The following is a 57,671-nucleotide window of genomic DNA, read 5'->3' as shown; positions in this document are numbered from 1 at the left end:
GACCGAGGCGACGATGACAAAGGTCAGGCCGATGGTCAGCAGCACCTGCGACAGCTCGTTCGCGTGGCCGTAGATGCGGCGGTAGAGCAGCGATTCCAACGGCAGCGTCGCCAGCACCGTCAGCAGCACCGCCACCACCAGCGCCCCGGCGTAGGGCAGGCCAAAGGATTGCGCGGCGTAGGAGGCGACATAGCCGCCGACCATGGCGAAGGCCCCATGGGCCAGATTGACCACCCGCATCAGCCCCAGCGTCACCGACAGGCCAACCGAAATGATGAACAGGATCATGCCATAGGCAACGCCATCGACGGCGATGCCGAACAAAGTTTCCATGAGACGCGCTCCGCCTGATCGCCGGGCCGTGCCGGGCGGGTCCGGCCCCGTCTGCCCTGGAAAGAGCGGTCAGAGGGGCCGGACCGACGCCGTGCGCTTACTTGCCGAGCTTGTAACCGAAATCCGGCTGCGCCGGGAAAGCGTCCTTTTCGGTGTTCTGCAACTTGCCGTTCACCCGCTCCACCGTGCGCAGATAGATGGTCTGGCGGATGTGGCGGCTGTCGGGGTCGATGGTGACAGGGCCGCGCGGGCTTTCCCAGCTCAGACCCTTCACCGCCTCCACCGCCTTCAGCCCGTCGGACTTGCCGCCGGTCTTGGCCAGCATGGTGTAGATCAGATGCACCCCGTCATAGGCCCCGACCGAGGTGAAGGTCGCGTTGTCGGAACTGCCGAACAGCTCCTTGTATTTGGCCAGAAAGCTCTTGTTCGCCGCCGACTCGTGGGCTTGGCTGTAGTGGAAGCTGGTGGTCATGCCCAGCACGGCGTCGCCCAGCGCCGGAAGATCGGGTTCCTGGGTGATGTCGCCGGGGCCGAAGAACTGGATGCCCTTTTCCTTCAGCCCGTTGTCGGCGAACGCCTTGGCGAAGGCCAGCGTCGTCGGCCCGGCGGGCAGGAAGGCGTAGACCGCTTCGGCCCCGCTGTCCTTGATGCGCTGCATGAAGGGGGCGAAGTCGGTGGATTTCAGCGGCATGCGGATGGTGTCCACCACCGCCCCGCCCGCCTTTTCGAAGGTGGCCTTGAACGCCGCCTCGCCATCGATGCCGGGGCCGTAATCGCTGACCGCCGTGATCGCCTTTTTCACGCCCAGCTTGGCGACGTGGTTGGCCAGCGGAACCGTGTTCTGCCACAAGGTGAAGGAGGAGCGGACGAAGCGCGGCGATTTTTCGGTGATGGCGGAGGTCGCGGCGTTGAAGATGACGGCGGGGATGTTCGCCTCGTCGATCAGCGGGGCCACGGCCATCGCGTCGGGCGTGAAGGCGAAACCGGCCAGGAAGCTGACCTTTTCCTTGACGATCAGCTCCTGCGCCAGCGCCTTGCTCTGCGCCGGGTTGGCTTGATCAAGATCCTTGAAGACGAACTCCACCGTGTCGGCCCCGACCGTCTTGCCGTGGACGGCCTGATAGACGGCGATGCCCTCCTTGAAGGTCTGGCCGAACATGGCGAAGGGACCGGAGAAGGGGGCAATCACACCCACCTTGATCGTCGCCGCGTCCGCAGCCCCGGCACCCAGCGCCGTGGCGAACACCGCGCCCAGAAGCGCCTTGCGCAGAGTCGTCGTCATCATCCCTCCCAAGTGAAGCGTGAGCGGTGGAAACCGGTCGTGGTGCGCCGGGTCCGATCCCGGCTGCGCAATCTTCCGCAAAGCTTACTGATAGGGAAACGGATCGTCAAGTGCGATAACATAACTTTTGGGCGATTAACGCCCAAACCCTTCATTCAGAGCAACATATTGAAATAACGAATTATAGCGCTGTTTTTACCAGATTTTCTGCGACTTTTCGGATTTGTGCGGCGCAGTATGGGCGATTATCGAACTTATACATCAAAATTCGCCCTTGACAGACCCCAGCCACTGGCCACATCCTGGGCGCAATGAGAACGCATTGTGCGATTTTCGCACATTTGGGAGGTCATATGGCGCTCATCACGCCCCTGCGCGAGGCCGTGTCAAGCCTCATCCACGACGGCGACACCGTCGCGCTGGAAGGGTTCACCCACCTCATCCCCCACGCCGCCGGTCACGAGATCATCCGTCAGGGCAAAAAGGACCTGACCCTGGTCCGCATGACGCCGGACCTGATTTACGACCAGCTCATCGGCATGGGCTGCGCGCGCAAGCTGATCTTCTCCTGGGGCGGCAATCCGGGCGTCGGTTCGCTGCACCGCTTCCGCGACGCGGTGGAACAGGGCTGGCCGCACAAGCTGGAAACGGTCGAACACAGCCACGCGGGCATGGCCAACGCCTATGTCGCGGGCGCGTCGAACCTGCCCTTCGCCCTGCTGCGCGGCTACACCGGGTCGGACCTGCCCAAGGTGAACCCCTGGATCCGCTTCGTCGAATGCCCCTTCACCGGGGAAAAGCTGGCGGCGATCCCGTCGGTGCGCCCCGACGTCACCGTGATCCACGCGCAAAAGGCCGACAAGCGCGGCAACGTGCTGCTGTGGGGCATCCTGGGCGTGCAGAAGGAAGCCGCACTGGCGGCCAAGCGCGCCATCGTGACGGTGGAAGAGGTGGTGGACGAGCTGAACGCCCCGGCCAACGCCTGCGTGCTGCCCAGCTGGGCGCTGGCGGCGGTCTGCCCGGTGCCGGGCGGTGCCTACCCGTCCTACGCGCAGGATTATTCGCAGCGCGACAACAAATTCTACAAGGATTGGGACCCCATCGCCCGCAACCGCGACAGCTTCCTGGCCTGGATGAAACGCCATGTGCTGGAGACGGAGGATTTTGCGGGCTTCGTGCGGGTGTTGGGCGAATCCGTGGCGCGGGAGACGGTGTGATGTCAGAGCTTGAATTCTCGGCCACCGAAATCATGACGGTGGCGGCCAGCCGCCTGCTGGGCAACGGCACGGTCTGTTTCGTCGGCATCGGCCTGCCCTCGACCGCCGCCAACCTCGCCCGCCTGACCCACGCGCCCGACGTCGTGCTGATTTACGAATCCGGCCCGATCGGGGCGAAGCCGACGGTCCTGCCGCTGTCCATCGGCGACGGCGACCTGTCGCTGACCGCCGACACCGTGGTCAGCACGCCGGAGATCTTCCGCTATTGGCTGCAGGGCGGGCGCATCGACGTCGGCTTTCTGGGGGCCGCGCAGATCGACCGCTTCGCCAACATCAACACCACGGTCATCGGCCCCTACGACGCGCCCAAGGTGCGGCTGCCGGGGGCTGGCGGCGCGCCGGAAATCGCCGCCCAGGCCAAGGAGGTCTTCATCGTTCTGAAGCAGAACAAGAAGGCGTTCGTTGAGAAGCTGCCCTTCATCACCTCCGCCGGGTTCCTGGACGGCGGCGACGCGCGGGAAAAGGCCGGGATCCCCGGCGGCGGCCCGACGGCGGTCATCACCGATCTGGGCATCCTCACCCCCGATCCGGTGACGCGCGAACTGACCCTGACCAGCATCCACCCCGGCGTGACGGTGGAGCAGGTCAAGGAGGCCACCGGCTGGGATCTGAAGATCGCCGCCGATCTGAAAACCACGGAAATCCCGGACGCGGCGGCCCTGACCGCCCTGCGCGATCTCCAGGCCCGCACGGCCAAGGCCCATGGCCAGAACGCTGGCGGGGAGGGGTGAGAGCATGACCGAAGCCTACATCTGCGACGCCATCCGCACGCCCATCGGGCGTTACGCCGGGGCGCTGTCGTCGGTCCGCGCCGACGATCTGGGGGCCGTCCCCCTGCGCGCCCTGATGGCGCGCAACGCCGGGGTCGATTGGACCGCCGTCGATGACGTCATCTTCGGCTGCGCCAACCAGGCGGGGGAGGACAACCGCAACGTCGCCCGCATGTCCAGCCTGCTGGCCGGTCTGCCGGACGTCGTGTCGGGAACCACGATGAACCGGCTCTGCGGCTCCGGCCTGGACGCCGTCGCCACCGCCGCCCGCGCCATCAAGGCCGGAGAGGCCGATCTGATGATCGCCGGTGGCGTGGAAAGCATGAGCCGCGCCCCCTTCGTGATGGGCAAGGCGGACAGCGCCTTTTCCCGCGCCGCCGACATCTTTGACACGACGATCGGCTGGCGCTTCGTCAACCCGGCGATGAAGGCGCTGCATGGCGTCGATTCCATGCCGGAAACGGCGGAAAACGTCGCGACCGACTGGGCGATCAGCCGCGCCGACCAGGACGCCTTCGCCCTGCGCAGCCAGCAGCGCGCCGCCCGCGCCATCGCCGATGGCACGCTGGCCCAGGAAATCACCCCGGTGGTCGTGAAGGGTCGCAAGGGCGACACCACGGTGACGACCGACGAGCACCCGCGCGCCACCACGCTGGAGGCGCTGGCGGCGCTGAAGCCGGTGGTCCGTCCGGGCGGCACGGTGACGGCGGGCAACGCGTCCGGCGTCAACGATGGGGCCTGCGCCGTCCTCATCGCGTCGGAGGCGGCGGTCAAGCGTTTCGGCCTCACGCCGCGCGCGCGCATCCTCGCCGGGGCCACCGCCGGGGTTCCGCCGCGCGTCATGGGCATCGGCCCCGCCCCCGCCACCAAGAAGCTGCTGGAACGGCTGGGCCGTGGCATCGGTTCGGTCGATCTGATCGAGCTGAACGAGGCGTTCGCCGCCCAGGGTCTGGCGGTGATGCGCGAACTGGGCCTGCCCGACGACGCCGCGCATGTGAACCCCAACGGCGGGGCCATCGCGCTGGGCCACCCGCTGGGCATGAGCGGCGCGCGTCTGGTGACGACCGCGCTCTATCAGCTTGAGCGGACCGGCGGTCGCAGCGCACTCTGCACCATGTGCATCGGCGTCGGCCAGGGCATCGCCCTGATGATCGAGCGGGTGTGACGCGGCCACGGCCCCCAACCCCGCCCAAGCGGCGGTTGGGGGCTGTTCGCCGGGTGCCCCGAACAGTGTTGCGCCAACCAAGAACAAACAAACCCCGTCCGGGAGGACCCCATGCCCTTCACCACCGCCAACGGCCTGACGGTCCATTACGACCTGACGGGTCCGGCCAACGCGCCGGTGCTGCTGCTCGCCAACTCCATCGGCACGACGCTGACCGTCTGGGACGCGGTGATGCCCGCGCTGACCGCGCGCTTCCGCGTTCTGCGCTATGACATGCGCGGCCATGGGCTGAGCGCGGTTCCGGCCATCGGGGCCGACAGCGGGTACAGCATGGACGATCTGGCCGACGACGCGCTGGGCCTGCTCGACGCGCTGGGCATCGCCCGCGCCCATGTCTGCGGCCTGTCCATCGGCGGCATGATGGCGCAACGGCTGGCGGTGAAGGCCCCGGAGCGGGTGGACGGGCTGATCCTGTGCGACACCGCCGGGCTGATCGGCCCGCCGTCGATCTGGGCCGACCGCATCGCCGCGATCCGCGCGAACGGCCTGTCGAGCATCGCCGACGCGGTGATGACCCGCTGGTTCACCGCGCGGTTCCGCGAGAACAACCCCGACCCGTTGCGCGGCTATGTCGCCATGCTCAGCCGGACGCCGCAGGATGGCTACATCGGCTGCGCCATGGCGATCCGCGACGCCGATCTGCGCGCCGACAACGCCCGCATCACCGCGCCGACGCTGGTGGTGGTGGGGACGGAGGATCTGGCGACCCCGCCCGATCTGGCCCGCGCGCTGGCCGAGTCCATCCCTGGCGCGCGCTTCGTCACCCTGCCCGACGCCGCGCACATCCCCTGCGTGGAACAGCCCGCCGCGTTGAGCCGCCTGATCCTGGACGTCCTCAGCGGCCTGTCGGTTCCGGCGGAAATGCCGGAACGCGGCCTGTACGACCGGGGCATGACGGTGCGCCGCGCCGTGCTGGGCGACGCCCATGTTGACCGTTCCACCGCGCGCGCCAGCGATTTCGACCGCGATTTCCAGGAATTCATCACCAAGACCGCCTGGGGGTCGATCTGGACCCGCCCCGGCCTGGATCGCAAGACCCGCAGCCTGCTGACCATCGGCATGCTGGCCGCCCTGGGCAAGGATGGTGAATTCAAGCTGCACATCCGCGCCACCCGCAACACCGGCGTCAGCCGCGACGAGGTCAAGGAAATCCTGATGCAGGTCGCCGTCTACGCCGGGGTTCCCACCGCCAACCACGCCATCGCGCTGGCCCGCGCGGTCTATGAGGAGATGGACGCCGAGGGGAACGTCGGATGACCACGCCGCTCCACGCCGATCCGCTGCTCGACCCCCTGTTCACCACGGCGGAGGCGGCGGACGCCTTTTCCCCCTGCGCCCGGTTGCAAGGGATGCTGGATTTCGAAGCGGCCCTGGCGCGGGCGGAGGCGGCGGTGGGCGTGATCCCGGCCAGCGCCGTGCCCGCCATCGCGGCGGCCTGCGACGCCGCACTGTACGACGCCGACGCGCTGGGGGCGGAAGCGGCCCTGGCGGGCAACACCGCCATCCCGCTGGTCAAGCATCTGACCCGCAAGGTGAAGGAGGCGGACGAGGACGCCGCCCGCTTCGTCCATTGGGGGGCGACCAGCCAGGACGCGATGGACAGCGGCTTGATGCTGCAACTGCGCCGCTTCCTCGACGGGTTGGAGCGCGATGCGGCGGCCTTGGCCAATGGTTTGGCCGCGCTGGCCGACCGCCACCGCGACACGCCGATGGTGGCGCGCACCTGGCTGCAACACGCCCTGCCGACCAGCTTCGGCCTGAAGGCGGCGGTTTGGCTCGACGCGCTGGGGCGCGACCGCGAGCGGTTGGCGGCGGCGCGCGGGCGGCTGGCGCTGCAATTCGGCGGGGCGGCGGGAACCTTGGCCGCGTTGGGGTCGGCGGGTCCGGCGGTGACCGCCGCGCTGGCGGGCGAACTGGCCCTGCCCCTGCCCGCCCTGCCCTGGCACGCCAGCCGCGACCGCGTGACCGAGCTGGCGGGCGCGCTGGGCATCCTGGCCGGAACGCTGGGGACCATCGGGCGCGACGTGTCGCTGATGATGCAGATGGAGGTGGGCGAGGCGTTCGAACCCTCCGGCCCCGGTCGCGGCGGCTCCTCCACCATGCCGCACAAGCGCAACCCGGTGTCCTGCGCGGTCCTGCTCTCCACCGCCGTGCGCGCGCCCGCCCTGGTCGGCGGCCTGCTCGCGGCACAGGTGCAGGAGCATGAACGCGGCCTGGGCGGCTGGCACGCCGAATGGCAGGCCCTGCCCGATCTGGCCCGGCTGGTCGCCGGGGCCACCCGCCACGCGGTGGGGCTGATCGACGGGCTGACGGTGGACGCCGCCCGGATGCGGTCCAATCTGGAGATGACGCGCGGGCTGATCTTGGCCGAAGCGGTGACGATGGCGCTGGGCGAGGCGATGGGCCGTTTGGCCGCCCACGCCCGCGTGGCCGAGGCCAGCCGCCGCGCCATCGCCGACCAGCGCCCGTTGCGCGACCTGCTGGCCGAAGACGCGGAGATCGTCGCCGCGCTGGGGCTGGACGGGCTGGACCGCCTGTTCGATCCGCTGAACTACATCGGGTCGGCGGGGCATTTCATCGACCGGGCGCTGGCGCATCACGCCGCGCAAACGTAGGGCCATGTTGGCGCCGGATTGATTGTCCCATTCCATCACGATGGAGGACGCGCACGGTCGGCGACACCCATGGTTCAGAAAGTGAACCGCAGCGGTCCAGTCTTCGCGTTTCACAAAAATGGACCATCGGTCCATAATGGCCCCATCAGGACGCGACACCACGCCACAGACGACACGCTGTCGCGGATGGTCCGATCCAAAAAGCACAAAACAAACGTCCAAGGAGACGCCCGAGATGACTGTCACCCCGCAGGCCGGTGCGGATGTCGCGCCGCGCGATTGGAACCAGCACCCGCCCTATCTGTCCCCCGCCTATCAATCGACCATCCTGCGGTCGCCGCGCAAACCGCTGATCCCGGTCAAGCAAAGCCTGCTGACCCGCAGCGGGCCGGTGTTCGGCCATGACAGCGTGGGCGAACTCGACAACGACCTGACCAAAAACGGCCGCAACAACGGCGAACCGCTGGGCGAGCGCATCATCGTCACCGGCCGGGTGTTGGACGAGGATGGCCGCCCGGTGCCGAACACGCTGCTGGAAATCTGGCAGGCCAACGCGGCGGGCCGCTACGTCCACCGCTGGGACCAGCACGACGCGCCGCTCGACCCGAATTTCTTCGGGGCGGGCCGCTGCATGACCGACGATCAGGGGCGTTACCGCTTCACCTCGATCAAGCCGGGGGCCTATCCCTGGGGCAACCACCACAACGCGTGGCGTCCGGCCCACATCCATTTCTCGCTGTTCGGGCCGTCCTATCTGACCCGCCTGGTCACGCAGATGTATTTCCCCGGCGATCCGCTGTTGCCGCTCGATCCCATCTACAACGGCATTCCCGAGGGCGCGCGCGATCTGCTGATTTCCCGCTTCTCGATCGACGTGACCGAGCCGGTGTGGGCGCTCGGCTATGAATTCGACATTGTCCTGCGCGGCCGCAAAGCCACGCCGATGGAGGCCTGAGCCATGCTGAAGCAAACCCCGTCCCAAACCGTCGGCCCCTACTACGCCTACGCCTGGACGCCGGAGCTGTATGGCCGCCGCGCCATCCTCAGCAACGTTCTTGCCACCACCGACACGCCGGGCGAGCGCATCCGCCTGCAGGGGACCGTCACCGACGGCGAAGGCACGCCGATCCGCGACTGCATCCTGGAGATCTGGCAGGCCGACGCCGAGGGCCGCATCCAGCCGGGGGCGGCGGGCTTTGGCCGCTGCGGAACGACCGAAGAGGGCGTCTACCACTTCGACACCGTCAAGCCGGGATCGACCGGCGACGGTGAGGCCCCGCAGATCGCCATGACCGTGTTCGCGCGCGGCATGCTGGTCCACGCCTTCACCCGCGTCTATTTCGCCGACGAGGAGCGGGCCAACGCCGAGGATCCGACCCTGGCCGTGGTCCCCGCCGACCGCCGCGCCACCCTGCTGGCCGAACGCACGGTCACGCCGGGTGGGGTCGTCTACCGCTTCGACGTGCGTTTGCAGGGCGACCGGGAAACCGTGTTCTTCGACCTGTAAGGCCGCGCTGAAGCAAGACCGCACCGAACGCAAAAAGCCCCTGTTCCGGCCTGGAACAGGGGCTTTGTCATGCGCAACGGCAAAAATGGATCAGGCCCGTGCCCGTTCGATCTCCACGCCCACGCTGGCGGCGTCGGGGAACACGTCCAGCTTTTCCACCCGGACCCGCGCGGTGCGCACGCGGGCGTCGGCCAGGCAGCGGTCGGCGATGCGTTCGGCCAGCGTTTCCACCAGCGTGACATGACCCTGGGTGACGACGCCCTTGACCACGGCCAGCGTGTCTTCGCCGGTGACGCCGGGGGCGATCAGATCCAGATCGACGTTCAAACGGATGCGCTGCGCCGTCTGGCGTTCGTGCGCGTAGACGCCGATCAACGCGTCCATCACCAGATCGCGAACGAAGCAGCGGGACGACGCCGCCGACACCGCCGAACGCGGGGTGGGAGCGGTGACGGTGGCGAAGAGCGTGTTCATGCGCGAACGCGTAACACAGCGGCGACCGCCTGCCAAGCCGCCGTGAGGATCTTCCGATAGCCCTTGGCAGGGGGGCGGCAGGCAGATCAGTGCATCTCGGAACGGATGCGCTCGCGCAGCACGTCGATGGGGCGCAGGGAATCGCCCTCCTCGTAATGCCAGAAGGTCCAACCGTTGCAGGCGGGCAGACCGGCCATCGCAGCGCCCACCTGATGGATCGAGCCGCGATGATCGCCCAGCGGGTTGGACCCGATCAGCGTGCCATCGGCGCGCACCCGTGCCGCCACCCGGCGGCGCTGGTCGAACAGGGTCGAGCCGGGGCGCAGCAAGCCGCGCTCCACCACCCAGCCGAAGGGGATGCGCGGGGCGCTGCGCTTGGGTGGGGTGTCGAGGATCGCCCCCTCCGGCGCTTCCTCCACCGCGTCGATGCGGGCCTGCGCGGCCTTCACATAGGTGTCGTCGCGCTCCAACCCGATCCATTTGCGGCCCAGCCGCTTGGCCACCGCGCCGGTGGTCCCGGTGCCGAAAAAGGGATCGAGCACCACGTCGCCCGGCCGCGACGACGACAGGATCACCCGGTACAGCAGGGATTCCGGTTTTTGCGTCGGGTGGGTCTTCTTGCCGTCGCCGTCGCGCAGACGCTCGCCGCCGGTGCAGATCGGCAGCAACCAATCGCTGCGCATCTGAAGATCCTCGTTGAGGTTCTTCATGGCGTCGTAATTGAAACGGTACCGCGCGTCCTTGTCCTTCGACGCCCAGATCATGGTTTCGTGGGCGTTGGCGAAACGGGTCCCCCGGAAATTCGGCATCGGGTTGGTCTTGCGCCACACGATGTCGTTCAGGATCCAGAAACCCAGATTTTGGAGCGTCGCGCCGACGCGGAAGATGTTGTGATAGCTGCCGATCACCCACAGGCTGCCGTCGGGCTTCAGGATGCGGCGGGCGGCCGCCATCCAATCGCGGGTGAAGCGGTCATAGGCTTCGAAATCGTCGAACTTGTCCCACTCGTCGTCCACCCCGGCGACGCGGGAATGGTTCGGCCGCAGCAGCTCGCCCCCCAACTGAAGATTGTAAGGCGGATCGGCGAAGATGAGGTCCACCGACTCCGCCGGCAGGCTGTTCATCAAGGCAACGCAATCACCGACCAGGATGCGATTCACAGGGGACATAGGGGCAACCAACCACAGCAAGGGACTCGGGCGGACAATGAGTCGCGCCCGAGTCGCCGTCAACTGCTTTTTGCGGCAAGAGTCTGCCGAGTCAGCCGGTTAGCGCGATTTGGGCGCGCACTGGTGCAAAAGAGACTCGGTGGTGCGGGGTGACGCCGTGGCGCTGCAGGGCGGCCAGATGTTCGGGGGTCGGATAGCCCGCGTTGCGCTCCCAGCCATAGTGTGGGTGCACCGCCGCCAGCCGCAACATCTCGTTATCCCGCGCCACTTTGGCGAGAATCGACGCGCAGGCGATGGATTGGCTGCGGCTGTCGCCCTTGACCACGGCCAGCGCCTCGCACCCGATGTCGGGGGTGAATTTCCCGTCCACCAGGGCGGCGTCGGGCGGCAGGCCCGGCAGCGCGGCGTGGGCGCGCTTCATCGCCAGCAGCGTGGCCTTGTGGATGTTGAGATCGTCGATTTCCCGGGCCGACGCCTCGGCGATGGCGAAGGCCAGCGCGTGGGCGCGGATGGCCGGTTCGATCTCTTCGCGCAGGCGGCGGGCCATCGCCTTGCTGTCGTCGATCAGGGCGGCGATCTCCGGCGGCAAGCCGTCGGGCGGCAGCACCACGGCGGCGGCGACCACCGGCCCGGCCAGCGGCCCGCGCCCGACCTCGTCGATGCCGCAGACCCGGCGGCCCGGCCCGAAGGCGATTTCCAGCGACAGGTCGGGGCGGCTGCGGACCGTCGCCGATGCTTTGACGGCGCGGGGTTTGGCGGCGGAACGGGGCATGTCCTGAGGCGCTGTCAGCGGGGGGTGGAAAGCTGCTTGATATAGATGCGGGTCAGCGTCTTCAAGATCGGCGGCATCGCCGACAGGGCTTGCGCAAAGGCTTCCTTGCGGATGATTTCGCAGACGGTCGGCTCCACCGCCGTCGCGGTGGCGGCGCGCGGGTGGTTGGTCAGCAACGCCAATTCGCCAAAGATGCGGCCCGGCCCCAGCCGCGCAAGCTCCTTGTCCTCGAACCCAGTGACCCGATGGATGGACACCTGGCCGGATTGGATGAGGTAGGCGGCCATCCCCTCGTCGTTCTGGCGGAAGAAGACATGGCCCGGGCGGAACATCCGCCGTTCGGCCAGGGTCTGAAAGGAGGTGGAGGATCGGATGTCCGTTCCTCCATCCACCCGTTCCGGCTGCGGAAGGCCATAGTTGCGGCGGATCGCCGCGATCAGGCTTTCCAGCAGATAGCGGATCAGCGGCGGCGATTTGCGCAGCATCGCCTGAAAGGTGTCGCGCGTCAGCTCCACCGCCGTGACGGAGGTGATGGTCCGCACGGTGGCGCTGCGGGTGCCGTTGTCGATCAACGCCATTTCCCCCACCACCGCCCCGGCGGTGATGACACCCAGCTTTTTCAGCCCCTCGGGCCGCTCCAGCAGGGCCTCCAACTCCCCGGATTCGATCAGCCACGCGCGGTCGCCGTAGGTTCCCTGATGCATCAGGATGGTTCCCGCCGGGATCTGCATGCGTCGGGTGTCGATGCTGGAAGGGCTGCTCATGGGGTCAGGCTCGGGTTCCGGTCGGCAAAAAGCATACTGCACTTCAGGACTATCAGAGAAGATGGCGCAAAATCGTTAATCCGCAATCGGGACGAACGTCGCTCGGTGCCGCCCGTGCCATCATCCTCTTGAGCCGCGCGCCACGGCTGCGCTATGGATGCGCCCCTGCGACGGCGACGGGCCGGCGCCCGCGTGATTTCAGACCCGCGTGACTTCAGAGATGCCGAGATGACCGCCGAACCCACCGCCGCCACCCCCAAAGCCACCCCCAGCGAATGCCCCTGCCGCTCGGGCAAGAGCTTCGCCGACTGCTGCGGCCCCTATCTGGCCGGTCTGCCCGCCCCGACGGCGGAAGCGCTGATGCGGTCGCGCTACTCGGCCTACGCCGTGCGCAACATCGACTATCTGGAAGAAACGCTGCTGCCGGAAACGCGCGGCGATTTCGCCCGGAAGGAGGCCGAGACCTGGGCCGACACCAGCCTGTGGACCGGGCTGGAGGTGCGCGGGACCGAAGGCGGCCAGCCCGGCGACACCGACGGCGTCGTGGAGTTCGTCGCCCGTTTCACCATGAACGGCAAGCCGCTGACCCACCACGAAACCAGCCGCTTCACCCACCGCGACGGCCGTTGGTATTATGTGGACGGCACGCTGGGTGCCCGCCCGCGCAGCGGTCCCAAGGTTGGCCGCAACGACCCATGCCCCTGCGGCAGCGGCAAGAAGTACAAGAAGTGCCACGGCGCGTGATCGTCACCCTGTGATCGCAGCCGCGTGATTGCCAAGGCCGACCGGGCGCGAGTCTCCCCGCGCCCGGCCCGCTTTTGCGCGTTTTGGAAATTTCTGTCGTGTTTCCCGCCCCTGGGCGCAATCCCGATTGAATTTCGCCACGGAACGGCTCATGGTCCCTGAGCCGTGTTCCGGCGTTTCGGGATGCGGTGTAACACGACAGATGAGACTGCACTTATGTTCGATCGTCCGCAGCGTAACAATTCGTTCCGCGCCCCCGAGATCACCCAGCGCGACATCCGGGCCACCGTCAAGTGGTTCAACGGCACCAAGGGCTTCGGCTTCGTGACGCCCGAAGACGGCTCGCCCGACGCCTTCCTGCATTCGACGGTTCTGCAGTTCAGCGGCCATGACAGCCTCGACGAGGGTGCCACCATTGTGTGCGACCTGTCGCGCGGCCCGAAGGGCCCGCAGGTCGCCACCATCCACTCCGTCGACCTGTCCACCGCCGCGCCGAGCAGCCGTCCGGCGGCCCGTTCGCGCGACCGTGGCGACAGCTGGGGCAACGACGGCGGTTACGGCCGTGATTCCTACGGCGGCGGCGATTCGGGCGAGACCGTTGACGGCACCGTCAAGTGGTTCAACGTGACCAAGGGCTTCGGCTTCATCGCCCCGTCCTCGGGCGGCAAGGACATCTTCGTGCACATCCGTGCGCTGGAGCGTTCGGGCATCCAGTCGCTGGCCGATGGCGAACAGGTCCGCGTCAGCATCCGCCAGGGTGCCAAGGGTCCGGAAGCGCAGCGCATCGAACTGGCCTAAGTCCATCGTCGTGATGTGATGCGAAAAACCCCCGCTCCGATGGAGCGGGGGTTTTTTGTTGTTCGCAAGACAGCGTCACGACCAGCCGGTCAACATTGGCGGGTCAACGGGCACCGGGCAGGAAACGTTCGCTGAACAGGTGATCGTCCGGCACGCCCCGGTCGCGCGCCGCCTGCTCCACCGCCGCGATCAAGGCGGGTGGGCCGCAGACGTAAAGGTCAGGCGCTTCCCCGCTCATCGCCGCCAGATCGGCGCGCAGGGCGTCCGCCGGGGTTCCCACCACGCCCGACCAGTCGGCCTCCGCCTGCCAGACGCAGGGGATCAGGGCGAAGCCGCCCGGCAAGGAGTCGGTCAGCGCCCCCAATTCTTCGAGCGCGAACAGCTCCTCGGCCCGGTTGACACCGAAATAGAGGCGGGCGGGCTGCGGGTCCTGATACTCCGCCATCCGCCGCAGCATCGACAGCATCGGGGCCAGCCCGGTTCCCCCCGCCACGAACCAGCGTGGCCGCAAGCCGTTTTCGCGCAGGGTGAAGCCGCCGAGCGGGCCATGCACGCGCAGCCGGTCGCCAACCGCCGCGCGCCGTTCCAGATACTCGGAAAAATGGCCTTGAGGGTGCAGCCGGATCAAAAACTCCAGCGTGCCATCCCAATTGGCGGTGTTGGCCAATGAATAGGCGCGGCGCAACCCCGCCCCGTCCGGGATTTCCAATTCCATATACTGCCCGGCTTCGAACTCCGCCGCCGACCCCTCCCCCTCATCCTCCAGGGTCAGGCGCAGGCGGACGGTGCGCGCGCCGATCAGGGTCCGTTCGCTCACCACCGCGTGGCGCGGGCGCAGCGCCTGGGTCAGGATGCGGGCGCGGTCGAAGGGGGCCGACAGCGCCAGCGGGCCGCGCGGGTAGGTCCGGCACAGCAGGATCGCCCGGCGGGCGGCGTCCGCCGCCGACAGGGCCGCCTCGCTGTGGGGGCCAAGCTGGTAATCCCCGCTTTCGGCGGTGGCGCGGCAGGCCCCGCAACCGCCCTCGCGGCAGACCACCGGCAGGAACAGATCGGCGGCGGCGGCGGCCTCCACCACGCTTTGATCCTCGGCGCAAGGAAAGCTCAACCGCGCGCCGTCGCGGGTGAGCAGATCAACCGTGTGAAACGTCATCCGATGGGTCATTCCGGTTGGAAACGCGAAGCCACCGACGCGCGCCCGGCAACCTGTGCCGGTGGGGGCGCGTCGGTGAGGTCTGGGCCTCAGCCCGTCCAGATCAGGCCGCGCAGGTCAGGGCGGCGGCGATGTCGTCCGGCGCGGTGGTGATCGGCTGGATGCCGAACCGTTCGACCAGCACCGCCAACAGCGTCGGCGTCAGGAAGGCGGGCAGAGTCGGCCCCAGACGGATGTTGCGGATGCCCAACGCCAGCAGGGTCAACAGCACGGCGGCGGCCTTCTGTTCAAACCAGGACACCACCAGCGACAGCGGCAGATCGTTCACGCCACAGCCGAACGCCTCGGCCAGCGCGCTGGCGATGCGGATGGCCGAATAGCTGTCGTTGCATTGCCCGATGTCGAGCAGGCGCGGGATCCCGCCGATGCTGCCGAACTCATGACGGTTGAACCGGTATTTGGCGCAGCCCAGCGTCAGCACCACTGTGTCGTCCGGTGCGCCGGTGGCGAAGTCGCTGTAGTAATTCCGCCCCGCCGCCGCGCCGTCGCAGCCGCCGATCAGGAAGAAATGGCGGATGTCGCCCGCCTTCACCGCCTCCACCACCGCACCGGCCACGCCCAGCACGGCGTCGCCGCCAAAACCAACCGTCACCGTCTGTTCCGGCCCAGCCGTCTTAAGGTCGTCCGCCTTGAAGCCGGGCAGCGCGTGGGCCGCCGCGATCAGCGGGGCAAAGGCGTGGTCGGCCAGATGGCGCACACCCGGCCAGCCCACCGGGCCGGTGGTGAAGATGCGTTGGCGGTAGCGCGGTCCCGGTTCGATGATGCAGTTGGAGGTCATCAGGATCGGGCCGGGGAAAGTGGCGAAATCCGTCTGCTGGTCCTGCCAGGCCCCGCCGAAATTGCCGACCAGATGCGGATAGGCCTTCAAGGCCGGATAGCCATGGGCGGGCAGCATCTCGCCATGGGTGTAGACGTTGATGTCGGTCCCGGCGGTTTGCTTCAGCAGGGCTTCCAGATCGCCCAGATCATGGCCGCTGACCAGGATCGCCTTGCCCGCCACGGGGGTGACGCGAACGGCGGTGGGGTGTGGGGTGCCGAACCGCCCGGTGTTGGCGGCGTCCAGCATCTCCATGACCTGCAGGTTGAGGCGACCGACCGACAGGGCGCGGTCGAGCAACTCCGCCATGTCGGTGGGATCGCTGGCCAGATAGGCCATCGTCTCCTCCACCCCGGCAAACACCGCGTCGCGGGTGTAGCCCAGCACGGCGGCGTGGTTGGCGTAGGCCGCAACGCCCTTCATGCCATAGAGGATCAGGGCGCGCAGCCCGACCACATCGGCACCGACGCGCGCCAGATCGGCGTTCACCGGCACGGTCGCGGCCTGGGCCAGCAGGCCGGTGAGGTCGGCGGCGGGCGTCCAGTCAACCGCAGGACCGGTTGGGGCGGGCGCGGTCTGGGCCGTGTCGGAATCGGCGACCAAGGCGGCCTCGCAGCGGGCGGCCACCCGGTCGCGCACCGCAGCGGCCTCGTGCAGCAGGGTGACGAAGCGGGTCGGGTTGAAATTGACGTTGGTCAGCGTGGTGAACAGCGCGTGCAGCATGAAGGCACCCGCGTCGTTGTCGGGCACGCCGAGCGCGCGGGCGCGGCGCGCCTGCTGGGCGATGCCCTTCACCGCGTGGACCAACAGATCCTGAAGATCGGCGGTGGTCGCGTCCTTGCCGCACAGGCCCTTGGCCGAAGCGCAGCCGTCACCGGTGGGCAGGCGGGTCGTTTGCTCGCACTGATAGCAGAACATGAAGGGGCACCCTATGAGGTTTCCGGAGCGTGTCCGGACCGCTTATAGGGGGCACGCCGCGCGCCGGACTTGACCATGGTCAAGCGGGGGGCGGCGGTGACGGTCTCACTCCGGTTCGGGGGATTCGCCGATGGCCGACAGAATGGCCAGCCGCAGCGGGTCGGCCTTGGCGGATCCGGCCAGCAGCTCCAACAGGCGCAGGCTGTAGAACAAATTCAGCTCCGCCGCATCGGTTGCGGCGGCATCCTCCAAGCGCTGCGGATAGTCCTGCAACAGCGCCTGCGCCCGTTGTTCCACCCCCTGGCCCATGCGTTTGATCGTGTCGTTGACCTGTTGGCGCAGCCCCAGCGTGTCGGCCAGACGGTCGCAGCGGCGCAGGGCGCGGGCGTGATCCTCCGCCGCGATCTGCGCCGTTTCATCCACCTCCGGCGCACGGTCGGGTGTTGGGGCCGGAATGGCGGACAGGATGCCCTGCGGCGCGGTGTCGAGCACCGATTCCGCCACCATCGCCCCGACCGCGCTCGTCACCGCCGCCAAACGGTCGCGGTAGAGCGGCTCGTGCAGCGCGTCCATCACCGTGCTGGTGGTGGTCACGCTGGCGATGAGGCGTTCGGCGGTCGCCATCGCGTCCGCCGGTTTGACCACCGTCCGCTCCCCTGCGCTGGCCCGGTCGTCCAGGCGGGCGGATCGGGCTTCCAGATTGCTGACCACCAGCCCGCTGAGCTGCGCGAACAGCACCGGTTGATCCCGCCGCGCCTTGCCCAGATCCAGATCGTTCAGCACGCGCAGCAGGTCCGCCGGGGTTGCCAGACGGGCGGCGGCAACCAGCAGCAGCGGATAGACCCCCGCCAGCGATTGGCGCGCCACCGCCTGGGCCGCCTGTTCGATGGCGGCGATGTGGCGGTCCTCCAACTCCGGCACGGGCTTGGGCGACAGGTCGCTTTTCAGCGCCTCGATCGACAGCCCGATGTCGAGATAGGCGGCGGCGTCGATCACCTGCCGTTGCAGCCCCTCATCCCCGTGCAGATGCCGCCACAGCGCCTGGCGCGAGCGGTCGTCGTCCATCGCCGCCCGCAGGGTTTGCGCCGCCAGCGGCCACAGACGGCGGCCGATGTTCAGCAGGCCGTTGTGGTCGCCGGGTGCCACCTCCTGCACCATGCGGTCGAGTTGGTCGAGCTGATGGCGGTCGGCCCGTTCCTCCACGATGCCCCACAACGGAGCGATCACGCGGCGTTCGATCCGGCTCAGCGGCACATCACCCCCGCCCACCCCTTCCAGCGCGTCCTCAAACGGCATGCACAGCACGCGTTTGAGCGTGGGGCGGCGTCCCGGGCGCATCTGGACCAGACGCGGGCGGATCGAATCAAAGGTCTGGCGGACATCGGGATGATCGTTCACCCGTTCCAGCAGGCGAACGACCTCCAGAAACTTGTCGTCGGGAATCGCCAACAGACGCTGTTCGAGCGACGGCAACAGATCGGGCGTGGTCCCCGTTTCGGCCCGCGCCGACGGGGACGCACCGGACGCTTTCCCCGTCCCGCTGGCGCGGGTCATGCGGTCCGGGCCTTGACCAGTTCAATCCGGCGGATGGCGTCCACGTCCATTTCGCCGGTGCGCCAATCCTCCAGCATGCGGACGGAGCGGCGGTGCACGGATTTGACCCGCTTGGCCGCCCCCAGCATGTCCACACGGCTTTCCTTTTTCGGCAGCAGCGGCAGGATGCGGAACAGTTCGTTGATGGTCAGCGCCTGTTGCTGGCGATCCTCGGCCAAGGCCACCTCCCAGGCTCCGGTGACGTGGGTCCAGCCGTCCAACAGCCAGGCCATGCGGCGGGCGTGGGTGCGGATCACGGCGAAATCGGTTTCCCAATCGCGCATCAGCGGCCCGATGGCGTCCACCCGGCGTTGAAAATCGGCCAGGATCGCGTCGCCGATGCCGATGGTGTGCTGGGCAACGTCGGCGCAGAAGGCGGCGACCGGGGCGGCGTCGTTCGGCACCTCGTTCGCCCATTGGGTCATGCTGTCGCGGAACCCCTTCAACTCCTGCATCCCGCGCAGCAGGCGACCCGGTTTGGGCGATTGCGCCAAACCGACCGGGGCCACCGCCGCCGCCACCTCGGCCAGACGGGCGTAGAGGAGGTTCGCCTCCAGCTTCAAACTGTCCGCCGCGCGCGCCATCAGTTGCCGGGTCAGACGTTGCCCTTCCTCGGTGCCGATGCCCGCCTTCAGCATCTCCGGCGATTCCAGGCCGACGGCCTTCAGGATGGACAGCAGCAGCAGATAATGGGTCAGGGTGCTCTGTTCCTCATCCTCCTCCAGCGCGCGGCGGGCGGCTTGCGCCGCCTGCGGCCCGGCCAGACCGCGCCTTGCGGCCTTCAGGGTCGCCCGCCGGATCTCCTGAGGGGAACAGGCCTCCTCCTTCACGATCAGGTCGTGGAGATAGCGGTCGTGCATGGTCATCGGGACCATCTCCGGCACCGCTTTCCACGGAACGACGTAGGTCCCCATGCCTTCGGACAGGGCGGGAATCAGGACCTCCAGCTTGGTCCGTTCGCCCCGGCGCACCCGCGTTTGCGACAGCAGCGGCGTGGTGAAGGCGACGGCGGCCCCCCGCTCCTCAAAGGTCGATGGCGCGTAGTCGATCGCACCCTTCAGCATGGCCCACGCCCCAAAACTCGTCCATTCCCCCGCAAGCCGGCCCGTCGAACATCGCGCCGAACGGCCATCCCGCGACCTGCCAAGAGGATATTATGAAACGCTTGTAAGAAAAGCGCTGAATGAAAATTGTTTTGAAATGTGTCAGTCCCGCCGGTCGTCGCGCGCCGCAGGAGCGGGTCGGTGGGCGGCAAAGCCCCTTGCGCTTTGCCCGATGGGGCGACACTTTGACCGCAACGAAACCCATGACCACAACAGGAGTGGCGCAAGGTGAGCAAGATCGGCATCGTGCTTGGGCGATTTCACACCAAGGAAGTGACGGAGATGCTGGAGGAGGCGCGCGCCGTCGCCGCCAAGCGTCAGCTTGACATCGTGGCCGAGGTTTGGGTTCCCGGCTCCATGGAAAAGCCGCTGGCGCTCAAGCGCCTGCTGTGCCGCAACGACATTTCCGGGGCGGTGGCGCTGGGCATCATCGAACGCGGCGAAACGGAGCATGGCAACGTCATGGGCCACGCGGTGATCTCCAGCATCATCGGCCTGCAACTGGAGTTCATGAAGCCGGTCGGCGTCGGCATCCTCGGACCGGGGATCAACCCGTCGCAGATCCCGCCGCGCGTCCGCCCCTACGCCGCTGCGGCGGTGGAGGCGGTGGCCGATCTGCTGGCCAGCGCCTGACCGAATCCGCGTTCCTACCGGATTATGGGGTTTTGGCGGGGGTCCAGCGGTGCAGCAGATGCATCGCCCCGCCAAACACCAGCCCCCAGAAGGCCGACCCCACCCCGCCAAAGGACAGGCCGGAGGCCGTGACCAGCAGGGTCATCAGGGCGGGGATGCGCTCCTCCTCCGCCTGCACCGCGCCCAGCAGCGCGCCGCCGAAGGCCCCGATCAGGGCCAGACCGGCCACCGCCTCGATCAAAATCGGCGGGGAGTTCAGCACCAGCGTCGCCGTGACCGCCGCCAGACCGGCCAACAGGATGTAACCCACCCCGCCGAACACCGCCGCCTGCCAGCGCCGCGCCGGGTTGGGATCGGCGTCGGGACCGGCGCACAGCGCGGCGGTGATCGCCGCCAGATTGACCGTTGGCGCGCCAAAGGGGGCGGTCAACGCCGACAAGGCCCCCGTCACCAGAAACACCGGCGGCACGCGCGGGGTAAAGCCGAAGGTCGCCAGCACCGCCAACCCCGGAATGTTCTGCGACGCCATCGTCACCACGAACAGCGGCAGGGCGATGCCGACCAGCGCCTCCCAGGTGAAGACCGGCGTCACCAGCGACAGGCTGGGCAGGACAAAACCGCTGGTGAAGCCGCCGGAGGCCGTGGGCGACAGCGCCATCGCCCCCAGCGCCACCGCCACGGCGGCCGGAACCGCGTAGACACGGGCAAAACGCCCGACCACCGCCCATGTGACCAGCACCAGCAGCGCCAGCCCCGGCGCTTGCTTCAGGGCGACGAAGGGGGCCAGACAGAGTTTCAGCAGGATGCCCGCCAGCATGGCGTTCGCCAGCGGTTTGGGGATCGCCGCGATCCAGCGGCCCAGCGGCGACCACAGCCCGGCCACCATCACCAGCCCGGCCACCACCAGAAACGCCCCGACCGCCGCCGGAAAGCCGCCCGCCACCGGGCCGGTCGCCGCCAACAGCGCCATGCCCGGCGTGGTCCAGGCGATGCTGATGGGCAGGCGTTGGCGGCTGGCCAGCAGAATCGCCGCCAACCCCATCGACACGCCCAGTGCCGCCAGCGCCGAGGCGATCTGCGCGGTGTCGGCCCCGACCCCGGCCAACCCCTGGATCACCACCGCCACCGAACTGGCGTAACCGACCAGCGCCACCAAGCCGCCGGTCGCCACCGCCGACCAGGACAGGCCGGTGTCGGGCGCGGCGGTTTGGGGGCCAATCGAATGCGTGGGGGAACCCATGGCGCGATCCTTTCCAAACAGGGGCCGCCCGGCGTCGCGCGCCTGGACAGTGTCACCCGTCTTGGATAAATTGGATCCAATATCCACGCAAGCGGCTTTTCCGGATCGCACCCCAGGCATGACCACGCCCCCACCGATCCTTGATCTCTCCCAGATGATCGAGCGTCACCGCCCGCGCTTCCGCACCGCGTCCGAATTTGTTGAGGCGGCCCTGCGCGAGGCGATTTTGTCGGGTGTGCTGCCCGGCGGCCTGCCCCTGCGCCAGGAGGAGTTGGCCGCCGCCTTCGGGGTCAGCCGGATGCCGGTGCGCGAAGCCCTGCGCCAGTTGGAGGCCCGCGCGCTGGTGGAGTTCCACCCCCATCGCGGGGCCGTGGTGGTGGAGATTTCCGCCCAGGACGCCGCCGACATCAGCGCCATCCGCGCCGCCCTGGAACCGGCGGCGCTGCGCCTGTCCCTGCCCCACCTGACCCGTGATGATCTGGCGCTGGCCGCCGACCTGATCGCCGAAATGGACGCGGAGGCCGATCCGGGGCGGATGGGCGAACTCAACCGGCGCTTTCACATGACGCTCTACGCGCGGGCCGGGCGGCCCCGGCTGTTGGCCCTGACCGAACAGCATCTGGCCGCCGCCGACCGCTATCTGCGCTTTCAATTCGCCGCGCTGGCCCACCACCCGCGTTCGCAGGACGAGCACAACGCCCTGTTGGCCGCCTGCCGCAACGGCGACGCCGACCGCGCCTGCGCCCTGGTGACGCGCCACATCCTGGCGGCGGAAGAGCTGTTGACCCGCTTCCTGACGGTGCGGGCCGCGCACAGCGGGTAAAAAGCGGGGGGTAAGAGCCGGGGGGAAGCGTCAGCGCGACGGCGTCGCCACCGCGCCCTGCTTCAGCACGGCAATCGCGCTGCGCGCCACGGCGTGCAGGTCGGTGCCGTCCGCGTCGCTGTGGGCAAACAGCGCGGCGCGCATCCGGGGATCCCAGAATTTGCGGATGTGGGCGGCGGTTTCCGCCGTCGCCTCGTCCGGCGGCAGGCTGGCGAAATGGCTGGCGATCTGGTTGGCCATGCGCACCAGATCGCGGCTGCGCGCCGTCGCGGTGGTCTCGGTCATCGGTCGGCCTTTCCCTTGGTCACGGTCTGTGAGGTCGCAAAGCGGTCGATCATCGGGGGGCCTCCTGGAACAGAACCACCCCATCCCCCGGCGCGCGGGCGGCCAGCGTCATGCCCGCCTGCCGCGCGAGGTCAAGCGCCAGCGCGGTGGGGGCCGACAGCGTCGCCAACAGCGGCACGCCCACCGCCGCCGCCTTCTGCACCAGTTCAAAGCTGCACCGGCTGGTCAGCGCGACAAAGCCACCCGCCGGATCCGTGCCGTCGCGCATCAGCGCGCCGATCAACTTATCAAGCGCGTTGTGCCGCCCGACATCCTCGCGCACCAACGCGATGGTTCCCGCCGGATCGCACCACGCCGCCGCGTGCACCGAATGGTTCACCTGATTCATCGGCTGCCGCCCCGGCAGGGCACGAAAGGCGGCGGCGATGGCCTCCGGCTCCACCGCCAACCGGGCGGACACCGGTTGCGGGTCGCGCACGGCGTTGGCCAGACTGTCCACCCCGCACAGGCCGCAGCCGCTGCGCCCCTCCATCGACCGGCGGCGCAGCGCACCGCGCAGCAGACGCAGCGGATCGACGGTCAGGCGGACCACACGACCCAGCGGCGTCTCGCTCACCACCAGCCGCTCCACATCCCCGGCGGCCCCGATGATCCCCTCGCTGAGGCTGAAGCCGATGGCGAAATCCTCCAGATCCGCCGGGGTGGCCATCATCACCGCATGGGAACGTCCGTTGTATTCCAACGCAACCGCCACCTCTTCCGCCACGCGCCACGTCACCGACTCCGCCGCCCCGGTTGGGGAGACGGCGCGTCCGGTGGCGGCGCTGGAACCGGGGGGCGTCACCGCGCGGTCTATTCCGCCGCCGTGACGGTCGCCGTGACGGCGGCGGCGGTCACGCGCTTGCGCTCCCCCTCCTGCCGGTCACGCTCGACCTGCCAGTCGGACGGCAGGTTGCTGCGGGTGATCTGCACCGCCGTCACCTTGTATTCGGGGCAGTTGGTCGCCCAATCCGAATTGTCGGTGGTGACGACGTTTGCTCCCGTCACCGGATGGTGGAAGGTGGTGTAGACCACGCCCGGCGGCATCCGATCGGACAGTTGCGCCCGCAGGGTGGTGGCCCCGGTGCGGCTGGCCAGCGACACCAGATCGCCATCCTTCAACCCGCGCTGTTCGGCGTCGTGCGGGTTGATTTCCAGCAGATCTTCCGGGTGCCAGGCGACGTTGGCGGTGCGCCGGGTCTGGGCACCGACGTTGTACTGGCTGAGGATGCGCCCGGTGGTCAGGATCAGCGGGTACATCAGCGTCGTCCGCTCGTCGGTCGGGATGTATTCCGTGACCATGAAGCGGCCCTTGCCGCGCACGAAACCGTTGGCGTGCATGATCGGTGTGCCGGTGTGCGCCTCGTCGGTGCAGGGCCATTGCACGCTGCCCAGCCGGTCGAGCTTCTCGAAGCTCACCCCCCGGAAGGTCGGCGTCACACGGGCGATCTCGTCCATGATCCGCGACGGGTGGTCGTACCCCATGGGGTAGCCCATCGCGGTGGCCAGCGCGCAGGCGACCCACCATTCGTCCTTGCCCACGCGCGACGGCATGGCCGGGCGCACCCGGTTGATCCGCCGTTCGGCGTTGGTGAAGGTCCCATCCTTTTCCAGGAAGGAGGTGCCGGGGAAGAAGACATGGGCGAAGGCCGCCGTTTCGTTCAGGAACAGATCCTGGACGATCAGAATCTCCAGCGATTCCAGCGCGGCGGAGACATGTTTGGTGTTGGGATCGGACTGGGCGATGTCCTCGCCCTGCACGAACATGCCCTTGAAACTGCCATCGATGGCGGCGTTGAACATGTTGGGGATGCGCAGGCCCGGTTCGTTGTCCAGCGCCGCCCCCCACAGCTCTTCGAACATGCCGCGCACGCTGTCGTCGGAGACGTGCCGGTAGCCGGAGAATTCGTGCGGGAACGACCCCATGTCGCAGGAGCCTTGCACGTTGTTCTGACCGCGCAGCGGATTCACGCCGACGCCGTCGCGCCCGATGTTGCCGGTGGCCATCGCCAGATTGGCCATCGCCATCACGGTGGTGGAACCCTGGCTGTGCTCCGTCACGCCCAGCCCGTAATAGATCGCGGCGTTGCCGCCGGTGGCGTAGAGGCGGGCGGCGGCACGGATCGCGTCCGCCGGAACGCCGGTGCGCTCGGCCAGCGCCTCGGGCGCGTTGCGCGGTTCGGCGACGAAGGCGGCCCAACGGTCGAACGCCGCCACGTCGCAACGTTCCTCGACAAAGGGGCGGTCGACCAGCCCCTCCGTCACGATCACATGGGCCAGCGCGTTCAGCACCGCCACGTTGGTGCCGGGTTGCAGTTGCAGATGGTGCGCCGCCTCGATGTGCGGGCCGCGCACCAGATCGATGCGGCGCGGATCGACGACGATCAGCTTGGCCCCGGCCCGCAACCGCTTCTTCAGGCGGGAGGCGAAGACCGGATGCCCGTCGGTCGGGTTGGCCCCGATCACCAGCACCACATCGGCCTGCGCGACGCTCTTGAAATCCTGCGTCCCGGCCGACGTGCCGAAGGTCTGCGACAGACCATAACCGGTCGGCGAATGGCAGACGCGGGCGCAGGTGTCGACGTTGTTGTTGCCGAAGGCCGCCCGGATCATCTTCTGGACGACGTAAATCTCCTCGTTCGTGCAGCGGGACGAGGTGATGCCGCCGATGGACCCGCGCCCATATTTGGCCTGCACCGCCTTCAACCGCGCGGCGGAATAGGCCACCGCCTCCTCCCACGACACCGCGCGCCACGGATCGGTGATCCGCTCGCGGATCATCGGGGTCATCACCCGATCCTTGTGGGTGGCGTAGCCCCAGGCGAAGCGGCCCTTGACGCAGCTGTGCCCCTCATTGGCCCCGCCATCCTTGTGGGGGGTCATGCGGACGACCGTGGTTCCCTTCATCTCCGCCTTGAAGGAGCAGCCGACGCCGCAATAGGCGCAGGTGGTCAGCACGCTGTGTTCCGGCTGGCCCAGCTCGATCACCGATTTTTCGGTCAGCGTCGCGGTGGGGCAGGCCTGAACGCAGGCCCCGCAGGACACGCATTCGCTGTCCATGAAGGCTTCCGCCGCGCCCGGCGACACCGCCGAGGCGAAGCCGCGCCCGTCGATGGTCAGGGCGAAGGTCCCCTGGGTTTCCTGGCAGGCCCGGACGCAGCGGGAACAGACGATGCATTTGGCCGGGTCGAAGGTGAAATAGGGGTTGCTCTCGTCCTTGGCCTTCGCGGTGTGGCTTTCGCCGTCGAAACCATACCGGACGTTGCGCAGCCCCACCGCTCCCGCCATATCCTGCAACTCGCAGTCACCGTTCGCCGCGCAGGTCAGGCAATCGAGCGGGTGGTCGGAGATGTACAGCTCCATCACCCCGCGCCGCAGCTTGGCCAGACGCGGCGTCTGGGTGGACACCTTCATGCCCGCCGACGCCGGGGTGGTGCAGGAGGCGGGCGTGCCGCGCCGCCCCTCGATCTCCACCAGACACAGGCGGCAGGAGCCAAACGGTTCCAGGCTGTCGGTGGCGCACAGCTTGGGCACGGTGATGCCCGCCTCCATCGCCGCCCGCATCAGCGAGGTGCCTTCCGGCACGGTCACGCTGCGCCCGTCGATCTCCAGCGTCACCAACGTGGCGGAGGTCCGGGCCGGGGTGCCGAAATCGGTCTCGTGGCTGTGGGTCATGACGCGTCTCCTGCGCGGCTACCGGGGGCGGGGCGGAAATCAGCCGGGAAATGCTTGACGGCGCTGCGCACCGGATAGGGCGTCATCCCGCCCATGGCGCACAGCGAGCCGTCCACCATCACCTCGCAGAGATCATCCAACAGGGCGAGGTTGTCGTCCACATCGCGCCCGGCGATGATCTTGTCGATCACCTCGACCCCACGGGTGGAGCCGATGCGGCAGGGGGTGCATTTGCCGCAGGATTCGATGGCGCAGAACTCCATGGCGAAGCGGGCCTGACGCGCCATGTTCACCGTGTCGTCAAACACGACGATGCCGCCATGGCCCAGCATCGCCCCTTGAGCGGCGAACGCCTCGTAATCCTTGGGCAGGGCGAACTGTTCCGGCGGCAGATAGGCCCCCAGCGGCCCGCCGACCTGCACGGCGCGGATCGGACGCCCGCTGATGGTCCCGCCGCCATACTCGTACAGCAGATCGTGCAGGGTCACGCCGAACGCCTTTTCGACGATGCCGCCGCGCCGGATGTTGCCCGCCAACTGAAAGGGCAGCGTGCCGCGCGACCGGCCCACGCCGAAATCACGGTAATAGGCGGCCCCCCGGTCGAGGATGACCGGAACGGCGCAGAGCGACAGCACGTTGTTGACGACGGTCGGCTTGCCGAACAGCCCCTCCAACGCCGGAAGCGGCGGCTTGGCGCGCACCATGCCGCGCTTGCCCTCCAGGCTTTCCAGCATCGCGGTTTCCTCGCCGCAGATGTAGGCCCCGGCCCCGACCCGCACCTCCAGGTGAAAGGTCCGGTCGGTCCCGTGGATGTTTTCGCCCAACCACCCCTCGTCATAGGCCAGACGAATGGCGTGGCGCAGCGTCTCCGTCGCGTGCGGGTATTCCGACCGCATGTAGACGAAACCGGAGGTCGCCCCCACCGCCAGCGCGGCGATGGTCATGCCTTCGATCAGGACGAAGGGATCGCCCTCGATGATCATGCGGTCGGCGAAGGTCCCGCTGTCGCCCTCGTCGGCGTTGCAGCAGACGAACTTCTCGTCCGCCGTGGCGTTCAGCACCGTGTTCCATTTGATGCCGGTGGGAAAGCCCGCGCCGCCGCGCCCGCGCAGGCCGGAGTCCGTCACCGCCGCGACGATCTGCGCCGGGGTCATCGCCAGCGCGTTTTCCAGCCCCCGGAAGCCGCCATGCGCCCGGTAATCCTCCACCGACAGCGGATCGATCACGCCGCAGCGGGCGAAGGTCAGACGCTCCTGATTCTTGAAATAGGGAATCTCCTCGGTCAGGCCCTGGCCCAGCGGGTGCGCACCGCCGGTCAGGAACCCGGCGTCGAACAGCGACGGCACATCGGCGGGCGTCACCGCGCCATAGGCCACGCGCCCGGCGTCCGTCGCCACCTCCACCAACGGTTCCAGCCACAGCATCCCGCGCGAGCCGTTGCGGACGATCCGCACCGGCAGGCCCCGGTGGCGGGCCTCGGCCCGGATGGCGGCGGCGACCGCGTCGGCCCCCACCGACAGGGCGGCGGCGTCGCGCGGCACATACACCGTGATCAGATGGCCGCTCATCGCGCACCCCCCGTCTGTGTCTGGTCCCGCAGCTCCGCCGTCAGGGCGTCGAACCGCTCCGGCCCGACCCGGCCGTGCAGGGTCCCGTCGATCATCACGGCGGGCGACAGCGCGCAATTGCCCAGGCAGAAGACCGGCTCCACTGTGAACACACCGTCGGCGGTGGTCCCGTGCGGATCAACCGTCAAGCGCCGACGGACGTGATCGAGCAGCGCGTCGGCCCCCATCGCCTGACAGGCTTCGGCCCGGCAAATCTTCACCGTGTGGCGGCCCGGACGGGTGCGGCGGAAATCGTGATAGAAGCTGACCACACCATGCACGTCGGCGCGCGACAGGTTCAGCGCCCCGGCCAGCAGCGGGATCGCCTCCTCGTCGATGCAGCCGAAGGTGTCCTGCAACGCGTGCAGGATCGGCAACAGAGCGCCGCGCTGGTGCGCGTGCTCCGCGACGATGGACAGGGCGCGCTCGGCGCTCCACGGTTGGCTGACGCTCACGGCTGGCTCTCCCGGTGGTCACGGTTCGGGAGAATGCCGGATTGCGGGCGTCGCCAGCAAATTGCATTTGCTGATGGCGTGATAGCTTTTGGCTATCAGGAAAGGCGGTCAGGCGAGCGCCAGCCGCCACGGGGTCAGGGCGCTGGCGGTGGCGATGGCCACACGCTGGCCGATGTCGTCGTCGGTCAGCGCCACGGCCAGCGCCTTGGCCAGTTGAGCGGGCGGATCGCGGTCGGCGTAGGCCAACCCGACGACGTAGCTCAAGGTCGGTTCGACCAGCGGGACCGCCACCACCTCCGGGTCGGTCGGCACGCAGGTCAGCAATTGGCCCGGAACCACGCTGGCGCAATGACCGCCGCGCACGATGGTGTAGAGCGTGACGATGGAGTTGGTTTCCAGAACCGGCTCCACCGCCCGCCCGGTCATGCGAAAGGCGGTGTCGGCGATGCGGCGGTTCTGCATGTCGGGCGTCAGCAGGCACAGGCGCAGCCCGGCGGCGGCCTCCCACGTCACCGCCCCGGTGGCCAGCGCCGCATCACCGATCTGGCCGCGCTGGACCAGCAGGTAATAGCGTTCGGAATAGAGAGGCAGGGTGCGGACGTTGTTCAGCGGTTCGTTGTCGAGATAGGTGACGGCGGCGTCGATGGTGAATTCGTCCAGCCCTCGTTGCACCTCGCGCGAACTCAGCGAGGTGACGCTCGCCCGGATGTGCGGGTAGCGGGCGGAAAAGGGGGCGAGGATTTGCGGAATCACCGGCAGGCCGGTGGGAATCGCCCCCAGGCGCAAATGGCCGGACAGCCCTTGCGCCAGCACGAGCAATTCATGATGCAGGTTGTCGCGCTCCGCCACGATGCGGCGGGCGTAATCGAGCACCTTCAACCCTTCCGGGGTGAAGCCGCCGAACTTCTGCCCGCGCTCGACAATCGGCACGTTCAGGTCGGCTTCCAACTGGCGGATGGCGTTGGACAGGGTGGGTTGGGCGACGTGGCACCGCTCCGCCGCCCGCCCGAAATGGCGCTCCTGCGCCAAGGCCAGCAGATAGACGAATTTGCGAAACACCGCCCGTCCCCCGCGCCAGCGGTTCCGGCCCGACCGCTCAGGCGCGGATGCGGGCCGGATCCTCGGCGCGGCGGCCTTCGGCCTGCGTCCACGCCAGCAGGCGCGCCACCGCCCCATCGGCCTGCGGGGTCAGCAGCGGGGCCGCCCCCAACAGCACCGCCCCGCTGCCGCCGTCGATGGTCAGCAAATCGCCCGCCTGGACAAGGATGGTCCCGATGGTCATCCGCCCGGCTTCCGGTTCGATCCGCAGGGCGCGGGCACCGGCCACGCAGGGCCGCCCCAAACCGCGCGCCACGGTGGCGGCGTGGCTGGTGAAGCCGCCGCGCGCAGTCAGGATGCCCACTGCCGCCTGCATGCCGCAAATCTCGTCCGGCAGGGTTTCCGGGCGGCACAGGATCACTGGAACCCCGGCCTGGGCCAGCCGCACCGCCTCCTCCGCCGTGAACACCGCGCGTCCGGTCGCCGCCCCCGGCGAGGCCGCCAGCCCGGTGGCGATGGCGTTGGGCGCGGCCTCCGGCGACAGCACCGGGCGCAGCAGCTCGTCCAGCGCCTGGGGATCGACCCGCTCCACCGCCGTGCGGCGGCTGATGATGCCCTCGTCGGCCAGATCGACGGCGATGCGGACGGCGGCGGCGGCGGACCGCTTGCCCGACCGGGTTTGCAGCACGAACAGACGCCCCGACTCCACGGTGAACTCAATGTCCTGCATGTCGCCAAAGGCGCGTTCCAGCCGGGCCGACACCGCGCAGAGGTCGGCGTAGACGGCGGGCAGGCGGCGTTCCATCGACCGGTCGGCCCGCGCGTCGTCCGCGCGCGCCGCCAGCGGATCGGGGTCGCGGATGCCCGACACCACATCCTCGCCCTGGGCGTTGGCGAGAAACTCCCCGCACAGGCCGGGTTCGCCGGTGGACGGATCGCGGGTGAACAGCACGCCCGACCCGGAATCCTCGCCCCGGTTGCCGAACACCATGGCCTGCACCGTCACCGCCGTGCCCCAACTGTCGGGAATGGCGTGTAGCGCGCGATAGGCCACGGCGCGCGGGTTCATCCAGGACCGGAACACCGCCAGGATCGCCGCCCGCAGCTGCGCCGCCGGTTCCTGGGGAAAGGGCTGGCCGGTGTGGGCCTGCACCGCCGCCAGGAACTGCGGCAACAGGGTTTGCCAATCCTCCGCCGTCAGATCGGCGTCGCGCAGCAGGCCGCGCGCGTCCTTGAACTCGTCCAGCAGCCGGTCGAACACCCGGCCGGGCACGCCCAGCACCACCGGGGCGTAGGTCTGGATCAGGCGGCGGTAACAATCATAGGCAAAACGCGCGTCGCCGTGGCGCGCGGCCAACGCCAGCACCGTGCGGTCGTTCAGCCCCAGATTCAGCACCGTGTCCATCATGCCGGGCATGGAGGCTTGCGCGCCCGAGCGCACCGCCAGCAGCAACGGCGCGTCGGTGCCGCCAAAGCGCGATCCGGCGCGGCCTTCCAACCGGGCCAGCGCCTCGGCGATGCGGGCCTCGAAGGCGGGGGGCAGTTGCGCCGCCTCGCCCGCCGCCGCCATCCGCCGCCCGGCCTCCGTCGTGATGGTGAAGCCGGGAGGCACCGGCACGCCCAGCCGCGCCATCGCGACCAGCCCGGCCCCCTTGCCGCCCAGCCGATCCGGCCCCACGGCGTTGCCAGCGGGAAGCGGCGCGCCCACCCCGAACTCCACGATCCAGGAGCCGAAATCCGCCAGTGGGTCCAGCGGTACGGCGAAGGGTTTGGCGACCGGGGCGACCCGATGCTCCGCCGCGCGCGGCGTTGCCCCGAACACACCCTCGATCATCCCCACACCCAACACCGCGTCCATGTGATGTCTCCCCCGCCCGGCCTTCCGGGATACGCCGAAAGCCTCTGTTTGCAGCATGCGCCCATTCCGCCGCACTGCACAACGATACTATCGTGTAATTTTCAAGCTGTTGGAAGCGGGTAAAACTTATCTGATCTTACGTTTCCCCGATTTTTCCAAAGGGTGTTGCGGTTGTGCCGAACCCGACCGGCGACCGAATCCATACGCCGACGCATGGCGATCCGACCGTCATCCCCTTGCCACACTTGGATTTTCCAGAGCGCCCGCGTGGTTTCAGCGCCGCGGCGCCGCCGCCAAGGCATCGGCAATTGCCCACGGATTGCGCATCGCCTGCCCCATAATCGCCACCCCCGCCGCCCCGGCGCGGAGGCAGCGCGTCACCGCCTCGGCGCTCTCCACCCCGCCCAGCGCGACGATGGGAAGCCGCGACTCGGACACCGCGCGGCTCAACCCCACCTCCCCGAACACCGGGCCATAGCCGGGCTTGCTCGCCGAGGGGAAGATGGGCGACAGCGTGGCGCAATCGGCCCCGTGCGCCGCCGCCCGCGCCAACCCGGCCCCGTCATGCGCCGACCGCCCGACCAGCGCCCCCGGCCCCAGCAGCGCGCGCGCGGCCGCCACCTCCCCACCATCGCACCCATCGCCGCCGTCGGGCAGATGCACGCCCGCCGCACCCACCGCCGCCGCCAGCGCCGGATCGCCGTGCAGCGTCACCACGGCACCCCAGGGCCGGGCGCGCGCCACCAGCGCGCGGGCCAGCGCCGCCCGCTCCCCCACCTCCAGATCCTTGTCGCGCAGGGACAGCCAGCGCAGACCGGCGGCGAACAGGATGTCGGCCAGTTCCGGCAGCGGAACGGCGGCCTGCGTCCGGTCGGTGATGACCAGCACGGGCGGATCAGGCAACCCCACGCAGAACCTCCAACGTCTTCAGGTGATCGGTGGCGTGGTCGACAAAGGCCCGCACCCGTCCCGGCATCAGCCGGGCCGACGGCACCACCACATGCACCGGAATCGGCGGCGGTTCGGTGTGCGGCATCACCCGGACCAGCGCGCCGGAGGCCAGATCGTCGGCGGCCTGATAGGACAGGGGCCGGGTCAGCCCCATGCCGTCGCGCGCCGCCAACAGCGCCGATTCGACGTGGCTGACGATCAAATGGGGGGTCAACCGCACCACCCGTTCCCGCCCGTCCACCACGAACCGCCATTCCGGCGGGCGCGGGTGCGGGGTGCTGAAGACAATGACGTGGCGGGTCAGATCCTCCGGCGAGTCCGGCGCGCCGTGGGCGGCGAGATAGGCCGGGCTGGCCACCAGCAGCCGCGTCACCTGCCCGACCCGGCGGGCGATCATCGCGGAATCGGCCAGCGGGCCGATGCGGATCGCCACATCCAGATCGGCGTCGATCAAATCCAGATTGCCGTCGGCCAGCACCAGTTCGACCCGGATGTCGGGAAAGGCCCGCATGAAGGCGATCACCAGCGGGGTGACGTGCTTGCGCCCGAACATCACCGGGGCCGTCACCCGCAACCGCCCGCGCAGGGGCTGGTCGCTGCCCGTCGCCACCACCGCCTCGTCGTAATCGGCCAGCAGACGGCGCGCCTGTTCGGCCAGCCGCCGCCCGGCGTCGGTCGGCGACAGGTTGCGGGTGGTGCGTTCGATCAGGCGCACGCCCAACCGCTCCTCCAACCCGTTGAGCGCGCGGGTGACGGCGGGGCCGGAGCGGCTCAACCGCTTGGCCGCCGCCGTCAGGCTGCCCGCCTCCAGAATGGCCAGAAAGACGGCCAACTCATCCAGACGATCCATAGAACCCCGTTACCCCGCCCCGTCCGCCCCGCCCAATCATCCCGGCGGGGCGGCGGGCGGCTCTCACTGCATCGCGCCGTCCAATTTGGCCTTCCACGCGCCGCTGCTCAAGGCGGTGGTCATCCATTGATCGACCGCCGCCTTCAGCGCCGGATCCTTGCGCAGCAGATAGGCGTTCTCGAAATGGGTGAAGGGCTTGGCCACCGGCACGGCGCAGAGCACGCCGCCGCTCAGCTTGGCCTGCAAATCGGCCTCGATGCCGTCCGTCACCATCACGTCGGCCTTGTTGGCGGCGATCTGCCCGAAGATGGTCTTGTTGTCCGGCCAGACCTCAATCGGGGCCTTGGTGAAGCTCTGGCGGGCGAACTTCTCGTTGGTGCCGCCGGGGTTGACGACGACGCGGGTGGTCGGCTGGTCGATGGCCTCCACCGTGGTGAATTTGTCCTTGTCGGTGCAGCGGGCGATGGGGCGCTTGCCGTCGCTGACGTTGGGGACGGAGAAATCCCCCGCCGCCGCGCGGTCGGCGTTGACCGTGATGCCGCCCAGGGCAACGTCGAACTTCTCCGCCTTGAAATCCTCCAGCAGGGATTTCCAGGTGGTCGGCACAAACTCGACCTTCACGCCCAGACTGGTGGCCAGATCCTTGGCCATCTCGATGTCGGCCCCGACCAGCGCGCCGTCGGCCCCCTTGTAGCTGAACGGCTTGTAGTCGCCGGTCGTGCCGACGCGCAGAACGCCCGCCTGCTTGATCGCCTGCAACGCCCCGTCGGCGGCCTGCGCGTGGAACGGAACAGCGGCCATGGTGGCAACGCTCACCAACAGCCCGGCCAGGAAACGTCTCATCGTGAAATCCCCGCGTTGTGTGACGATGGGCCGGTATCGAGTCCGGCCCTTCCGGTGCGCCGGTCCGCGTCCGCGACGACGGCCACCCGGCGACATCGGACAGTATGCAGCGGTGTCCGCGCAAGAAATTGTTCAAAATGTGCCCGCCGCCGCACAAGCGCGCAAAAAGCTTGCGGTAAACAGCGCGCCACCGGGTATTCCGTTCCCGGCGCGCGGCGCGGCACAGCAAAGGTCGCCCGATCCCCGGAAATGTGGTTCGATGACGCTTTCGTGACACCACGCGAAGGATCGCAACGATGAGTCAGTTCACGGGGCCGGGTCGTTGGGCACAGGCGGTGGGGGTGGGCGCGCTTCTGGTCTGCGCGCTGGCGCTGCCGGTTCAGGCCGCCGATCCGGTGGGGCCGAACGATCTGCTGAACGCCGAATTGTGGATGCAGAATTCGGTGGAATACAAGGCGACCGCGCTGTCGGTCTACGCCCTGGGCAAGCTGCGCCTGGACGAGGCGCTGGCGGACAAATCCTGGACGGCGGCGACCGAGCAGACCGGGGCCTATCAGGATCTGCCGCCCGCCGTCATCCTCGACCTTGACGAAACGGCGATGGACAATTCGGCCTACCAGACCGGGTTGATCGCCACCAACAGCGATTTCTCGCCCAAGACCTGGGACGCGTGGGTCAAGGCGGAAAAGGCCACCGCCGTGCCGGGGGCCGTGGAGTTCACCCAATACGCCGAATCCAAGGGGGTGAAGGTCTTCTACGTCACCAACCGCAACGCCGACCAGGAGGAACCGACCCGCCGCAACGCGCAGGCGCTGGGCTTTCCCATGGGCGGCAACGTCGACACCTTCCTGATGGCCAAGGAAAAGCCCGATTGGGGATCGGCCAAGGGCACGCGCCGGGCCTATCTGGCCAAGGATTACCGCATCCTGCTGCTGTTCGGCGACAATTTCGGCGATTTCTCCGACGCCTACAACGGCAGCGAGGCCGACCGGCTGGCCGCCTTCACCGCCGCCAAGGCGCGCTTCGGCCATGACTGGCTGATGCTGCCCAACCCCGGCTACGGCTCCTTCGAAAGCGCGCCGTTCCAGCACAATTTCAAACTGTCGGCGGAGGAGAAGCGCGCCAAGAAGGTGGGCGCGCTGGCCCCCTGGATCCCGCCCGCGCCGTAAGGCACCACGCCGCCCGCCCCGCGCCTCCTGTGGACGCGCGGGGCGGGCGGCCTGCTAAACCGTCGGGCGCATCACACCGTCAGATACTGGCGCACATCCTCGTCGTTCAGCGCCTTGCGGCTGCCCGCGAGCACCACCTCGCCGCGCTCCATCACCGTCCAGTCGTCGGCCAGATCGCGGGCGAAGTCGAAATACTGTTCGACCAGCACGATGGCCATGTCGCCCTTGTCGCGCAGATAGGAGATGGCGCGGCCGATGTCCTTGATGATGGAGGGCTGAATGCCCTCGGTCGGCTCGTCCAGCACCAGCAGGCGGGGGCGCGTCACCAGGGCGCGGCCAATCGCCAACTGCTGCTGCTGCCCGCCCGACAGGTCGCCGCCGCGCCGTTCCAGCATGGAATCGAGCACCGGAAACAGCTCGAACACCTCGTCGGGGATGGAGCGTTTGCCGCGCGGCAAGGGGGCGTAGCCGGTCAGCAGATTTTCCCGCACCGTCAGCAGCGGGAAAATCTCGCGCCCCTGCGGGACATAGGCGATGCCGCGCCGCGCCCGGTCGGCGGGGGCCAGCTTGGTCACGTCAGCCCCGTCCCAATGGATGGCCCCGCCGCTGACCGGCTTCAAGCCGATGATGGCGCGCAGCAGGCTGGATTTGCCCACCCCGTTGCGCCCGACCAGACAGGTGACTTTGCCGATCTGCGCCGTCATCGACACGCCGCGCAGGGCCTGGGCGGCCCCGTAATGAAGATCGACCGAACGAACGTCCAGCATGTGCGTGTCCTTCCTCAGCGGCCCAGATAGACGTCGATGACCTGTTGGTTGGCGCTGACCGAATCCAGCGAGCCTTCGGCCAACACCGACCCTTCGGCCAGCACCGTGACCTTGACCCCCAGCGCCCGGACAAAGCTCATGTCGTGTTCGACGACGATGACCGAATGCTTGCCCGCGATGTCGCAGAGCAGCCGGGCGGTCTGTTCGGTTTCGGCGTCGGTCATGCCCGCCACCGGCTCGTCCACCAGCAGAAGCTTGGGATCCTGGGCCAGCAGCATACCGATCTCCAGCCACTGCTTTTCCCCGTGCGACAGGCTGCCCGCCAGCCGCTCGCGCTTGGGCGACAGGCGGGTGATGTCCAGGATCTCCTCGATCCGCGCCCGGTCGTCGCGCCCGATGGCGTAGGTCAGCGTGTTCAGCGGGCGGCGCGGGGCCTTCAGCGCCAATTCCAGATTGTCCCACACTGTGTGCGGTTCGAACACCGTCGGGCGTTGGAACTTGCGGCCGATGCCGAGGTTGGCGATGCCCGCCTCGCGCAGCTTGGTCAGGTCGGTTTCGCCTTCGAACAGGATGGTGCCGTGGTCAGGCCGGGTCTTGCCGGTGATGACGTCCATCATCGTCGTCTTGCCCGCCCCGTTCGGGCCGATGATCGCCCGCATCTCGCCGGGCATCATCGTCAGCGACAGGTTGTTCAGCGCCCGGAACCCGTCGAAGCTGACCGACACGCCGTCGAGGTAGAGAAGAGTGTCTTCGGCGCTCATGGCTCACATCCCCTTCTGATCGGCGGTTTTGCCGTTGGGCGCGCCCTTGCCCTTGCCGCTGGGCAGCCGGGCGGTCAGTTGCGCCCACAGCCCCAGCAGCCCCTTGGGCAGGAACAGCGTGACCAGCACGAACAGACCGCCCAGCGCGAACAGCCACAGTTCGGGCAGCGCGCCGGTGAAATAGCTCTTGCCGAAATTGACCAGCACCGCGCCCAGGATGGCCCCCGCCAGCGTGCCGCGCCCACCGACGGCGACCCAGATCACCGCCTCGATCGAGCTGGCCGGGGCGAATTCCGACGGGTTGATGATGCCGACCTGCGGCACATAGAGCGCACCGGCCACGCCCGCCATGCAGGCCGACAGCGTCCAGGCGAACAGCTTGTAGGATTCGGTGTCGTAGCCAAGGAAGCGAACCCGGCTTTCGGTATCACGAATGGCCACCAGAACCTTGCCGAGCTTCGACGCGATGATGCCCGACGCGATCATGTAGGACAAGGCCAGCGCCGCCACCGTCGCCAGAAACAGGCCGACGCGGGTCCCGGGGGCCTGGATGTCGTAGCCCAGGATTTCCTTGAAATCGGTCAGGCCGTTGTTGCCGCCAAAGCCCATGTCGTTGCGGAAAAAGGCCAACAGCAGGGCAAAGGTCAACGCCTGGGTGATGATCGACAGATAGACGCCGGTGACGCGCGAGCGGAAGGCGAACCAGCCGAAGGCGAAGGCCAACACCCCCGGCACCACCAGCACCATCAGCGCGGCGAAGGCGAAATGGTCGAAGCCCAGCCAGTACCAGGGCAGTTCCTTCCAGTTCAGGAACACCATGAAGTCGGGCAGGATCGGGTTGCCATAGACGCCGCGCGGCCCGATCTGGCGCATCAGGTACATGCCCATGGCGTAGCCGCCCAGCGCGAAGAAGGCGGCGTGCCCCAGCGACAGGATGCCGACATAGCCCCACACCAGATCAAGCGCCAGCGCCAGCAGCGCGAAGCACAGATATTTGCCGAGCAGCGAGACCGAGAAGATCGACAGATGCCAGGGCGATCCTTCCGGGACCACCAGCGTCATCACCGGGACCAGCACCGCCAGCAGGGCCAGCACCGTCAGGACGAGTCCGGCCTTGCGGTCCAGCCCCATCAGGAAAAAGCGTGTCAGCATCGGTCAGGCCTCCACCGCCCGGCCCTTCAGCGCGAACAGGCCGCGCGGACGCCGTTGGATGAACAGAATGATGAAAATCAGCACCAGGATCTTGCCGAGCACCGCGCCCGCGTAAGGCTCCAGGAACTTGTTGAGCGACCCCAGCGCCAACGCGCCGACCAGCGTGCCCCACAGATTGCCGACACCGCCGAACACCACCACCATGAAGCTGTCGATGATGTAGCTCTGGCCCAGATTGGGGCTGACGTTGTCGATCTGGCTGAGCGCGACCCCGGCCAGCCCGGCGATGCCGGATCCCAGGCCGAAGGTCAGCGCGTCCACCCGCGCGGTGCGGATGCCCATGGCGTTGGCCATCGGGCGGTTTTGCGTGACCGCGCGGATCGACAGGCCGAACCAGGTGCGCTTCAGCGCCACCAGCAGGGCCGCGAACACGGCGAAGGCGAAAACGACGATCCACAACCGGCCATAGGTGATGGTCAGGCCGCCCAGCTCGAACGCGCCCGACATCCAGCTTGGCGCGCTGACCTCGCGGTTGGTCGGGCCGAACAGGGAGCGGACCGCCTGTTGCAGCGCCAGCGACAGGCCCCAGGTGGCCAGCAGCGTTTCCAGCGGGCGGCCATAGAGCCAGCGGATCACGCTGCGCTCGATGATGACGCCGACCCCGCCCGACACCAGAAAGGCGGCGGGCAGCGCCAGCAGGATCGACAGATCGGTCAGGCCGGGCGCGTAGGTCCGCAAGCCTTGCTGGACCAGGAAGGTGGTGTAGGCCCCGATCATCACCATTTCGCCGTGCGCCATGTTGATGACGCCCATCACGCCGAAGGTCACGGCCAGACCGATGGCGGCCAGCAGCAGCACCGACCCCAACGACAGGCCGTACCAGAGATTTTGCAACGCCCCCCAGAACATCAGCTTTTGTTCGACGGCGGCGACGGCCCCGGCGGCGGCGGTCTTCAGCGCGTCCGTGGCCCCCGACGCGGCGATCATCGACAGCAGCGCCAGCGCGTCGCGATCACCGCGCGCCGTCAGGGTGGCGATGGCGGTCTGGGTGTCCCCCTCCGACGCCCCGGCGGTCAGGATCACGGCGGCGCGCGCCTGCTCCATCACCCGGCGGATGCGCTCGTCCTTTTCCTTGGCGATGGCGGTGTTGAGCGTGTCCAGCGCGTTGGCGTCGCGGCTTTTGAACACCGCCTCGGCGGCGGACCGGCGGGTGGCCGGATCGGGACTCATCAGGGTCAGCGCGCCCAGCGTGGCGCTGATGGAACGGCGCAGGGCGTTGTTGATCTTGATCTTGTCGATGGCCCCCGATGCGGCCTCACCCACCACGGCCCCGCTGAGCGGGTCGGTCAGGGCGAAGCCCGCCCCGGCCTTGCGGGCGATCACGACCAGCCCATCGGCCTTGCGCACATAGAGGTCGCCCGCCTGGAGCGCCTCGATCACCGGCACGGCGGCGGGGTCGCCCGCTTCGGAGAGTTGGTTCAACGCCTTTTCGGTGCCGGCATAGCCGCCGCTGCCCATCGTTTGGACCAGCGGGCGGAGATCGGCAGCCAGCGCGGCGGATGTGGTGGCGATGGCCACACAAGCGGCCAGAAGCCAGCGGAATGCGCGTCGCATCGCGGATCCTTTGTTGGGGGGAGCGTAAAAACGAAGAGGCTCGCAACGAAAAAACGCCTGCCCCCGTCCCGGTCCGACCCCGCGTTGCGGAGGTGGGGGCCTGGTCCCCCGCCCCGCTGGCGCGGGGAGGGGTTCGGAAGGGGGCAGGCGTCGCAACAGCTCAGGTCAGAGCGTCAGACCCGATCCGGTCAGCTGCCCTTGCCGCCGCACTTGCCGGTCTTGACGTTGAAGTTGCCGCAGGACAGGGGCTTGCGCCAATCGGAGATCAGGTCCTTGCTGTCCGGCAGGAAATCCGACCATTCGTCGCCCGGGACCAGACCGGGGGTCTTGGACACGGTTTCGAACTGGCCATTTTCCTGCACTTCGCCGATCAGCACCGGCTTGGTGATGTGGTGGTTCGGCAGCATCGCCGAATAGCCGCCGGTCAGGTTGGGAACCGACACGCCGATCATGCTGTCGATCACCGCGTCCGGGGCCACCGTGCCCGCCGCCTCTACCGCCTTCACCCACATGTTGAAGCCGATGTAATGGGCTTCCATCGGGTCGTTGGTCACGCGCTTGTCGTTCTTGGTAAAAGCCTTCCAGTTCTTGATGAACTCGGCGTTGATCGGCGTGTCCACCGACTGGAAGTAGTTCCACGCGGCCAGATGGCCCAGCAGCGGCTTGGTGTCGATGCCCGCCAGCTCTTCTTCACCGACGGAGAAGGCGACGACCGGGATGTCCTGCGCCTTGATGCCCTGGTTGCCCAATTCCTTGTAGAAGGGAACGTTGGCGTCGCCGTTGATGGTGGAGACAACGGCGGTCTTCTTGCCGGCCGAGCCGAATTTCTTGATGTCGGCGACGATGGATTGCCAATCGGAATGACCGAACGGCGTGTAGTTGATCTTGATGTCCTCGTCCTTGACGCCCTTGCCCTTCAGGTAGGCTTCCAGGATCTTGTTGGTCGTGCGCGGATAGACGTAGTCGGTGCCCGCCAGGACCCAGCGCTGGACCTTTTCCTTGGACATCAGGTAATCGACCGCCGGGATCGCCTGCTGGTTCGGGGCGGCCCCGGTGTAGAACACGTTGCGGGAGGACTCCTCGCCCTCATACTGCACCGGGTAGAACAGCAGGCCGTTCAGCTCTTCGAACACCGGCAGCACCGACTTGCGGCTGACCGAGGTCCAGCAGCCGAACACGGCGGCGACCTTGTCCTTGGTCAGCAGCTCGCGCGCCTTTTCGGCGAACAGCGGCCAGTTGGAGGCCGGATCGACCACCACGGCTTCCAGCTTCTTGCCGAGAACGCCGCCCTTCTTGTTCTGCTCGTCGATCAGCATCAGCATGACGTCTTTCAGCGTCGTTTCGCTGATCGCCATCGTGCCGGACAGGGAATGCAGAATGCCCACCTTGATGGTGTCGTCGGCCGCCTGGGCCGACCCGGCGATTGCCCCCATCGCCAGACCCGCCAGCGCGCTGATCCCGAACGTCGCCACCCGCCCCGTCATCCGATGCCGCATCGTCCGCTCCGTCGTCTGCATGAAACTCCCCCTTCACGGCTGGCGCCCCGACCATCGCCGGGGCCTCAGGAAATCGTCGAAGGAAAGGCTATCGCAGGTGCGAAACGACGTATCTACGTCAAATGCCCCATACGCGGGTGTGGCCCGGCGGGGTGGGCCGAACAGCCCTGACCATCAAGACTCCATCGCGCGCCAAAACGCCATCGCGTGATGGAATAAGAACCACCGTCCGGGCGTCTGCCCGTCAAAGCTGTTGCGTCGCCGGTTTCATGAACAGGGCCGTCCTTTTGCCGGTCAGCGTGCGGTGCAGTGCAGCCGACACCAAATGTCACTTGCACCCTGCCTCAGCCCAAATGAACTATAGTCTGCGCTTTTTCTCACCGTTTTTGATCTGGCTTGCCGAACCATGCTGAACGATCACCGCCTGCACATCGGACGTTACGCCGCCGCCGGACTGGTTGGGTGCCTGATGGGCACGCTGACGGTGGGATCGGTCGCGCTTGCGTCCTCTGCGACCCGCGCCGCGTCGGCCCCGGTGCCGCTGGTGCAAAGCTGGGCGACCCGATTGGACGAGCGGGCCACCGAACTGCTTTCCGCGCCGAAGGTTCCGGCGACGCGCATCGGCTATGGCGCGGTGGTCAAGCGCGGCGACGGCGGCATGATCGAAACAGCGGCCCCGGCGGTCGATGTTCCCGCCCCGGCCACCGCATCGGCCACGGGGGAGGAGGCATCGCCCTACCCCGCCGTGGAGCCTGCCCCGCCCGCCGTCTTCCGCGTCCGCTCTCCCCTGGCCGACCGGGTCGGTCGGGTGGCCACCCGCCTGATCGAGCTGGGGCATCTGGCCCCCGACCAATGGACCGACAGCTTCGACGAAACGCTGGAAAACGCCGTGCGCGCCTTCCAGGTGGTCGAGGGGTTGCAGCCCGACGGCAAGGTCGGGGACGTCACCCGGCAGGCGATGGACCGCAGCCCGCAGCAGGCCGCCGCGATGATGCAGCGCGCCGCCGCCGCCATGCGGGCTCAACAGGCGTCGATCCCCGACACCGCCGTGCTGGTCAATCTGCCCGGCCAAAGCGTGACCTACATCGAACAGGGCCGCCCGGTCTTCACCATGCGCGCCGTCGTCGGACGCCCATCGCGCAAGACGCCCCTGCTTCAGGACAAGATCACCAGCGTCACCATCAACCCGACCTGGACCGTCCCCCCCACCGTGCTGACCGAAGACAAGCTGCCGGTCCTGCGCAAGAAGGGCACCACCGGCATCAAGAACGCCGTCGTCTATCTGGACGGGGCGGAGGTGGCGACCGAAACCGTCAATTGGTGGGCGGTCGATCCCGGTCGCGTCCGCATCGTGCAAAAGCCGGGAGACGACAACGCGCTGGGCCGGTTCCGCTTCAACCTGACCAACGGCGACGGCATCTTCCTGCACGGGACCAACGACCCCCGCCTGTTCAGCCGCGACCTGCGCGCCGCGTCCTCGGGCTGCGTCCGTCTGGAAGACGCCCGGCTGATGGCCAACACCCTGTTGACCGCCGCCAAGCTGACCCCCGCCAGCGTGGCCCAGCAGCTCGACACCGGCGAGACCAAGACCGTGCGCCTGCCCACCGCGGTCCCGGTGCGCTTCGTCTCCTGGAACGCCTCGGTCGACACCGACGGGGTGGTGCGAGTCCATCCCGACATTTACGAGGATGCGCCGAGCGCCCCCGCCGCCACCCCGCGCCCGGTGACAAAGCCGTCTGTGCTGCCGGTGCCGGTTGCCCACGGTGCCCCTGCCGTGGTCCCGGTCTCGTCACCCGTTTCCACCTCAACGGTGCGCGCGCTGGTCCCGCCGCCGTCCGCGACGGCCACCGCGCCCACCGCAACGGGAATGTGAGGACAGACGACGCGTCATGACCACCCCCAGCCTGATCGCCCGGATCGATCATTTCGTCCTCACCGTCGCGTCGATTGAGGCGACCTGCGCCTTTTATGGTCGTGCGTTGGGGATGGAGACCGTGACCTTCGCCGGTGGCCGCAAGGCGTTGGCCTTTGGCCAGCAAAAGATCAACCTGCACGAGGTCGGGCGCGAGTTTGAGCCGAAGGCCCAGCGTCCCACCGCCGGTTCCGGGGATTTCTGCCTGATTTCCGAAACACCGCTCGACACCATCATCGCGCATCTGCGGGCGCAACGGATTGAGATCGAGATCGGCCCGGTGGACCGCACCGGCGCGCAAGGGCCGCTGCGGTCGGTGTACATCCGCGACCCCGACGGCAATCTGGTGGAAATCTCCAACCAGATCACCGCCGCCTAACCACCCTGCCCGCTCTCAGGCCGCCGGATCGAACAGCGGTTCCGGCAGACCGGGGACCGCCACCGGCAGGGCAAACACGCCACCCGATTGCGGGAACCGCTCCAACTCCTCCGCCGGACGGCCCGCCGACGCGGTGGTCAGATACAGAGTGCGCCGGTCGGCCCCGCCAAAGGCCACCATCGTCGGGCAGCGCGCCGGAACCGGGTGTTCGGACAGCAGCGCCCCGGTGGGGGCGTAGCGTTGCACCCGCCCGCCTTCGTACAGCGCCGTCCAATAGCAGCCATCCTCGTCCACCGCAGCGCCATCGGGGCGGCCCCGGTCGCCGTCGGTCGGCTGAAGCCGCACGAACACCTCGCGGTCCGACAGCTCCCCCGTCGCGGGGTCGTATCGGTAGCGATACACCGTGAAGGTGGGTGTGTCGGCGTGATACAGGGTCCGCCCATCGGGGCTGAAGGCCAAGCCGTTGGAGGTCAGCAACCCACCGGCCAGCGTCGCCAGACCGCGCCGGTCAAAGCGGTAGAGGTGCGCCTTGCCGCCCGCCTTCGGCTCGTCCAGCGTGCCCGCCAGAAAGCGGCCCGCCGGATCCGCCCGCCCATCGTTGAAGCGGCTGGTCGCCGTGTCCTCCGGGTTGGCCGCCAACAGGCCCAGCGGCGCGCCCGCCGCGTCCAGCCGCCACAGGCCCGACCGCATCCCGGCAACAAAGCCGCCGTCCTTGTGCAGCGCCAGACAGGCGATGTCCTCGTCCATTGCCACCGCCCGGTTGGTGCCATCGGCGGGATCAAAGCGGTTGAGCGTCCGTCCCTTGATGTCCACCCAATAGAGCGCGCGTTCGCGCGCCGACCAGAGCGGGCATTCGCCCAGCTTGGCGCGCGCGTCGAGGACACAGGAAAAGGATGGGCCGGTGGTCATGATCGGGTGCCTTGTCAAACCGTGGGAGAGGCCATTGCGTTGGACGCGTTGGGCGCGCGTGGATGCGCAGAGTGGCCGCAGCGTCGGGAACAATCAAGCCCGCGACGCCGCCGCCCGGTCCACATGGGCCGGGGTGGGGGACAGGCAGCGCGCCATCTCCGCCCACAGCACCGCCCGGTCGATCGGCTTGGCGACGTAACCGTCCATGCCCACGGCCCGGCACCGCGCCACGTCTTCGGGAAAGGTGTTCGCGGTCAGGGCGATGATCGGCGTTTGCCCCGCCGGACCCGGCAGCGCGCGAATGGCCTGGGTGGCCAGGATCCCATCCATCACCGGCATGTTGACGTCCATCAGCACCAGTTCGAACGCCTGTTGCCGGATCGCGTCCACCGCCGCCGCGCCGTCCTCCACCTCCACCACCTGATGCCCGGCCTGCGTCAGCAGCGTGACCACCAGCAAACGGTTCATCTCCACATCTTCGGCCACCAGAACCCGCAACCCGCCCGGCACGGTGGGGGCGACTGCCCCGGTGGTCCCGGATCGCGCCTCTGGCGAACGTGGCGGCGGCGGGGGCGGCGGCGGTTGAAGCGCAACCGGGGTGATCGGCTGGAACCCGGCCAACCGATGCTGAAGCTCCGTCGGATCATAGGGTTTGGCAATGACCTCATAGCCGGACTGGGTGGCGTCGTCGGCGATCACCGCGTGCGCGGCAAAACCCGACGCCAGCAGCACCGCCAATTTGGGGCGCAGCCGACGCGCCTCGCGCGCCAATTCCGCCCCGTTCATGCCCGGCGGCATCACGATGTCGCTGAACAGCAGATCCAGCGGGCGAGGATCCCGCAGGATCGTCAGCGCCTCGTTGGCGTTGGACGCCGCCACCACCCGGTGCCCCCAGCCGCGCAACAGCGCCACACCGCTCTCGCGGATCGTCGGGTCATCCTCCACCATCAGGATCGACAGCGATTCACGCAGCGGCGGCATCGGCCCAACCATCCGCCCGGCCTCGTCCGCCACGCGCTCCGGTCCAAAGCGGGCCACCGCCTCCGTCCCCTGCCCCGGCGTGTGCGACAGGGTCAGGGTTCCGCCGTGCAGGTCCATCAGGCGGCGGGTCAAGGGCAGGCCGGAGCCGCCGCGCGTGCCAACCGCCTGCCCCTCCTCCCCCGCCCGTCCGAACGCCTGGACGACGCGACCCGAATCCCACTCGGCGGCACCGGTGCCGTTGTCGCGCACCCGCAGGCACAGCGCGCCCTCGCGGTCCAGCGCGGCGTCCACATCGACCCGCCCGCCGGTGGGGGTGAACTTCATCGCGTTGGACAGCAGATTCATCACGATCTGGCGAATCCGCTTTTCATCACCGCGCAGATGGCGTGCGGCGGGATCCACCGTCGCCACGATCCGCACGCCAGCCCGCCCGGCGCGCTGGGTCAGCAAACGCACGGCGGATGACACAACCCGTTCCAGATCAACGGTTTCATCATCCAGCACCAGCTCCCCGGCCTCTGCCCGGACGTTGTCGATGATCTCGTTGATGAGTTCCAGCAGATGCTGCCCGCTGTCGCGGATGTTGTGGGCGAAATCCTTGTAGTACGGGTTGTTGAGCGGGCCTTCGGATTCGCGCGCGATCAAATCGGCAAAGCCGATCACCGCGTTCATCGGCGTGCGCAGCTCGTGGCTCAGGCTGGCGAGAAACTCGCTTTTCGACCGGGCCGCCGCGTCTGCGGCCTGCCGCGCGTCGCACAGCTCCGCCTCCAACACCTTGCGGGCGGTGATGTCGCGTTCCAGCAGCAGGCAGCCTTGCGCCGCCCCCCGATCATCCAGCGTCAGACGCAGGTCGGCTTCGATCCACACCCAACGCCCTTCGGCGTGACGCACGCGATAGGTGAGGGTCAGCGACGGAGCACCCGGCGACAGCGCCGCAACCCCACCGGACAGCGCCGCCGCGTCGTCGGGATGCACACGCTCCACCCAGGGGCGACCGACCAGATCCGCCGGATTCCACCCCAGACACGCCCGCACCCGGTCCGAACAGGCACGGCGCACGCCGCTGCGGTCAAGCGCACCCACCATGTCGGTCACGCTGTCGGTCAACATGCGATGGCGCGCCTGGCTGGCACGCAGGGCAAGGTCGGCGCTGTGCCGTTCGGTCACGTCACGCGCAACGACGGCCACCATCCGGATGGGACCATCGCCCTGACGAACCGGGGTGAACCACACCTCCCAATGGCGATCCCCCGCCGGATGCGCCGTGACCTCCTCCAGCCGTGTGGGGTTGCCCGCGTCAAAGCAGCTTTGCAGATCCGCCGTGAGGCGTGCCGCCAAAGGGGCCAACAGCGCCGCGTCCAACCGCCGCCCCACCGCCGTCGCCGACGTCACCCCCCAATGCGCCAGCGCCGCCCGGTTGGCCCGGTGCAGGACAAAACCGCCGTCGCCGGTCACGCGAACCCAGAAACGCCGGTCATCGGTCTGGTCGATCACGGCGTCGATGGTCGCGTCCCGCTCCGCCAGCGCGACGCGCTGCGCCGCGTTGGTCCGCTGCAAACGCCGCCGGTCCCACAGCGCCGCACACAGCACCAGCGGGCTGATCGCCAGGGCGATGATGACGCCAATGTCCATACCATCCCCCCGCCCGCCATCCTGGGCCATCACCGGCACGCGGCGTTGCCGCAGCGTATCATCAGGCAAAAGATCTACACGCACAACCGCGCAAGAAAAAGCCTCAAAAACCATGGCCGCCAACACGGATTTCCGATGGTCTCTGTTTCAGACAACCCTTTGGTTGATGCATAGTTCAGCGGTTGGTTGAGAACAGGCCCCCCATGTCACTCCACCACCGTCTTGCCGTGTTTTTGGATCGCCTCCGGGCTTTGGCTTGACGTAATGTCATACACAGCGATCTGTTCTTGACCTACGATCTATATCCAAAGGCGTTGTCATGCCGCTGGCGGCTTTTTCTCAAAGTCTGGTTGCCCGCACCACCGCATCGGCGGCGCTGCTGGCGTCAATGCTGATCGCCGTTCCGATGGTGATTCTGATCCAGGCCGATGTCCGGGCGACGCGAACGGAGCTGGCAATCCGGGCCGAACTGGCGACGAAAATCGTCCTCGACGACGTGGCGAACGCCCTGTGGGATCTGGACCCGGAGGAGGCGCAAGCCGCGCTGGCACCGTTGCGATCGGTGGACGCCTTCGCCGAAGCGGCGGTTCTCGGCAGCCAGGGCGAGCGGTTCACCCTGTACCGGCGACCGGGAGGGGGCTTGCTGCCGGAAGCGGCGTCCACCACCGCCTCGTCCGCCCTCACCCATATGGATCGTCTCGGCAACCGGCGCGAGATCGGCACCCTGCTGGTGCGGATGGACGCCACGCCAACCAACGCCACCATCCGCCACGACGTGGCCCTGTTGAGCGGCATCGGCGTGGGCATTCTGCTGTTGGTCGTACTGGGCGTGGTGTGGGCCGCGCGAGGGGTGACGGCCCCCATCGCCGCCATGACCCGGACCATGACCGATCTGGCCGCTGGCGACGTGACCGTTGCGGTTCCCGGACGGCACCGGGGTGACGAAATCGGGCGCATGGCCACCGCCTTGCGGATTTTCCGCCAGAACGCCATCGACCTGCGCCAGGCCAAGGAACGGGCGGAGCAGGCCGTCGCCTCCAAGGCGAAATTCATGGCGGCGGCCAGCCATGACCTGCGCCAGCCCGCCCAATCCCTGTTGATGCTGGCCGCGCTGCTGCGGACCATGGCCAAGACCCCGGACGTGGCCGACACCGCCCAAAAGATCGAACAGGTGGTGATGAACCTGAAGCAACTGCTGGACGAGCTGTTGGAGGTGTCGCGGCTGGACGCGGGCGGGGTGACGGTCACGGTCGGCCCCCACGAGATCAGCGATCTGTTCCAGGCGCTTGACAGCCAGTTCGGACCGGTGGCGCGCGGCAAGGGCCTGACGCTGACGGTGTCGCCCCTGCGCGCCAGCGTCGCCACCGACCGGGTGTTGCTGTTGCGGCTGTTGGGCAATCTCATCGACAACGCCATCCGCTACACCGCAACCGGGTCGATCCAGGTGGTCGGCATGGCGGTCGGCAGTCACATTCTGGTGGAGGTCCGCGACACCGGGATTGGCATTCCCGACGACCGGCTGGACGCGATCTGGGAGGAGTTCCACCAGTTGGGAAACCCGGAGCGCAACCGCGACAACGGCATCGGCCTCGGCCTCTCGATCGTGAAGCGGTTGGCCGGCATCCTCGGTCATCCGGTCAAGGTTCGCTCGGTTCTGGGCAAGGGATCGGTTTTTTCCGTCACCGTCCCCGTGGCCGCCGCCGTCGGCCAGCCCCCGGAACCGCCCACCGCCGCTTGGGTTGACTCCGCCCCCGCCCAAACACCTTCCATCGCCCTCCCACCCGCTCCGCTGCCACCCGCCCCGCCCGTCACAGTCCCGCCCGTCACACCCGCCATCCCGGAGGGTGTCGCCGTGCTGGTCATCGACGATGACCCGTTCGTGCTGAACGGCCTGTCGTTGTTTCTGGCCAATGAAGGGCATCGGGTGCACAGCGTCTCGGTGGCCGATCATGGGGTCCGGGACGTGCAGGACGGCGTGTTCAAGCCGGATGTGATCGTGGCCGATTACCACCTGTCGGCCACCGATACCGGCCTCGACTTCATCAACCGGCTGTGGATGCTGTTGGGCATCCGCATCCCGGCGGTGCTGATTTCCGGCCGTCTGGACAGCGCCGTGGCGCAGCAGGCGCGGGAGCAAGGCATCACCGTCGTGCCCAAACCGATCATGCCGGAACGGCTCTCGCGGCTGGTCAAGGAGTTGCCGCACGCGCATTGACCCGTCAGCCCCCCTGGCACGGCGTCAGGTGGGCGGTGTCAGGTGAAGTTCAGCCCGCCGAACGGGGTGATGAAGCCATCGGTCAACGCGTTGCTGCGCAGCGCCACATAATCCGGAACCACCAGCGGGATGACCGGCATGTCGCTCATCACGATCTGTTCGGCGTCCTTGTAGGCCGTGGCCCGTTGCTTGGGATGGGGCAGGGCCATGGCGGCGTCGATGATCGCGTCAAACTCGGCGTTGGCCCAACCGGTGGGGTTGAAACGGCTGCGGCTGGAAAACAGCTCGTCCAGGAAGTTCATCGGATCGGGATAGGCCGCCGTCCAGCCGAACAGAAACGCGTCGTAATCGCGGCGCCGTGACCGGGCGATGAAATCCTGCCGGGAATCGACCACCAGCTTGGCCGGAATCCCTGCGTTGTTCCATTGCGACACATAATAGACGAACTCGCGGCGATACTCCGCCACCGTGTGCACCGCGAACGGCTCCAACCCCCGGCCCTCGGGAAAACCCGCTTGAGCCAACAGATCCTTGGCCAGGACCGGATCATACCGCAACGGGGCCAGACGTTCGTTCGTCAGCAGGGCAGGGGGGACCACCCCGTTGTGCACGCGGGCCAACCCGCGAAAAAAACGCTCGACCATCGCCTCGCGGTCGATCAGCAGAGACATCGCCTGCCGCACCCGCAGATCGGCGAAGGCCTTGACCCGGCGCGCGTCCAGGGCAACCGCGCGCAGTTGAAAGCGCGGGCACGCGATCAGGGACCGTTTGAATCCCGGATCGTCGGCCACCTGACGCAGGGCGTCGGTGTCGACAAAGGAAAAATCGATTTGGCTGTTGTTGAACAGCGCGACCCCGTCGTTGCCGATCCCGGTCGCCACGAACGACACCCGGTCGAAAGGCTGCGCCCCCCCGCGCCAATGGGGGTTGGGCACCACATCAATGCGGATGCCCTCGCTGCTGGTGGACAGGCGGTAAGGCCCGGTGCCCACGGACTGCCTGCGGTGCCAATCGGGTCCATGCTCCCGGATCGCCTCCGCATCGACGATGTTGAAGCGGGCAAAGGGAAAAATGGCGCAGGGTTCCTCGCAGGCCACCTCAAGCGTGTGATCATCCAGCACGGTGACGCCGCTCAGCTCCGCGCTGAGTTTGTTGCGCATCTCGCGAAATCCACGCACCCGCGCCAAGGCAATCGTCGCCAAATGCAGGCCTTCCGCCGCCGTCGCCGCCTCGAACGTGCGCTTCACATCCCATGCCGTGAAGGGGCGGCCGCTGTGGAACGTCACGTCCCGCCGCAAGGAAATCCGCCACAGCCGCGCCCGGTCGGACGCGTCCCACGCGGTGGCCAGACCGGGCAGAACCCGCCCATCCGCCGCCACGCTGGTCAGGCTCTCATACATCGCCCCCAAAATCTGCTGCGTGTTGACATCGGACACGACCAACGGGTCCAGCGATTGCGGCATGGATTTGAGGCCGACGCGCAACACGTTGCTGTTGGTTTCGGCGGCGCAACCTGGTCGGGCCAACCCGCCCGCAACCCCGCCGGCCAGCAGGGCAAGAAGCTGTCGTCGCTGGATCGTCGGCATGGCGGCCCCGTTTCGATCTCGAAAGACACTCATGGGTTGATTTTTTCTGAGCACGCAATCATAGGGTTCTTTCGCGATCGAAAGCCACCGACGATCAACCGTTCAGAAGCCCATCCAGCCGATCCCGCAAACGCCGCAAACGCTCGTGATGCTCCGGCTGCAACGCCGCCTCAGCGGCGGCGATGGCGTCCAGGTCACGATCCATGCGGTTGATCGCCTTGCCCAAAACCTGCAACGGCTCCCCCGCCGCCCGCGACCCGGCGGGTTTGGCGGCGCGCACGGCGCTGACGGTCAGACCGCCCGTGCGCGCCGATTGCCAGAGCGCGCGCACCCGCTCAACATCCTCGATGAAGGCCAACTCGACGAGCGCGGAGCGGGACACCTGATCGGCGTGGGCGCGGTAATCGGCCAGAATGTCGTCGGGCAGCGACAGCACTTTCAGCCGCTTGGACACCTCCGCCTCCGAACAGCCCACCGCCGCCGCCACCTCCACCTGCGAATAGCCGTGGCTGTCGATCAACTGCGACAGGCCGCGCGCCAGATCGATGGCGTCGAGATCGACGCGCTGGACGTTCTCGATCAGCGCGATCTCCTCCGGGCGGCCCTTGGTGATGATCGCCGGGATGGTCGCCCGCCCCAGCAGGCGGAAGGCGCGCAACCGCCGCTCCCCGGCGACCAGACGGTAGCGGCCCTTTTCCGCTCCATCCTGCACCAGAACCGGTTGCTGCAAGCCATGGCGGGCGATGGAGTCGGCCAGCGTGCGCAGGGCGTCCTCGTCGAACACGCTGCGCGGTTGATCGGGGTTGGTATCGATGGCGTCCAGATCGGCTTCGATCAGGCGCGGCAGAACGCCGCTCAAGCCGAACATGCGGTCGGTTTCGGCGACAAGGCCGCTGTCCTTGGCCTGGAGCACGGTGGTGGCCGTCTGGCGGGTGAGCTTCTTAGGCGGCATCGACGACCTCCGGCAAACGCCCGCTGGCGCGCAGCAGGGCGGCGGCGATGGCGACGTAGCTTTCCACGCCTGGCGCGCCGATGTCGGCGTCCAGCGTGATGACGTTGGCCCCGGCGGCCTGTGCGTAGATGGTGGCGCGCGGGACCGGCGGAAACACCCGGCGCTCCTCACCCCACAAACGGGCGATGTCGTCCAACGAAGAACGATCCTGCGTCTGGCGCGGGTTGAACATGGTCGGCAGGATGCCCAACACGGCCAGACGCGGATTCAGGCGCCGCTGAATCTTGGCCACGGTGTCGAGAAAGGCGCTGACCCCAAGAATGGCGTGCGGTTCGGCCTGGCAGGGGACCAGCACGAAATCGGCAGCGGTCAGGGCGTTGATCGTCACCGCCCCCAGATTGGGCGCGCAATCGATCACCACCACGTCGTAGCGGGCCTTCACCCCGTCCAGAATCTCGGCCAGCGCGGTTTGCGCGTTGGTCAGATTGCCGGGCAGTTCGGTGTCGGCGCTGGCCAGCGCGATGCTCGACGGGACCACGTCCAGCCCCGGCACGCTGGTGGGCAGAATGATGTCGGCCAAGCGGGTCTTGCCCATCAGGGCGTGATAGAGCACCTTGCCCGCTTCGGTCAGCGCCACCACATCGGCCTGCGGAATGCCGACATGGACGGTGGCGTTGCCCTGCGGGTCGGCGTCCACCAGCAGCACCCGGTTTCCGGCGCGCGCCAGCACAAAGGCCAGATTGATCGAGGTGGCGGTCTTGGCCGTGCCGCCCTTTTGCAAACCGACGGCGATGGTGGTCCCCTGGCGCGGCTCCGTCGTTTCCGGCTGTTCCAGCGCCATCATCATCAGGCGGCCCAGAACGTCACGAGGCAGGGCCTCCTTGCCGGTTTCCCACTTGCTCAGACGCTGCTTGTCGTATTTGCGCCCAGTCATCTCGTTGACGAAGGCCGCCATCTGCGTTTGGGTCAGGCCGCGCCGTTCCCGCAACGCCTTCAATTCCTCGCCCGTCACCCCGCACCCTCCTGCGCCTCCGGTTGGGCCGACTCTAGCAAGTCGTCGCCACTCCGGCAACGGGTGTCTACCGGCCCGCCGGTTGCTCAGACCGTTTCGTCATACTCGACCTTCGGCACGTCGATCCAGGACGGGGCGGGGCCGAGATCCTTGCGCCAGAACAACACCGGCAGGTCGGCGTTCAGCACCCGGCCCAGCACCGCGCCGCGCGCCTTCATCGTCTCCTTGTACTCCGCCGCCTCGACGATGCGCACGCCATAGCCCGGAATCCGGTCGTTCTCCAGAACCGGCCCCAACGCGTTCTTGAATTTGCGCAGATCATTGTCGGAGCCGACCCGCTTGCGCAGCGGCTCCAGCGCCATCCAAAAACCGTTGCCGCGCGCCAGATGGGCGCGGGCGATCTCGTACAGCCGCTTTTCCACCGGCTTCAGGGCAAAATATTGATCGTCGTAGGTCAGCAGATTGTGGCCGAGCGCCGCGCGCGCCACCCAGCCGGACAGGGTCAGTTTCAGCCCGCGCACCGCGCGTTCGCCGTCCTTCTTGCGCTGGTACAGCAGCTTGTAATCGGAAATCCAGGAGAAGGCCCCGGTTTCGCCCTCGCCACCGGTTTCCAGATTGGTCTTGATCTGGGTCCCCTGCAACCGCTCCAGCGCCCCTTCGATCTTGTCATAGGCGCTGCCGCCCGCCGTCTTGCCGACGATGCGTTGCAGATCGCTGGTGGTGAAGTGCAACTCACCCAGCTTGGCCACCGCCTTGCCCTGCTCCATCTTCTCGCGCAGCAGGGAAATGGCGTAGAGCAGCACCGCCTTGTCCCAGATCGTCGCCACCCCGACATTCTTGGGCGCGCGCACCTCGATCCGCACCTTGCCGTCGTCGTAGGTCGGCAGCGCCTCCACCTTGTCCTTGGACAGGCCGAACAGGCTGTAGACCATCATGTGGCGGTCGTTCTGCACGTCGCCGGTCAGCGGGGAATCCAGCCGCAAGGCCAGTTGGAGCGGCCGGTCGATCAATTCGGCGTTGTTGCTGTGATCCATAGCCTGTCCTCCCCACCCCAGCCCTGTGCGCCCCGGTCCGCCACGCCGCGCGTGGCCGCGCGCAACAGCGCGGTTGAGCCACCCCATCCTGTCTGACCGTGTGCGCCCATCATTGACCAGCCCGCCGTCCGGTTCCACTGTCGCGCGCCAAACGTCGCCGTTCTGCCGAAAGATTCCCGGGGAGCGCCGGACCGGACCGGCGGCAACGTCGCCGTTCTGCCAGTTGTTTGCCCCGCCGCCCTCCCGCGCCCGCTGCCGCAACCGGTCAAACCCACGCGGCGGCGGGCGTGACCGCTCGGTTCGAAACGTCTCTGTTCTGCCGGACCAGGGCGGGGAGGCGAGGGGATTTCCAGGATCAATCCATTGATAAACAACACTTTATCGGGTGGAAAGCCCATCTGTTTGCCGGTCCGATGACCGTCGGCGGTGGTTTCACTGGCAGAACGGCGACGTTTGACCGTCCGGCCCGGCGTCCGAATGTTGCTCCGATTCTCCGGCGATTCTCTGGGCCGGTCGGCGACGGGAGGACGGAATCGCCTGGATTATTCGGCAGATCAGCGACATTGGCCGTGCTCTCGCGGCTCGGTTCGACCCGCGCGCTCCAGGAATCTTTCGGCGGATCGGCGACATCTCCGCCCGAATCATTCGGCAGATCAGCGACATATTCAGCGGATCCACCACCGATCACCGTATGCAGAGCATTGATTTTCCATGGTTTTGACAAAGACGGTGGCACTGCGGCGGAGCCTTCGCGTCGTTTCCCAAGATCATGGACAGACACGAAAGGGCGCGTACACATTGGCAACTTGGGTGAGCGGCATCCCCTTCGGGGGTGTGGCGCGCCCGCATCCATTCGCAACAGGGCGGTGGGGATTGGCGATCAGCCTCCCACCGCGCAACAGGAGCGCCGCATGGCATAACGGAGACCATTGCTCCGAAAACACAAAAAGCCCAGATCGCTCTGGGCCTTTCGTGTCGGATGGAGAAGACCGAGGAACACCCGATCCCCCCACATCTGGCGGTTTGGCGACTCCATGATGGCAGGGCGGGCTGCGAAAGCCAAGCGGATTCACCCGAGTCCGTTGACGGGAATCCTTTGTCTTCGTCCCAGGATCTGGAACGGGAAAGGGTTTGCCCATGAGGCCGTACAACGAATTGTACCGGCATTGGATTTCTGTACCCGCTCTTCACGCCGCCGACATCGCGGTTCTGTCCGCGCTGTACGCGCACGCCGACGACAGCGGCCTGTGCCGCGCCACACAAGGCGAATTGGCCGAAGAGCTGGGGCAGAGCCGCGCCTGGATTCACGCGGTGCTGAAACGTCTGCAAGAGCCATCGGTGGCTCTGGTGTCCGCTCACGCCCATCGCGGCTTTCGCGGCTTTCTCTACGCCTTGACCGACGCCGACACCAACGCCCCCCATTCCGACATCCGCCGTCAGCCGGCTGACAGCTTGAGTCAGGCAACTGATTTCTCCTGTGGCTCCTGGAATCCTGAATCCTCCTCCTTCTCCTTGGCAGGCGGAACCCGGTTGGAACCGTTCGATTGGTCGCCTCAAACAGACGATCTCCAATGGGCACAGGTCCAGCGGCCCGATGTGGAGCCGGAGCGTGTGACCCGAAAATTCGTTGCCTGGTGCCGAAAAGCCGAAAAGCGCAACGGCTACCGACCGAATGATCCCGGAGCCATGTGGCGCCGCTGGATCCTTCGCGAGCTGGTCACACCGCCGGACGCCAACCCGCAACCCATCCCTTCCTTCCCCGTTTCTGCCCGCCCGAGTGCACACCATGACCGCAACCGTCGCTCTTCCACCGACCGTTCCATCGATGCCGGTAACGGAGGCCTCGTCCCACCCTGGAACGGCCCCGAACTGGCTGCCCGCAATCACGACACCCTCACGGCCTTGCGCGCTCGCCTCGCTGGCGCGGCTTGATCTGGTGGATCTGCGTTTTGAAACGCAGGATCTGACTCCGGAGGCGCTGGAGGCGCTGGCCAGCCGGGTGGAGGCGGCGGCGGGCGACCTGATGCCGTCGATTGGTGTGGACAATGTCCTGATCGGCCTTGAAAAGCTGGCGACCCGTCATCGGCTCGCCCTGCCGGATCCCGATCTCCTGGAGGCCGATGTGCGGGCGATGGCCGGATGGCCGACGGAACGCTGGATGGCGGCCTTTCAACGGATTTGGACGGAGTTCCGCAGCGGCTGGAGCCGCTTTCCCACCCTGGGGGATTTCTGCGCAGCGCTGGAAGGGACCACACCGTCCGACACCGCCCGCCGCACGGACGATCTGCGCCGCCTGTCATCGCGTCTGCGGCAGGAGGCGGGTTTCCGCCGCCGCGCCATCGAGCAGCGCCGCCGGATGCGGGAGCGGGATGAGGCGTTGCTCCGCCGGACACCGCCGGACCAGCAGCCCCGCCTCACTCGTCCGTTGAACCCTTGCGTGGAGCCGTGCGATCCGGTCCCCGACCGCCTGGACGGGCAGGGGATACCTCAAGAAAACGGGCGGATCCGGTGTCCCGAACCCGCCCAGGTCACGCAACACGCGACCGAAGCCCGAACGTGCCTGCAAGGCTCCGGCGCGTCCGAACGGCCCGAAGACCGCTCGAACCCTCAGACCATCGGTCAGCCGACGGTCAAGCCCCGCAATTGCCGGTTGGCCACTGCCAGCATCGCCAGATCGACGCCCGGTTGGCCGCGCAACTCCGACAGCAGCGTTTCCACCCGTTCGACCAGCGGACGACGACGCGCGATCCACGCGTCCACCGCCGCCGAATCCGCCGCCTCGCTGTCGAGAACCCGCATGGTCAGCGCGCTCTGATGGGCGAACAGATCATCGACGATGGCGGCAACCGCCTGCTTCTGCCAATCATTGTCGACCTTGGCGCCCGCCGCGCGGTCGCGCAGCCATTCCAGGCCAAAGCGACGGCCCAGGCCGAAATAGACGGCGGCCACGGCGGCCACGTCACGGCCCGACCGGGTGGCGATCCGCACCAGATCCGGGGCGGCTCCCAGAATGGGCAGGGCGGCCACCTGTTTGGCCAACGCCTCCGGCACGCCATGGGCGACCGCCTCGGCCACGCGCGCGGCAAGGCTGGCGGCCTCATCACCCACCAGGAAGCGGTCCAGGCCGCTGTGCAGCGCAGAGACACCCTGCTGGTAGGCAGCGACTTCAGTCGCGACGTTCAGCGGATGTGTGCCGTTGACCAGGAACCACGCCACGCTGCGCTCGGTCAGCCGCAGGGTGTCGAGCACCAAGGCGGTCTGCGTTGCGGCTGGGACGGCGTTGTCGAGGCGGTCGATGACGTCCCAGAGTGTGTTGAGGCCGAAGACGTCGCGGGTGATGGCGTAGGCGCGGGCGACGTCGGCGGGGGCGAGGCCAGTCTTGTCCATCATGTCGCGGACGAAGGTCGGGCCGACGCGGTTGACCAGGCCGTTGGTGGCCTGGGTGGCGATGATCTCGCGGCGCAGGCGGTGGCGGGCGATGGCGTCGGCCTGGCCCTCTTGCAGCGGGACCGGGAAATAGGCGCGCAGCTCCGCCGCCATCGCCGGGTCGTCGGGCAGGTCGGACGCCAGCAGATCGTCGTACAGCGTGATCTTGGCGTAGGCCAGCAGCACCGCCAGTTCGGGCCGGGTCAGGCCGCGCCGGTCGGCCATCCGCTCGGCCAGCTCCTCGTCGTTGGGCAGGAACTCGATGGCGCGGTTCAGGCGGCCCGCCTTTTCCAGCGCGCGGATGAAGCGCGCCTGGGCTTCCAGCAGCGCCGCCCCCTGGGACTGGGCGATGGTCAGCGCCTGGGTCTGGCGGTAATTGTCGGCCAGCACCAGCGCCGCCACCTCGTCGGTCATCGACGCCATCAGGGTGTCGCGCTGCTTCACCGTCATATCGCCGCGCGCCACCACGTCGCCCAGCAGGATCTTGATGTTCACCTCGTGGTCGGAGGTGTCCACACCCGCCGAATTGTCGATGGCGTCGGTGTTCAGCCGGACACCAACGCGGGCGGCTTCGATGCGGCCGCGCTGGGTGGCGCCCAGATTGGCCCCTTCGCCGACCACCGTCGCCCGCAGGTCGCGGCCATCGACGCGCAGGGCGTCGTTGGCCTTGTCCCCGGCCTCGGCGTTGGTTTCGCCCGATTCCTTGATGTAGGTGCCGATGCCGCCGAACCACAGCAGATCGACCTTGGCCGTCAGCAGGCGGCGCATCAGCTCTGCCGGGGCCAGATGGCTGGCCTCGATGCCGAAACAGGCGCGGACCTCCGGCGTCAGCTCCACGCTCTTGGCGCTGCGCTCGACGATCTGGCCGCCGGGCGACAGCAGGGCGCGGTCGTAATCGGCCCAGGAGGAGCGGGGCATGGCGAACAGCCGGTTGCGCTCCGCCCAGCTCGCCGCCGCGTCCGGGTTGGGATCAAGGAAAATATGGCGGTGGTCGAAGGCGGCGAGC

General features: G+C 68.0%; 49 protein-coding genes (1 of these 49 running past the window's edge). 16 read left to right on the top strand and 33 right to left on the bottom strand.

Annotated features, from left to right (window positions below; genetic code table 11):
* Positions 1-333: the beginning of a branched-chain amino acid ABC transporter permease gene (locus EJ903_RS11465; protein ID WP_126615263.1), read on the bottom strand. The gene continues 537 nt to the left of window position 1, outside the view; 333 of the gene's 870 nt are visible here — the first part of the coding sequence; the start codon lies at positions 331-333; its stop codon lies off the left edge, out of view.
* A gap of 97 nt (positions 334-430) precedes the next feature.
* Positions 431-1,618, bottom strand: a complete 1,188-nt coding sequence (locus EJ903_RS11460) for an ABC transporter substrate-binding protein (protein ID WP_246015470.1) — start codon at positions 1,616-1,618, stop codon at positions 431-433.
* A 350-nt stretch (positions 1,619-1,968) separates the two neighbouring features.
* On the opposite strand from EJ903_RS11460, the gene EJ903_RS11455 reads away from it, so the two are divergent.
* The 7 genes from EJ903_RS11455 (at position 1,969) to pcaG (ending at position 9,009) form a co-directional block, all read left to right on the top strand.
* Positions 1,969-2,832: a CoA transferase subunit A gene (locus EJ903_RS11455; protein WP_126615261.1), complete on the top strand. Its 864-nt coding sequence runs from the start codon at positions 1,969-1,971 to the stop codon at positions 2,830-2,832.
* Positions 2,832-3,623: a CoA-transferase subunit beta gene (locus tag EJ903_RS11450; protein WP_126615259.1), complete on the top strand. Its 792-nt coding sequence runs from the start codon at positions 2,832-2,834 to the stop codon at positions 3,621-3,623. The genes EJ903_RS11455 and EJ903_RS11450 overlap by 1 nt, the downstream gene beginning before the upstream one ends.
* A gap of 4 nt (positions 3,624-3,627) precedes the next feature.
* Positions 3,628-4,827 (top strand): 3-oxoadipyl-CoA thiolase, encoded by a 1,200-nt coding sequence (pcaF, locus tag EJ903_RS11445; protein WP_126615257.1) that lies wholly within the window; start codon positions 3,628-3,630, stop codon positions 4,825-4,827.
* 111 nt (positions 4,828-4,938) lie between these two features.
* On the top strand, positions 4,939-6,144 hold the full coding sequence (gene pcaDC / locus EJ903_RS11440) for a bifunctional 3-oxoadipate enol-lactonase/4-carboxymuconolactone decarboxylase PcaDC (protein ID WP_126615255.1): 1,206 nt from the start codon (positions 4,939-4,941) through the stop codon (positions 6,142-6,144).
* Positions 6,141-7,502 carry a 3-carboxy-cis,cis-muconate cycloisomerase gene (locus EJ903_RS11435; protein WP_126615252.1) on the top strand — a complete coding sequence of 454 codons (1,362 nt, stop codon included), beginning with the start codon at positions 6,141-6,143 and terminating at the stop codon, positions 7,500-7,502. Before pcaDC ends, EJ903_RS11435 begins: the two co-directional genes overlap by 4 nt.
* A gap of 235 nt (positions 7,503-7,737) precedes the next feature.
* Positions 7,738-8,457 (top strand): protocatechuate 3,4-dioxygenase subunit beta, encoded by a 720-nt coding sequence (pcaH, locus tag EJ903_RS11430; RefSeq protein WP_126615250.1) that lies wholly within the window; start codon positions 7,738-7,740, stop codon positions 8,455-8,457.
* A 3-nt stretch (positions 8,458-8,460) separates the two neighbouring features.
* Positions 8,461-9,009, top strand: a complete 549-nt coding sequence (pcaG, locus tag EJ903_RS11425) for a protocatechuate 3,4-dioxygenase subunit alpha (protein WP_126615248.1) — start codon at positions 8,461-8,463, stop codon at positions 9,007-9,009.
* A gap of 90 nt (positions 9,010-9,099) precedes the next feature.
* Here the strand turns inward: pcaG and EJ903_RS11420 are convergent, their stop codons facing one another.
* The 4 genes from EJ903_RS11420 to EJ903_RS11405 all read right to left on the bottom strand — a co-directional run bounded on the left by EJ903_RS11420 (position 9,100) and on the right by EJ903_RS11405 (position 12,188).
* On the bottom strand, positions 9,100-9,483 hold the full coding sequence (locus tag EJ903_RS11420) for a dihydroneopterin aldolase (protein WP_126615246.1): 384 nt from the start codon (positions 9,481-9,483) through the stop codon (positions 9,100-9,102).
* A gap of 86 nt (positions 9,484-9,569) precedes the next feature.
* A complete protein-coding gene (locus tag EJ903_RS11415; RefSeq protein WP_126615244.1) occupies positions 9,570-10,652 on the bottom strand; it encodes a site-specific DNA-methyltransferase in 1,083 nt (360 codons plus the stop codon).
* Between the two features lie 91 nt (positions 10,653-10,743).
* A complete protein-coding gene (locus EJ903_RS11410) occupies positions 10,744-11,424 on the bottom strand; it encodes a ribonuclease HII (RefSeq protein WP_126615242.1) in 681 nt (226 codons plus the stop codon).
* Between the two features lie 14 nt (positions 11,425-11,438).
* The gene (locus EJ903_RS11405) at positions 11,439-12,188 is read right to left on the bottom strand and encodes a cyclic nucleotide-binding domain-containing protein (RefSeq protein ID WP_126615240.1); all 750 of its coding nucleotides are present in this window, start codon (positions 12,186-12,188) and stop codon (positions 11,439-11,441) included.
* A 228-nt stretch (positions 12,189-12,416) separates the two neighbouring features.
* Here EJ903_RS11405 and EJ903_RS11400 point away from each other — a divergent pair, with 228 nt between their 5' ends.
* Positions 12,417-12,932, top strand: a complete 516-nt coding sequence (locus tag EJ903_RS11400; protein ID WP_126615237.1) for a YchJ family protein — start codon at positions 12,417-12,419, stop codon at positions 12,930-12,932.
* Positions 12,933-13,148: 216 nt separating this feature from the next.
* Positions 13,149-13,730: a cold-shock protein gene (locus EJ903_RS28000; protein WP_126615235.1), complete on the top strand. Its 582-nt coding sequence runs from the start codon at positions 13,149-13,151 to the stop codon at positions 13,728-13,730.
* 103 nt (positions 13,731-13,833) lie between these two features.
* Here EJ903_RS28000 and EJ903_RS11390 read toward each other — a convergent pair whose 3' ends face one another.
* From EJ903_RS11390 to EJ903_RS11375, 4 genes are all read right to left on the bottom strand, one after another.
* The gene (locus tag EJ903_RS11390) at positions 13,834-14,880 is read right to left on the bottom strand and encodes a 2Fe-2S iron-sulfur cluster binding domain-containing protein (protein ID WP_126615233.1); all 1,047 of its coding nucleotides are present in this window, start codon (positions 14,878-14,880) and stop codon (positions 13,834-13,836) included.
* 103 nt (positions 14,881-14,983) lie between these two features.
* Positions 14,984-16,675 (bottom strand): hydroxylamine reductase, encoded by a 1,692-nt coding sequence (gene hcp / locus EJ903_RS11385; protein WP_126615231.1) that lies wholly within the window; start codon positions 16,673-16,675, stop codon positions 14,984-14,986.
* Between the two features lie 105 nt (positions 16,676-16,780).
* Positions 16,781-18,229, bottom strand: coding sequence for a hypothetical protein (locus tag EJ903_RS11380; protein WP_126615229.1), 1,449 nt, complete (start codon positions 18,227-18,229; stop codon positions 16,781-16,783).
* Complete coding sequence (locus EJ903_RS11375) at positions 18,226-19,332, bottom strand: hypothetical protein (protein ID WP_126615227.1); 1,107 nt, start codon at positions 19,330-19,332, stop codon at positions 18,226-18,228. Before EJ903_RS11375 ends, EJ903_RS11380 begins: the two co-directional genes overlap by 4 nt.
* A 267-nt stretch (positions 19,333-19,599) precedes the next feature.
* Here EJ903_RS11375 and EJ903_RS11370 point away from each other — a divergent pair, with 267 nt between their 5' ends.
* Entirely contained in the window at positions 19,600-20,004 is a 405-nt protein-coding gene (locus EJ903_RS11370; RefSeq protein ID WP_126615225.1) for a 6,7-dimethyl-8-ribityllumazine synthase, read from the top strand.
* A 22-nt stretch (positions 20,005-20,026) separates the two neighbouring features.
* Here the strand turns inward: EJ903_RS11370 and EJ903_RS11365 are convergent, their stop codons facing one another.
* Positions 20,027-21,244, bottom strand: a complete 1,218-nt coding sequence (locus tag EJ903_RS11365; RefSeq protein WP_126615223.1) for a benzoate/H(+) symporter BenE family transporter — start codon at positions 21,242-21,244, stop codon at positions 20,027-20,029.
* Between the two features lie 118 nt (positions 21,245-21,362).
* On the opposite strand from EJ903_RS11365, the gene EJ903_RS11360 reads away from it, so the two are divergent.
* Positions 21,363-22,067 carry a GntR family transcriptional regulator gene (locus EJ903_RS11360; RefSeq protein ID WP_126615221.1) on the top strand — a complete coding sequence of 235 codons (705 nt, stop codon included), beginning with the start codon at positions 21,363-21,365 and terminating at the stop codon, positions 22,065-22,067.
* A 30-nt stretch (positions 22,068-22,097) separates the two neighbouring features.
* Here the strand turns inward: EJ903_RS11360 and EJ903_RS11355 are convergent, their stop codons facing one another.
* From EJ903_RS11355 to EJ903_RS11310, 10 genes are all read right to left on the bottom strand, one after another.
* Positions 22,098-22,352 (bottom strand): formate dehydrogenase subunit delta, encoded by a 255-nt coding sequence (locus EJ903_RS11355; protein ID WP_126615219.1) that lies wholly within the window; start codon positions 22,350-22,352, stop codon positions 22,098-22,100.
* Between the two features lie 49 nt (positions 22,353-22,401).
* A complete protein-coding gene (gene fdhD, locus EJ903_RS11350; RefSeq protein ID WP_126615217.1) occupies positions 22,402-23,196 on the bottom strand; it encodes a formate dehydrogenase accessory sulfurtransferase FdhD in 795 nt (264 codons plus the stop codon).
* 8 nt (positions 23,197-23,204) lie between these two features.
* Entirely contained in the window at positions 23,205-26,066 is a 2,862-nt protein-coding gene (gene fdhF / locus EJ903_RS11345; RefSeq protein ID WP_126615215.1) for a formate dehydrogenase subunit alpha, read from the bottom strand.
* Positions 26,063-27,634, bottom strand: coding sequence for a formate dehydrogenase beta subunit (locus EJ903_RS11340; protein WP_126615213.1), 1,572 nt, complete (start codon positions 27,632-27,634; stop codon positions 26,063-26,065). Before EJ903_RS11340 ends, fdhF begins: the two co-directional genes overlap by 4 nt.
* The gene (locus tag EJ903_RS11335) at positions 27,631-28,128 is read right to left on the bottom strand and encodes a formate dehydrogenase subunit gamma (RefSeq protein ID WP_126615211.1); all 498 of its coding nucleotides are present in this window, start codon (positions 28,126-28,128) and stop codon (positions 27,631-27,633) included. Before EJ903_RS11335 ends, EJ903_RS11340 begins: the two co-directional genes overlap by 4 nt.
* 108 nt (positions 28,129-28,236) lie before the next feature.
* Positions 28,237-29,187, bottom strand: a complete 951-nt coding sequence (locus tag EJ903_RS11330; protein WP_126615209.1) for a LysR family transcriptional regulator — start codon at positions 29,185-29,187, stop codon at positions 28,237-28,239.
* A gap of 37 nt (positions 29,188-29,224) precedes the next feature.
* Positions 29,225-31,024 carry a pyruvate, phosphate dikinase gene (locus tag EJ903_RS11325; RefSeq protein ID WP_246015468.1) on the bottom strand — a complete coding sequence of 600 codons (1,800 nt, stop codon included), beginning with the start codon at positions 31,022-31,024 and terminating at the stop codon, positions 29,225-29,227.
* A gap of 273 nt (positions 31,025-31,297) precedes the next feature.
* Positions 31,298-31,933: a thiamine phosphate synthase gene (locus tag EJ903_RS11320; RefSeq protein ID WP_210211428.1), complete on the bottom strand. Its 636-nt coding sequence runs from the start codon at positions 31,931-31,933 to the stop codon at positions 31,298-31,300.
* Positions 31,920-32,825: a LysR family transcriptional regulator gene (locus tag EJ903_RS11315; protein ID WP_126615203.1), complete on the bottom strand. Its 906-nt coding sequence runs from the start codon at positions 32,823-32,825 to the stop codon at positions 31,920-31,922. Before EJ903_RS11315 ends, EJ903_RS11320 begins: the two co-directional genes overlap by 14 nt.
* A 63-nt stretch (positions 32,826-32,888) precedes the next feature.
* A complete protein-coding gene (locus EJ903_RS11310) occupies positions 32,889-33,668 on the bottom strand; it encodes a transporter substrate-binding domain-containing protein (protein WP_126615201.1) in 780 nt (259 codons plus the stop codon).
* A 296-nt stretch (positions 33,669-33,964) separates the two neighbouring features.
* On the opposite strand from EJ903_RS11310, the gene EJ903_RS11305 reads away from it, so the two are divergent.
* On the top strand, positions 33,965-34,837 hold the full coding sequence (locus tag EJ903_RS11305; protein WP_126615199.1) for a 5'-nucleotidase, lipoprotein e(P4) family: 873 nt from the start codon (positions 33,965-33,967) through the stop codon (positions 34,835-34,837).
* Between the two features lie 71 nt (positions 34,838-34,908).
* Here the strand turns inward: EJ903_RS11305 and urtE are convergent, their stop codons facing one another.
* The 5 genes from urtE to urtA all read right to left on the bottom strand — a co-directional run bounded on the left by urtE (position 34,909) and on the right by urtA (position 40,615).
* Positions 34,909-35,604 (bottom strand): urea ABC transporter ATP-binding subunit UrtE, encoded by a 696-nt coding sequence (gene urtE / locus EJ903_RS11300; RefSeq protein ID WP_126615197.1) that lies wholly within the window; start codon positions 35,602-35,604, stop codon positions 34,909-34,911.
* A gap of 14 nt (positions 35,605-35,618) precedes the next feature.
* Positions 35,619-36,365, bottom strand: a complete 747-nt coding sequence (gene urtD, locus EJ903_RS11295; protein WP_126615195.1) for an urea ABC transporter ATP-binding protein UrtD — start codon at positions 36,363-36,365, stop codon at positions 35,619-35,621.
* Between the two features lie 3 nt (positions 36,366-36,368).
* Entirely contained in the window at positions 36,369-37,517 is a 1,149-nt protein-coding gene (gene urtC, locus EJ903_RS11290) for an urea ABC transporter permease subunit UrtC (protein WP_126615193.1), read from the bottom strand.
* Between the two features lie 3 nt (positions 37,518-37,520).
* Positions 37,521-39,131 (bottom strand): urea ABC transporter permease subunit UrtB, encoded by a 1,611-nt coding sequence (gene urtB / locus EJ903_RS11285; RefSeq protein WP_126615191.1) that lies wholly within the window; start codon positions 39,129-39,131, stop codon positions 37,521-37,523.
* Positions 39,132-39,319: 188 nt separating this feature from the next.
* The gene (gene urtA, locus EJ903_RS11280) at positions 39,320-40,615 is read right to left on the bottom strand and encodes an urea ABC transporter substrate-binding protein (protein WP_126615488.1); all 1,296 of its coding nucleotides are present in this window, start codon (positions 40,613-40,615) and stop codon (positions 39,320-39,322) included.
* A 418-nt stretch (positions 40,616-41,033) separates the two neighbouring features.
* Here urtA and EJ903_RS11275 point away from each other — a divergent pair, with 418 nt between their 5' ends.
* Complete coding sequence (locus tag EJ903_RS11275; protein WP_126615189.1) at positions 41,034-42,500, top strand: L,D-transpeptidase family protein; 1,467 nt, start codon at positions 41,034-41,036, stop codon at positions 42,498-42,500.
* A 16-nt stretch (positions 42,501-42,516) separates the two neighbouring features.
* The gene (locus EJ903_RS11270; RefSeq protein ID WP_126615187.1) at positions 42,517-42,918 is read left to right on the top strand and encodes a VOC family protein; all 402 of its coding nucleotides are present in this window, start codon (positions 42,517-42,519) and stop codon (positions 42,916-42,918) included.
* A gap of 15 nt (positions 42,919-42,933) precedes the next feature.
* On the opposite strand, the gene EJ903_RS11265 is transcribed toward EJ903_RS11270, so the two are convergent.
* Entirely contained in the window at positions 42,934-43,827 is an 894-nt protein-coding gene (locus EJ903_RS11265) for an SMP-30/gluconolactonase/LRE family protein (RefSeq protein WP_126615185.1), read from the bottom strand.
* Positions 43,828-43,920: 93 nt separating this feature from the next.
* Positions 43,921-46,509 (bottom strand): PAS domain-containing hybrid sensor histidine kinase/response regulator, encoded by a 2,589-nt coding sequence (locus EJ903_RS11260; RefSeq protein WP_246015466.1) that lies wholly within the window; start codon positions 46,507-46,509, stop codon positions 43,921-43,923.
* A 250-nt stretch (positions 46,510-46,759) separates the two neighbouring features.
* On the opposite strand from EJ903_RS11260, the gene EJ903_RS11255 reads away from it, so the two are divergent.
* Positions 46,760-48,655 (top strand): hybrid sensor histidine kinase/response regulator, encoded by a 1,896-nt coding sequence (locus EJ903_RS11255; protein WP_126615181.1) that lies wholly within the window; start codon positions 46,760-46,762, stop codon positions 48,653-48,655.
* A gap of 38 nt (positions 48,656-48,693) precedes the next feature.
* On the opposite strand, the gene EJ903_RS11250 is transcribed toward EJ903_RS11255, so the two are convergent.
* The 4 genes from EJ903_RS11250 to EJ903_RS11235 all read right to left on the bottom strand — a co-directional run bounded on the left by EJ903_RS11250 (position 48,694) and on the right by EJ903_RS11235 (position 53,239).
* Positions 48,694-50,241, bottom strand: a complete 1,548-nt coding sequence (locus EJ903_RS11250) for an ABC transporter substrate-binding protein (protein ID WP_126615179.1) — start codon at positions 50,239-50,241, stop codon at positions 48,694-48,696.
* Positions 50,242-50,335: 94 nt separating this feature from the next.
* Positions 50,336-51,193, bottom strand: a complete 858-nt coding sequence (locus EJ903_RS11245; protein WP_126615177.1) for a ParB/RepB/Spo0J family partition protein — start codon at positions 51,191-51,193, stop codon at positions 50,336-50,338.
* On the bottom strand, positions 51,183-52,205 hold the full coding sequence (locus EJ903_RS11240; RefSeq protein ID WP_126615175.1) for an AAA family ATPase: 1,023 nt from the start codon (positions 52,203-52,205) through the stop codon (positions 51,183-51,185). The genes EJ903_RS11245 and EJ903_RS11240 overlap by 11 nt, the downstream gene beginning before the upstream one ends.
* An 86-nt stretch (positions 52,206-52,291) precedes the next feature.
* Complete coding sequence (locus EJ903_RS11235; protein ID WP_126615173.1) at positions 52,292-53,239, bottom strand: replication initiator protein A; 948 nt, start codon at positions 53,237-53,239, stop codon at positions 52,292-52,294.
* A gap of 1,137 nt (positions 53,240-54,376) precedes the next feature.
* Between EJ903_RS11235 and EJ903_RS11230 the strand changes: the two genes are divergently transcribed.
* Positions 54,377-55,171 carry a MarR family transcriptional regulator gene (locus EJ903_RS11230; RefSeq protein ID WP_126615171.1) on the top strand — a complete coding sequence of 265 codons (795 nt, stop codon included), beginning with the start codon at positions 54,377-54,379 and terminating at the stop codon, positions 55,169-55,171.
* Positions 55,172-55,858: 687 nt separating this feature from the next.
* Here EJ903_RS11230 and EJ903_RS11225 read toward each other — a convergent pair.
* Positions 55,859-57,671 (bottom strand): NAD-glutamate dehydrogenase domain-containing protein (locus tag EJ903_RS11225; protein WP_148105279.1); only part of this gene is annotated, 1,813 nt, incomplete at its 5' end.

The sequence above is a fragment of the Azospirillum griseum genome (genome assembly GCF_003966125.1).
Lineage (GTDB): Bacteria > Pseudomonadota > Alphaproteobacteria > Azospirillales > Azospirillaceae > Azospirillum > Azospirillum griseum.
The sequence above is the reverse complement of the archived record's forward strand: the minus strand, read 5'-3'. Positions and strand labels throughout refer to the sequence as shown.

Coding starts and splice junctions, on each gene's coding strand:
- EJ903_RS11460 (WP_246015470.1), bottom strand. CDS start 1,618: ATGATGACGACGACTCTGCGCAAGGCGCTTCTGGGCGCGGTGTTCGCC.
- EJ903_RS11455 (WP_126615261.1), top strand. CDS start 1,969: ATGGCGCTCATCACGCCCCTGCGCGAGGCCGTGTCAAGCCTCATCCAC.
- EJ903_RS11450 (WP_126615259.1), top strand. CDS start 2,832: ATGTCAGAGCTTGAATTCTCGGCCACCGAAATCATGACGGTGGCGGCC.
- pcaF (WP_126615257.1), top strand. CDS start 3,628: ATGACCGAAGCCTACATCTGCGACGCCATCCGCACGCCCATCGGGCGT.
- pcaDC (WP_126615255.1), top strand. CDS start 4,939: ATGCCCTTCACCACCGCCAACGGCCTGACGGTCCATTACGACCTGACG.
- EJ903_RS11435 (WP_126615252.1), top strand. CDS start 6,141: ATGACCACGCCGCTCCACGCCGATCCGCTGCTCGACCCCCTGTTCACC.
- pcaH (WP_126615250.1), top strand. CDS start 7,738: ATGACTGTCACCCCGCAGGCCGGTGCGGATGTCGCGCCGCGCGATTGG.
- pcaG (WP_126615248.1), top strand. CDS start 8,461: ATGCTGAAGCAAACCCCGTCCCAAACCGTCGGCCCCTACTACGCCTAC.
- EJ903_RS11420 (WP_126615246.1), bottom strand. CDS start 9,483: ATGAACACGCTCTTCGCCACCGTCACCGCTCCCACCCCGCGTTCGGCG.
- EJ903_RS11415 (WP_126615244.1), bottom strand. CDS start 10,652: ATGTCCCCTGTGAATCGCATCCTGGTCGGTGATTGCGTTGCCTTGATG.
- EJ903_RS11410 (WP_126615242.1), bottom strand. CDS start 11,424: ATGCCCCGTTCCGCCGCCAAACCCCGCGCCGTCAAAGCATCGGCGACG.
- EJ903_RS11405 (WP_126615240.1), bottom strand. CDS start 12,188: ATGAGCAGCCCTTCCAGCATCGACACCCGACGCATGCAGATCCCGGCG.
- EJ903_RS11400 (WP_126615237.1), top strand. CDS start 12,417: ATGACCGCCGAACCCACCGCCGCCACCCCCAAAGCCACCCCCAGCGAA.
- EJ903_RS28000 (WP_126615235.1), top strand. CDS start 13,149: ATGTTCGATCGTCCGCAGCGTAACAATTCGTTCCGCGCCCCCGAGATC.
- EJ903_RS11390 (WP_126615233.1), bottom strand. CDS start 14,880: ATGACGTTTCACACGGTTGATCTGCTCACCCGCGACGGCGCGCGGTTG.
- hcp (WP_126615231.1), bottom strand. CDS start 16,675: ATGTTCTGCTATCAGTGCGAGCAAACGACCCGCCTGCCCACCGGTGAC.
- EJ903_RS11380 (WP_126615229.1), bottom strand. CDS start 18,229: ATGACCCGCGCCAGCGGGACGGGGAAAGCGTCCGGTGCGTCCCCGTCG.
- EJ903_RS11375 (WP_126615227.1), bottom strand. CDS start 19,332: ATGCTGAAGGGTGCGATCGACTACGCGCCATCGACCTTTGAGGAGCGG.
- EJ903_RS11365 (WP_126615223.1), bottom strand. CDS start 21,244: ATGGGTTCCCCCACGCATTCGATTGGCCCCCAAACCGCCGCGCCCGAC.
- EJ903_RS11360 (WP_126615221.1), top strand. CDS start 21,363: ATGACCACGCCCCCACCGATCCTTGATCTCTCCCAGATGATCGAGCGT.
- EJ903_RS11355 (WP_126615219.1), bottom strand. CDS start 22,352: ATGACCGAGACCACCGCGACGGCGCGCAGCCGCGATCTGGTGCGCATG.
- fdhF (WP_126615215.1), bottom strand. CDS start 26,066: ATGACCCACAGCCACGAGACCGATTTCGGCACCCCGGCCCGGACCTCC.
- EJ903_RS11340 (WP_126615213.1), bottom strand. CDS start 27,634: ATGAGCGGCCATCTGATCACGGTGTATGTGCCGCGCGACGCCGCCGCC.
- EJ903_RS11325 (WP_246015468.1), bottom strand. CDS start 31,024: ATGGACGCGGTGTTGGGTGTGGGGATGATCGAGGGTGTGTTCGGGGCA.
- EJ903_RS11315 (WP_126615203.1), bottom strand. CDS start 32,825: ATGGATCGTCTGGATGAGTTGGCCGTCTTTCTGGCCATTCTGGAGGCG.
- EJ903_RS11310 (WP_126615201.1), bottom strand. CDS start 33,668: ATGAGACGTTTCCTGGCCGGGCTGTTGGTGAGCGTTGCCACCATGGCC.
- EJ903_RS11305 (WP_126615199.1), top strand. CDS start 33,965: ATGAGTCAGTTCACGGGGCCGGGTCGTTGGGCACAGGCGGTGGGGGTG.
- urtE (WP_126615197.1), bottom strand. CDS start 35,604: ATGCTGGACGTTCGTTCGGTCGATCTTCATTACGGGGCCGCCCAGGCC.
- urtD (WP_126615195.1), bottom strand. CDS start 36,365: ATGAGCGCCGAAGACACTCTTCTCTACCTCGACGGCGTGTCGGTCAGC.
- urtC (WP_126615193.1), bottom strand. CDS start 37,517: ATGCTGACACGCTTTTTCCTGATGGGGCTGGACCGCAAGGCCGGACTC.
- urtB (WP_126615191.1), bottom strand. CDS start 39,131: ATGCGACGCGCATTCCGCTGGCTTCTGGCCGCTTGTGTGGCCATCGCC.
- urtA (WP_126615488.1), bottom strand. CDS start 40,615: ATGACGGGGCGGGTGGCGACGTTCGGGATCAGCGCGCTGGCGGGTCTG.
- EJ903_RS11275 (WP_126615189.1), top strand. CDS start 41,034: ATGCTGAACGATCACCGCCTGCACATCGGACGTTACGCCGCCGCCGGA.
- EJ903_RS11270 (WP_126615187.1), top strand. CDS start 42,517: ATGACCACCCCCAGCCTGATCGCCCGGATCGATCATTTCGTCCTCACC.
- EJ903_RS11265 (WP_126615185.1), bottom strand. CDS start 43,827: ATGACCACCGGCCCATCCTTTTCCTGTGTCCTCGACGCGCGCGCCAAG.
- EJ903_RS11255 (WP_126615181.1), top strand. CDS start 46,760: ATGCCGCTGGCGGCTTTTTCTCAAAGTCTGGTTGCCCGCACCACCGCA.
- EJ903_RS11250 (WP_126615179.1), bottom strand. CDS start 50,241: ATGCCGACGATCCAGCGACGACAGCTTCTTGCCCTGCTGGCCGGCGGG.
- EJ903_RS11245 (WP_126615177.1), bottom strand. CDS start 51,193: ATGCCGCCTAAGAAGCTCACCCGCCAGACGGCCACCACCGTGCTCCAG.
- EJ903_RS11235 (WP_126615173.1), bottom strand. CDS start 53,239: ATGGATCACAGCAACAACGCCGAATTGATCGACCGGCCGCTCCAACTG.
- EJ903_RS11230 (WP_126615171.1), top strand. CDS start 54,377: ATGAGGCCGTACAACGAATTGTACCGGCATTGGATTTCTGTACCCGCT.